This window comes from Liquorilactobacillus sp., assembly GCF_047719775.1.
GTDB lineage: Bacteria > Bacillota > Bacilli > Lactobacillales > Lactobacillaceae > Liquorilactobacillus.
Genome location: NZ_JBDNTS010000008.1, coordinates 57,672 through 98,477, shown reverse-complemented (window position 1 = coordinate 98,477; position 40,806 = coordinate 57,672). Strand labels below are relative to the sequence as shown.

Here is a 40,806-nt window from a genome sequence, read left to right as displayed (position 1 = left end):
GAAGAAATTAGTTTTTTGATATTTTATGTGGCTTTAGATCTAATAAAAGAAATTGTATTATAGAGTATATATTTAGTGAACCATGTGTTTTCGAACCAATAGTCTTTAATAATAATAATTTCTTGATTATAATGAATATGTTTACACGTTTTTGTAGAAAATATTTTGTATTAATGATTGGAAATTCTATACAATCTTTGGAGGGAGAAGTACAAAATGAATTTAAAAGAAAAGTTTGCTTATATGGCTACTGGAAGACCATATAATGATCTAGATCCATTGCTAATAAAGGCTCGAGAACAATCACAGTACATGACTAATAAAATTAATCATGAAGGAGATCCTCAAAAAAAGGAGTCTTTAATTTACAAATTATTTGGCAGTGCAAAAACATCTCCAGTAGTTAGTCCTAATTTTCGTTGTGAATTTGGATGTAATATTCACATAGGTGAGTACTTTTATGCCAATTATGATTGCACCATTTTAGATGGAGCAAAAGTTACAATAGGTGATCGGGTTCTTTTTGGACCGAAAGTAGGTCTTTATACTGCCAATCATTTATTTAATGCTCAAGAACGTGAAGCGGGTGGCTGTATTGCTAGGCCTATCACGATAGGAAATCGTTGCTGGTTGGCAGCTAATGTAACTGTTCTTCCCGGTGTTACAATTGGCAATGATACTATCATTGGTGCTGGCAGTGTCGTTACCCATAATATACCTAATAATGTAATTGCTGTTGGTAATCCTTGCAAGGTGCTAAGAAAGATAACAGATCAAGACAAAACTAATTTTAAAGGTCAGTTTTAATTTAAGATTGCGAGGAATTGATTATGGGAATTCAAAAAGAGCGTATGATTAACCAAGAATTATATTTAGCAGATGATGATGAGCTAAAAAAAGCTAGAAAAAAGGCCAAAGTTCTTATTAGAAAGTTCAATTCAGCCGATGAAGAGCATAAAAAGTATCGTTTACAATTAATCAAAGAACTTTTTAAGAATACAGGGAAAAATTACTATATTGAGCCCCCATTTCGGGTAGACTATGGTTTCAATATGTCAATTGGAGAAAATTTTTATGCTAATTATGATTGTATCTTTCTAGATATTGCTCCCATCAAGATTGGAGATAATGTTCTTTTGGGTCCAAGAGTTGGCTTGTATACTGCGGGGCACCCCGTTGACTCAGTAATCAGAAACCAAGGCTTTGAATATGGAAAATCAATTTCAATTGGCAATAATGTTTGGATAGGCGGTAATGCCATTATAAATCCAGGTGTTAGCATTGGAAATAATGTGATTATTGGATCAGGAAGTATCGTTACAAAAAACATTCCAAATAATGTCATTGCGGTTGGGAACCCGTGTCATGTACTTCGAAAAATAACAGTTGAGGATAAGAAATATTGGGAACACACAAGGAATAGATATCTTTCGGATGTAGAATAAATATAGGGTATTGTGGGAGTGTGCCATAAGTCGGGAAAATTTGAGTACTGAATCAAAATTTAACTTTTGACCCACCCCCTACTCTTTTGTTAATTATCACCAGGCGTTATTTCACGAGAATCAATAGCATGACTGTTTAAAAACCAATATCTATGGTAATCACCAACAAGTGAAGTAAATGGTATTGGTTCCCGTCCATTCTCTCTAACTTTTTCAATTAGGTAGTTACGCAAGATCCACGGATCGCTTATTGAATTTTGAGTTAGCGTCAATAAATGTTCTAACTTAGTGGAGCTAATATTTAGATCGGTAGAGATTTGTTGTTTTGTTAACCCACTGCGATTAAAATTTTCTTGTAATTCGTTGATTGTATTGATAATTTGTTGAGGACTTAGTGACATTTTACTTACTCCTTTTTGTAAATTGTTTCTTAAAAAATAATTTGTTTAGTAGCATTATTTTAAATAAAAGATAGTTATTTTAATATTGGCAATGAAGCATACATTAATTTTACCATAATTGAGAGTGAAATCAGTTTTACCTTATGACTAACGGTTCTGTAGTTTAATTTAATAGCTATTATAGAAGACAATCAGGTGGGATGAAAGGAAGTTAAATGGCACATATTATTCGTGAACTTTCGATAAAATTATAAGCACTTATTGCTTATAAATATAAATGAAGAACATAAATTTCATAAAAATTGTTTCAAACAAATATGCTTTGAGATAACTCTCAAGGGGGATTGATTTTATTAGCAATTGTTTACTATAATAATGATGTATTATCTCTAAAGGAGAAAGGGGAAGATTTTTAATGTCATATCGTGTAGTTAGCCCATATAATGGGAAACTGATCAAAGAATTTCCTGCAGCAACAGATGCAGAAGTTGAACAAACTTTAACAAATGCAAATAACTTTTATCAACAAGCTAAGGGGCAGTCAATTGAACAACGAGCAGAGCAATTATCTGCTTTAGCCGATGAATTTACTAAAAGAACTGATTATTATGCTAAATTTTTAACCACTAACATGGGTAAATTGATTAGCGAAGCCCGGGGGGAAGTAAAAAAGACAGTTGCCTTTGCGCGCTATTATGTTGATAAGGGTGCAGCAGCTTTGGAAGATCAAGATTATACTGCCATGGCTGGCGGTCGCAAAGCCCATCTTGAATTCAGTTCGATTGGTGCGATTGTTGCCGTTGAGCCTTGGAATTTTCCATATACTCAAGTTATGCGTGTCTTTGCACCCAATTTTATTCTTGGCAATCCAGTAATTCTTAAGCATGCTAGTATTGTTCCAGAATGTGCCCAGGCATTTGATGAGGCTTGCCAAGCTGCGGGCCTGCCAACAGGGGCTTTTAAAAATTTATTTGTGACTTATGATCAGGTCAATCAGATGATCAGTGATCCACGGGTCCAAGGTGTGGCTTTGACTGGTTCGGGAAAAGCGGGCAAGTTGATAGCGGCTGAAGCTGGGCATAATTTGAAAAAATCAACAATGGAACTCGGTGGCACAGATGTGTGCATTGTTTTAAATGATGCTGATTTGAAAAAGGCTGTCGCTGGTGCTGTCAGTGGACGTTTACGTAATTCTGGGCAGGCTTGTACATCAGCTAAACGTTACCTAGTCCAAAGTGGAATCTACGATGAATTTTTAACAGCTATCAAGAAGGAATTTGCCAAGTATCAGCTTGGTGATCCTTTGAATGAAAAAACAACGTTTGCTCCATTATCTTCAAAAAGTGCTCAGCAGCATCTGCAAGAACAGGTCAAGGCAGTTTTAGCTGGTGGCGCTAAAGTTTTGTGGGGTGACCCAACGCCAGTTGAGGGTCCAGGGGCATTCTTTAATCCTTTGATTATTAGCGGAATGACATATGACAATCCAATGTATGATCACGAGTTATTTGGACCAGTTGCTCAACTTTACAGAGTTGACGATGAAAAGCAAATCGTTGAGCTGGCAAACCATTCGAATTATGGTCTGGGTGGTGCGATTTATTCTGAAGATCTAAATAATGCTCGTAAATTAGCTTCAAAAATCGAAACGGGCCAAATTGCTGTTAATCAACCCTTATCTTCATTGCCAGAATTACCATTTGGTGGCATTAAAAAGTCTGGTTATGGTCGCGAGCTAAGCAACCTAGGAATCAGAGAATTTGCTAATACTAAAACAGTTTTAGGATGATGATTTAATAGATTCAATATTTTGCGAAATTATGCCACAGTTTCTCTTTTCTATACACCATTGCTAGTTAACGTAAAACTAATAACAAGAAGTAATAAATAGCGGAGGTAGGTCAAAAGTTAATTTTGACTCATCTCCGCTATTTATTAGGAATAATCTTGACTTATGTCACACTTTTGTTTTTATTGAAAAAATTTTAAAATTTGTAATGTTATGATATTAGGGAAGCTCTAAAATCATACTTTCCCATGGTCTTAAAATACCTGCTGCATTAGTTCGATCTAGATAATTAGCGAGAATTATCTGAGAGTCTTTCTCTGTTTCTTGTGGTAAGTAATCATGTATTTTTAACTGCTTATCACTAAGATTAGCAATAATCAGCCAAGACTTTTCAGCTAATGTTCGTTTGTATGCAAAGACATTTGAATCCTCTGGATAAAGCAATTCGTAAGCACCTTCTGTTAAAATATCATCTTCATGGCGAATTTTGATCAAAGCTTGATAGTATTTAAATACAGAATTTTCTTTTGTTTGGTCATCTGCTACATTAACTTCTTCATAATCGGGATTAACCTTAAACCAAGGTGTCCCATTGGTAAAGCCTGCATTCTTAGCATTACTCCACTGCATAGGTGTGCGTGCATGATCACGACTTATTTTATGGGCTGCTTTGAGAAAGTCGGCCTTTGAGATTGTCTTTTGTTCCAAAACAAGTTCACGATAATTATCTGTAAGTTCAATGTCTTCATAGTCTTCAATTCCAAAATTAGAATTTGTCATGCCTATTTCTTCACCCTGATAAACAAATGGTGTGCCTTGAAGTCCATGTAGTATTGTTGCGAAAGCTGTAGCACTTTCATAACGATATTGCTTGTCATTTCCCCAACGTGAAGTAGTTCGCGCCCGATCATGATTTTCAAAGTACAGTGCATTCCATCCATGATTTCTCAAATTCAGCTGCCAAGAAGACAAGATCCTTTTTAGCTTTACCAAATCCATTTGTTGAAGATCCCACCGACCATTCATCCCGTTTTTTGCACGATCAACATGCATATGTTCAAAAGTAAAAATCATATCCAATTCTTCACGATCGGGATCAACTAGTAATTGTGCATCCTCACTAGTTGAATCAGGTGATTCACCCACACTCATTATTGAAAATGGCTTCAGAACTTCTTGATTCATTTCATGGATAAATTCGTGCATTCGTGGACCATTATTTTGGTTTCCAACGACAAACGGTTTTTTATGTGGATTAGGATTGTTTGGGAAGTTCTGATCTTTAGAAATAGATGTTACTACATCCATCCGCCAGCCATCAACACCTTTTGCTTTCCAAAAACGCATCATATCATAAATATACTGCCGCACTCGTGGGTTTTCCCAATTCAAGTCAGGTTGTTGCTTTGCATAGTAGTGTAGATAGTATTGCTTGCGACTTTGATCCCATTCCCACGCAGAGCCGCCAAAGTTCGACCCCCAGTTATTAGGCTCACTGCCATCGTCTTTAGCATCGTGCCAGATATAAAAATCACTAAAAAAGTTGTCCTTAGATTTCCGGCTTTCTTTGAACCAGATACTTTGTTCTGAGGTATGATTAGCAACCATGTCCATAATAATTTTTATTCCATGCTTATGTGCTTTATTAATTAAGTGATAGATATCTTGATTTTCGCCAAACATTGGATCGATCTTACGATAATCTGTAATATCATAACCATTATCAACTTGTGGAGATAAGTAAACTGGACTAATCCAAATCCCATCAACACCTAATTCTACAAGATAATCTAATTTTTCTTCAATTCCTTTAATGTCACCTATCCCATCGCCATTAGTGTCTAGAAAGCTCTTGGGATAAACTTGGTAAATAATTGCGTTTTTCCACCAATCTTTTCTCAATTATTATGCACCTCCTAAGCAATTCCTAGCAATGATACAACTATTCCTAAAATTATTATTCCGAAAATCAAATAGTTAATTGAAACATTCTTCTTCTTTAATAAGTAAAAACATAATAGAGTAATCACCAACGGAATTACACCTTTGAAAATCTGGTCCAACATCACTTGTGTCTTTAAAACCGTCTTTCCAGCCATCATCATATTCCATTTTACGCTAAACAGTACCATTTTATCCGTCATGGCTCCAACCATGATTAGTCCTACAATACTTGCAGCTTTAGTCAAAATATTAATAAGTCCATTTTCATAAAGCTTTGAAATATATGTTGAGCCCAGTGTGTAACCCAGCTTCCCACCATACCAACGAACAGCCTGTACTGGTATATTAAAAATCAGCAAGAAAATAATTGGTGCAAGAAAATTACCTGATTTTGCCAAACCAATAGCAACACCAGCAGCAATTGCTTTTAATACACCCCAGAATACTGAATCACCAATTCCAGCTAATGGACCCATCAAACTAGTTTTTATTGCGTTAATAGAATCAGCATTAAAATCTTTCTTGGTTGCATTTTCTTTTTCCATTGATGCAGTAATTCCCATGATAAACGGACTCATAGCCAAATTAGTGTTGAAATACGACATTTGCCGCACCATAGCTTCTTTTTTATTTTCTGGATCTTTATAAAAATGATTAATAAACGGAAGCATTGCATATTCAAAACCTGAAGCACCTTGTTTTGCTGGTGTTACAGATGAATACAACATAAAGGAACGCCAGTACATTTGACGTAATAATTTTTGCTCATCTTTATTTAAAGTAGTATTTGCCATCTTTTTTCCCTCCATTACTCAAAAAAGTCATCATCTTCTACATTGGTTGCTTCACCAGCTACACTTGTACTGCGGACATTTGCGGCTAATGTTTTTTGCTCGGATATTTTTTTATTCATTTTATGCATCTCAAAATCACGCTGCCCAGTTACAACTCCAATTACAATTGCCATAACGGCTACTGCTATCAATGGAACATTGAAGTATGCAACTATTAGAAAACCTAAGAAGTAATATACTGAAATGTTATTCTGCCATAAAATTTTCATTAGCATAGCCATCCCGACAGCAGGCAAAAGATTTCCGGCAACCGTAAGGCCGTTGACAATTGTTTTCGGAATCATATTTAAAATTTCCTGTGTGGCCGTTGACCCAAAAAGAATAGCGAAAAATGGAATTAAAGAATAGATAAACCACTGTGATGCCCATAGTCCATAATGGAGTACAACTATTTGTTTTTGGTTACCTTGCTTAGCCAATGTATCAAATCTGCTGGCAAAAGGACCAACAAATAGCACATAAATTAACGTCTTAATCTGTAATCCTATAATTCCAATTGGAATTGCGATAGGCAAGGCAACACCTAATCCTCCGTGAAGATTAATTGCAAAAGCCACTGCTAGGGCGCTTGCTAACCCTGGCTCGGCTGAACTTGCACCTCCAATGTTAACAACACCCATAAAAATTGTTTCAAGTGCTGCACCCAATAATAAACCTGTCTGTAAGTCGCCCAATGCTAAGCCAACAAGAGGGCCAATCACAATTGGTCTACCTAACTGGGTGAAACCTAACAATTCTTGACCACCAACTGTTAACCATACTATCAAAGCAACCACTATAGCTTGATACAACATATTTGCTTCCTCCTTACAAATTCAATTTTTTCAAAACATTACTTGCTAATTCCTTTTTATCATCTGGTAAATTTTGAAGTGCAGCATTTGGATAAATTTCTACTAATTCCTTAAGACTTTCTATTTCTTGATCTGTTAGCATCACAAATTGAGTCAATGTTTTTTTATCTCCGTGCACTGATTTACCAACATTCCCAATATTGACATAATTAATATCCGCTATATTTTCAGCTAATGTTTTTGCATCCGCAATTGTTCTAACCAAAACCAGTAATTTCATTTTTTGGGCCCGGGGATCATTCAGTAAGTTAATTGCTCCATCCACTGTTTTGATAATAACCTTAATTCCTGTAGGAACAGCCATCTCAAGGGCCATTTTTTGCGTCTCATTTCCAGCAGTTTCGTCATTAGCGACCACAATACCATCTAAGTCAAGTGCTCTTGACCAGACCATCGCAATTTGTCCATGAATAAGTCTCTCATCTACTCGTAAAGCTTGAATCATATTAATCTCTCCTTTAGTTTTTTTCTGTTTGCTTACCTAGTCGAAAAAGTCTTGGTCATTTTCACTAAAATCTGATTGTAACTGCACCAGTTTTAAGTTGTCTTTTCCTTTTTTAATTACACTTTCAATAAAACTTTGTGTAATTTTTTCTTGTGAAAGTACTGTTTCTAAAATAACAGGCAAATTAAATCCGGCAATAATAAAGATATTTTTGTGTTCACTAGCCATAACACTGACCTTTTGATTGACACTGCCACCATATAAGTCAGTAAAAATCACTGCGCTATCTTCAATGTTTAGTTTATCGAAAAAATTATATAATTCATCACCCAATTCTTTTGTTTCATCTGTATATGCAGAAACATAACTGATGGGTTGTCCTTGACCAGCAAAAAGTTCAATCGTACTTTGAATTCCCTTTGCCAATTCGCCATGTGTTGCAATCAAATACTTGTTCATAAAAACCATTCCTTTCTATTCTTCCTTCTCACACTTAATACTTAGCAATTTCCGTGCCAACTTTTGCAAAAGGCTACACTCTAGGTGTTCTAAGAATAAAAAAAAAGTAAATGCTCTTTTTTAAGCACTTACTTAAACACATTAGTCAACCACAAGTGGTCGTAATAACTCATACATTAACGATATTTCATAATCATTTACTGTAATATTGTATTTTGTTTCAACATCATGAAAAATATTCTTTGAAACTGAATAAAACTCTAATTGTGTTTCTGACATCTGTTCACGGATAGTGTGACCTTTGTTATTAGAATTACTTGAAACCAATGTTCTTTCCAACATTAAAGAAATATGCATATACAAATTCAGCTTTATTTTCCCACTTAAGCTTAAATGATAGTATTTTTCATATTTACTAGTAATTTTTTGAACTTCCTTTATCACAACTTCTGGATTTAAAAACTCTAATCGATCCCCGATTCCTTCAATTGTGAAGAATTTCAACAGTTCTTCAATCAAGGCGTTTATACTTTGATCGCTTTCGCCAAGTTCTTTTAGTAACTCTCCAAGTTTTTTAGTGCCCGGTTTATCCATAATGTCGTAGATGTTGATAATTGGAGTTAATGTATATTGTGGAATATCAGTAGTAGTGAGAATTATCTTTGTATTTCGAAAGTATTCATGATCATGATTATCCAAAGAATTTTTCAAGTCTTTATAATCCATCGTTATAATATCGGTATCCGTTTGAGAAACCTTCTTTATAATTTTTTTAATTTCTTTGGAAAGTCCCTCTCCTGACATACACGAGATAATTATATTTTGTTTTTGCGATATTCCTTCATAATATTGAGTACTGATAACATCTCGATATGCTTCTGCTTTTTCAGCAATTTCTTTGAATTGGCTATTTTGCTGTATCTGAAGCCCAATATCTAATGCGGTTGCAGTTGTCACATTATTAATAACTAACAAATCTGAGGAAAGAAGGGGCTTTATCTCCTTGTACATTTGACTCAAAGATCCCATATCGAACATCAAAATGGTCCCCTTGTATGCTTGAGATTGTTGGCTGATAAAATTCCCTATTTCTTTGCTGATATCCATCATTGAAGTTTCAATTGGCATATCAAAACTCTCAAAAATGTAATTACAACATAAATTATTAACAACACTTTGAATACTGGCTGCCATTGTTTCTCCATGTGATACTATAATCGCAAGCATATCTATTTTTTCAATCGCACTTACCTTAGGTGCAAAAATTAAGAAAACAAGCGCTAAAACGACTAGACTTTGTGATAATTCCTTAAAATCCAATTTCTGTGCAGCAAGCATTGCCAGATATGTTGTTCGCGGATATCTTTTTTTGATAGATTGCAGCAAAACTTCACTATCTTTTAAATTAAGCTGTTCAGAAAAATATAATAGTATATCTAAAAAGTATATTAAATTCTTTATATCATTATCTGTAATATCAATTGTCTGCCCATAACGATGTCTTAAGAACACAATTATTTTTTTTACTTTGCTTGTCATTATGTTGGTAATCTTTTCATCCAAATCGATATTAAGAACCAGTTGTCTAGTATCATGTAAAAAACTTTGAATTTCTAAAACACTATCCGAAATAGGTGCTTTTTGATGTTCATTTTTTTTCAAAATATTGATAAGGTTTAAAACCGATTGCTTGTCATCTAGAGACATTAGCGGTTCAAAATTCTCGATTTTCTGATACTCAAGATAAATATAGTCTTCTAAAAAGGTTTGTTTATCGTCAATCATTATATAACGTCCGCTACTAGTATCATTCCTGTATGCATCTGCGCACATCAATTTTACTTTATTTTGGATGGTGCCAATATTTCCGCCCGACGAAATTGCAACTAATGATTTAAGAACGCTGTACGCAATTTTCAAGTCTCGTTGAATGGAAATCGCTTCCTGATAAAAAAAGTGAAGTATGATTTGATATCTCTCAAATAATGGCCTTTTCGAAAAGGACGGCAATTCAAGATTTAAAGGGACACGCCGCCTAAATGTTTGTAAGAGGTAATTGTCTAGTTGCTCTGTCGTTGCAAAAATGAAGCGGATATTAACTTTTAGCGCATCTTTATTTTCTCCAAGTGGATAATAGTAGCCTGTATCAAGCAGTGTAAATAATTTTTCTTGACTTTCTATTGGCAAGCGATGAATCTCGTCTAAGAAAAGATAACCGCCATCTGCTTGTTTAACCAATCCAGTGGTATCCTTATCAGCTCCTGTAAAAGCACCTCTTTTATAGCCAAATAAGACTGAGGAAAGAAGTTCTGGATTATTAGCATAGTCAGCGCAGTTTAGAACAACAAATTTTGCTGATTCGGTAATAACATGCTGCTGATGTGCATATTTATATAGGAGAGATGCAAGATAGCTTTTTCCTGTACCCGAAGGACCTGTAATAATTAAAGGAAAACCATTAGGTGGGTACACAACTGATGACTTCGCTGATTCAATAACTTTTTTTAAACTACCAGACGAACCTATAAATCTAGAGAAAACATCTGTATTCTCTTTTATTTTCCAATAAACAGGTTTAGTACCGTATTTAATAACCAAGCCATCTTTACGTAATTGAGATAAGTATGAACTAGTCACTCCACGTGTAAGTTCTGCAGCTTTAGCGATTTCTTCCGTTGATATATCTTTAAGGCCACTATTGAGTAATTCTTTCAATACATCTCTAACTTTAAAACGAGCTTTTTTCATGAACTGATCCTCCTAAAGTGATTAATTACATTTAAGCACATCATTGCAGGTAAGACCATATTAATTTTAATTACAAAGAATTTTTCATGTGTTTAATATATGGTTCTAAACTAATCGAGCTGTATAGAAGATATCGAAGCAATTAAAGCAACTACTCAAAGAGGAATATATTCTGAGTGCTCGGATTAAATTGAAATTCATGATATTAAAAAAATATGGATGTCACTGGAGTTCCAATATTCAACGCAGGAAAAACTATTTAGATGGTAAAAAAGTGTCTAGGTTACACGATTTTAATTACTAGTTAACGGGTTTACTGTTTTGGGCTAATTCATTGGTCAAAGCTTTTGTAGCACGTCTTGGACCACGAATTGCTTTAATACCATACTTCTTTAGATTGTTAAAACTATATTTTCTGGTATTCAAACTTTCAATACGACGTAGTTGCATAACATGATCTATTTTTAGGTTTTGATCCTGATAATAATAAGGTTGATTAATAGCTGTTACTAAACATTTGTATTTTAGAGCTGATACAGGTGCTGCTACATACAAATAAACAATATCACCAATTCTGATATGAGTAGATTGTTTCCAACTAATTGTTTGGTTTAATTTAAATGCCTGATCAATATCGAAGTATCTAGGATTGGCTGGGACTATCCATTCTTGACCAGTAACTACCAAATCAAAGATAAAACAGTCATCTGCAATTTTGTGTAGCAATGTTTGATATTTATCCTTAATACTAGCTGCAAAACTTCCTATTAAATTTGAGGAACGAAAATTTATATACTCTTCATTAAAATTTGTATCAATAACTTGTCCTACTAATCGTTGGTTATCCTTAATTTCTACTTTTATTACAAGATCAGTATCTGGAATTGTTTGGATGAAAACTAAACTATTGGTTGTTTTTTTAAAACCAAACATAATTAGTTTTCGATAATCTGGTTTTAAATTAGTGAAAATCTCACTTTCTAAACTCATAATTTTACTCCCTTTTATTTTTAATTGATGATTTGTGTTTAAGAGAGGGGTCAAAAGTTAAATTTTGATTCAGTTCCTCTATTTATTCCGTATAAACGTGTTTCATAAGTCAAAACTCTCCGTCTAACTTCGAATTACTCATAGCAAAGTACTCGCTATGTTCGTAATTTCGAGTTAATACTCAAATTTTCCCGACTTATGGTATAGCTTTCTGTATTGGTTTTACAATAATGATTGTAAGTGCAGAATTATTCAGTCTTGTTTATTGAGAACTGCAAATTCAAGCCAACCATATTTAGAAGATCCTGTCTCAATAAGATTATTACCTGCATTAATTTGCCAAAGGTAATCTTCGGTCACTATTTTATTTTTTTTGCAAAAAATTTTCAACTCAGTTAAACCTTGATCAATACCAACCACATTGTTCTCAACGAGTGTGCAAACATACCTACCCGCATTTTTTTCAATTGTCGGAACAGGAACCTTATGTTCACCGTTAATAACCTCTTTAATTACGCGAAAGGAGGCTTCAGCGTAACCATTTGGTTTATCGACTGTCAAGTTGGTTAAAAAGCCGGATTTAGTTGTATCCATAACAGCTAATGAATCAAGCTGTTTATAAAATGCAGCAAATAATTGTGCAACTTCTTCCTCGGTGCAGCTAACAGATCTCTGTGAACACCAAAAAATCTTTTTTTGCCTCCGCTGAATTGAAGGTTGATAAAGCATATCTTTGTCAACAACAGATTGATTACCAATTTTTTTATTGATGATTTCTCGAATTTTAACTAGCTCATTGATTTTATTATCAATTTGATTTTGAGTGCTTATCAATTGTTCATTAGGAACATCCTGAGACTTAGTTCCTATTTTTCTTATCTCATCCAAGGGGATATCTAAACCGCGCAACCCTAATATGAACATCAAATCATATAATTGGCTATAATCATAGTAGCGATAACCTGCTGGAGATCTATCTATGGGTTTAAAGATATTTTCTTGATCGTAAAATATTAATGTACGGCGAGTTGTGTTGGCTAGTTTAGCCATTTCACTTATCTTTAACATAAAGTGTTCCTCCTGTTGACTGTAACGTAACGTTATAGGACACAATGAATTATAGCACGCAATTGGTGCATTATTAAAAGAAAGGCGGTGTAGACCTATGAAACAGGAATCACTATTTTCTAGTCAACCGGAAAATACACCTTTAGCTAACCGTGTTCGTCCAGAAAGTTTAGATCAATTTGTTGGGCAACAACATTTACTAGGTACTGGCAAGATTTTACGGGAAATTATTGAGAGTGATCAAGTTTCCTCAATGATTTTTTGGGGGCCACCTGGAGTTGGAAAGACAACACTGGCTGAAATAATTGCCAAGCAAACACAATCAACCTTTTTAAGCTTTAGTGCGGTGGATAGTAGCATTAGTAAGATCAAAAAAATCATGAAGCAAGCAGAAACTGATCGTGAAATTGGGCAAAAAACTATTGTTTTTGTCGATGAAATCCACCGCTTTAACAAAGCACAGCAAGATGCTTTTTTGCCATACGTAGAACGTGGAAGTATTATCTTAATTGGAGCTACAACTGAAAATCCATCATTTGAAATTAATTCAGCATTACTATCACGTTGCAAAGTTTTTGTATTAAAAGCGCTTAAGCAATCCGATATTATTAGATTACTTAAGCGTACACTTAGCAACCCTGATGGTTTTGCAAAACAAATAATTCATATTGGTGATGATGAGATCAAGGCTATCGCAAATTTTGCCGATGGTGATGCTAGGAGGGCTCTAAATACTTTAGAAATGGCTGTTCTTAATGGCGAAAAAAGTGGGAACGTTATCACAATAACTATTGAGAATCTTAGCCAGTTAATAAATAAAAAATTTGTTCTTTATGATAAGAACGGTGAAGAGCATTATAATATTATCTCTGCTTTGCATAAATCGATGCGTAATAGTGATGTTGACGCAGCAATTTATTGGTTATCACGAATGTTAGAGGGGGGAGAGGACCCTATCTATATTGCTAGGAGATTAGTACGTTTTGCTAGTGAGGACATTGGATTAGCCGATACTAATGCGCTTAATCTCACCATTAATGTATTTCAAGCCTGCCAGTTTATTGGTATGCCAGAGTGTGATGTGCATCTAGTTGAAGCAGTAACTTATTTATCGTTAGCACCTAAATCTAATGCTATTTATAAAGCAAGATTAGCAGCGGCCAAAGATGTTAAAGAAACTGCAAATGACCCTGTTCCTCTGCAAATACGTAATGCACCAACCAAGCTAATGAAGGACTTGGGTTATGGTAAAGATTATAAACTAGCACATTATGCTAAAGATAAACTAGCCACTATGAAAACTATGCCACTTTCAGTAGCTGGTCATGAATATTATCTTCCGACAACCGAAGGAAATGAAAAGCGTTTTAAGGAACGTTTATTGCAAATTAAAGCTTGGCATAAGCAACATCGATAATAAAAATTTTTGACTTATGAAACATATTTATTCGTATTGGAAAGAAGAACCCAGGTTAAAAGTAGTTATTATTTTTATTGACTGTAACGTTAATATACAGTTTAGAATGATTTTATGTATAAGGCAACTAATCGATGAATTTAATCAAATAAATAATTTTGTATTTTCAATGTAATGATATTGATGCAATGTTTTATCTTACAAAAAGATTGAATAAAGTATGGTGTAATACGTGAAAAATAAGTTGAATCAGAAAATAAAAACAACAGTATTCTTATTTCATCCTGATATTAAATCTTCAAAAGTTAATTATGCATTGAAATCAGGCACCGGTGGAGACATCGTTGTTCGAGATATCTACGCATTATATCCAGATGAAAGAATAAATATTAGGGAGGAACAAAAACATTTAAATCAAAGTGATAGGATAGTTTTCCAATTTCCAATTTACTGGTATAGTTCACCAGCATTACTAAAAAAATGGGAGGATCAAGTGTTAGAACATGGTTGGGCATATGAGAGTCATGGGAATGCATTAGCGGGGAAGGAATTATTAATTGCAGCAACTTTTGGTTCCACTAGCTATGGAGTTGGAAAGGAAACAAAATATACCTATGACGAATTGCTATATCCGTATCATGCACTAGCTGACTATGTTGGGATGAATTATATGAATCCATTTATACTCTCTAGAACAATTGGAATTAGAGGAGCAAAGTTAAGGGAAAAGGTGAAAGAATACTATGATTATCTTCACAGTTAGAGCAAAAATAGTATTGTGTCAATTGCTGACAAGAGGGCAGAAAAATAACTTTTATAAACAAAAGAGCTTACTTTACTAAGAAGGTAAATACATGACAAAACAAAATAATAAGGTTCAACAAATTGAAGTTCGGGGTGGAAATGTACATAATTTAAAAAATATTAATATAAATATTCCATTGAATAAGTTTGTAGCAATTTCAGGCCCTTCAGGATCAGGCAAGAGTTCTTTGGCTATGGGAATTTTATATGCTGAAGGTTCCCGCCGATACCTGGAAGCCTTGTCGACATATACAAGACGTCGAATTAATCAAAATAAACGCTCTCAGGTACAAGAAGTAAAGCATATTCCATCGGCAATTGCATTGCGTCAACGTCCAAATGTACCATCAGAACGTTCAACGGTGGGCTCAATGAGTGAACTATTTAATGTCGTTAGACTGATATTTTCACGTTTAGGATCAACTGTATGTCCCAATGGGCACCGAATTCAACCCAGCTTAAAGATTGCTCAATCAATGGATTTACCAGGAGGACCAGGAAGTCGTATGGGTATTATCGCTTGTCCAACCTGTGGGGTAGAGTTCATGGCAAAATCGGCTGAAGATTTTGCCTTCAATTCTGGTGGTGCTTGTCCCGAATGCCATGGTACTGGGAGAGTGCGCGAACTCGATGAGAGTAAATTGATTGGTAATAAGGATTTAACCCTTGAAGAAGGCGTTGTGGCTTCTTGGCATTTGCCAGGTCGTAACTTTATGCCAACTGTAGCTGCAACGCTGGGTGTTCGCACTGATGTACCTTATAAAAATCTGACAGAGCATGAAAAAGATATCGTTTTACATGGTGAGAAAAAACAGTATCCAGTTGATTTTCGTACCTCAACAGGTCGTGTTTTCCATACTGACAAGACATTATATGAAAATGCCTACGAAGCAGTTTATGATTCACTCAAAACAGTTAAAAGTGACCGTGCTATTAACAAAGTGAATCAATTTTTCCATTTCTCAGTCTGCCCGAATTGTCATGGGACTAGGTTAAATCCAGATTTGTTAACTCAAATGGTTGGTGATTCAAATATTGCCGAGGTTTCAAGTCTTTCACTTGGAAAACTATCGGTTTGGGAAAAGCGAACTAAAGTTGGATTACCCCATGAGATGCAAGCAATGGCCACAGTTCTATTTAAAAGTCTAACAAACACATTACAACCGTTGTTAGAATTAGGATTGGATTACTTGGCACTATCTCGAAATGGTAATACATTATCAACTGGAGAATTACAGCGGTTACAGCTTGCTAAAACAATACGAACTGAGACAACTGGTGTTTTGTATGTATTGGACGAGCCCTCTATTGGGTTACATCCAGATAATGTTAAGGGGTTGATTAATGTTTTTAGAGCATTAATTGCTCAAGGAAACTCACTCGTTGTGGTCGATCATGAAGTTGCTGTCATTGAAGCTGCTGATTGGGTAATTGAAGTTGGTCCTGGATCTGGTGATACAGGGGGTAATATCATTGCGGTCGGTAAACCACAAGACTTAATTAATCAACCACAATCATTAATTGGCCCGTATATTTCAGGCAAAGCCAACATTATGCATGACAAAGTTGCAACAACAAAACACGCAACTGCTTTGACAACGCATGTATCGGTTGCAAAATATTTTAATTTGCAAAATATTTCAGTCACTATTCCGGGTAATCAAATAACGGCTGTAACTGGATTCTCTGGTGCTGGTAAAACAAGTTTAATCTTAGACAGCTTAGTACCTGCTATAAAAGCTTTAAATGACAAAGTTCCATTGCCTAAGCAAGTTAAAACACTCACAACTATTTTTACTGATGTTGTGAGTGTTGATGCCAAACCTGTCGGTAAAAATTCACGATCAAGTCTAGCAACTTACACAACAATTATGGATAATTTGAGGCGGATATTTGCTGATTTACCAGTGGCTAAAGCTAAAAAATATGGTCTTTCCTATTTTTCATATAATAATAAACAAGGTGCATGTGAGCATTGTGGAGGTGTGGGCACAATTACGTTGGATATTCAATATTTACCGGATATGGAAGAAGTTTGTCCTTATTGCCATGGCGCACGCTATAAGGATGATATTCAAAAAATATATTGGCATGATTATAATATTGTTGACTTACTTAATTTATCGGTTAAAGATGCTTTGGAGGTCTTTCAAGATGTTCCTAAAATTGAAAAACAGCTCAGATTACTCAGTGATATTGGTTTGGATTATTTGCATTTGGGTGAAAGCACACCTAGTTTGTCTGGTGGTGAGGCGCAACGCCTAAAATTAGTTAATCATCTGAATAAAAAACAAAATAAAACGCTCTTTGTTTTTGATGAACCATCTGTAGGACTACATCCAAATGATGTCCAGACATTGCTTGGTGTGATTAATAAATTGAAAGAAAAAGGTGCCACAGTTATTATTATCACACATGATCTCGATTTAATGGCTAATGCCGACTATATGATTGATTTAGGGCCTAAGGGTGGATTAGCTGGTGGTGAATTAATGGCTAGTGGAGATCCATGGCAATTAATAAGGAACCCAATTAGTTTAACTCTTAGGTATCTCAGGGCACATTTTAGCCATTTTGGCTTAATTAAATAATTGGAGAAAATTATTTGTTAACAGCACTTTTTTAACTTTTAAGATTATATTTGAAAGAAATGGTTTCTGCGTTTTTTCTACAAATGTAGATAGTATAATGAAAGTAAAATTCTAGCTAGTATAAGTGCTGGAATCATGTTTAGTAAAAAAAAATACTAAGATAAAAATTTAGGAGAGTTATATGCTGAATAATATGCTTTAAAAGCCACATAAAAATAATATCCAAATATATAAAAAGCATAAGCATCTTCTTGGATTTTTATACTTCAGTAGGTTAAAATTAAATAAGAATAAAGCCCTTACAAACGAAAGGAGATCAATACCATGGCGTATATACTTCCAAATTTACCGTATGATTATAGTGCATTAGAACCTTATATTGATGAGCAAACAATGCGATTACATCATGATATGCATCATCAAACCTATATTAATAATTTGAATGCAGCTTTGAAAGATCATCCTGAATTGTCTGAACTTCCAATAGAAGAGTTGATGGGGCAAATAGACAAGGTACCTAAGGATATTAAGAAGGCTGTACGTAATGGTGGTGGCGGACATGCCAATCATTCGCTTTTTTGGAAACTTCTTTCGCCACATTTTGATGCTAGGCCAGAAGGATCTTTGCGTGATGCAATTGATAGTGAATTCGGTAGTCTTGAAAAATTTAAGAAGCAGTTTACTGAAGTTTCCTTAAGTGTTTTTGGTTCAGGTTGGACATGGCTTGTGAAGGATGATGCTGGAAAATTAAGAATTATGACAACAGCGAATCAAGATTCTCCGATTTCTGATGGGTTAACGCCTATCTTGGGGTTGGACGTTTGGGAACATGCGTATTATTTAAAATATCAAAATCGTAGGCCGAAATACGTTGAAGCATTCTGGCACATTGTGAACTGGCAAGAAGCTGCAGGTCGATTTGATAGTGAGTTGGCAGGAGTCGGGTCAGAAAGTTAAATAAAGCACTTGCAAAAGTATTTAAAAAGTAGTAAGATTTTAGTTGTCGAAGGATTGTTACCGCTATCATAAGCGGGCAAAACCTGTCGCAAATTGGATGTATAGGCTAGTAATAGTTTATATCACGGTTTGTGTGCAGGTTTTTTTACATCATTATCTAAGAAATCTGGGGAGAATCTATGAAGGTCAAACAGGTTTTTAATAACAATGTTCTTTTAGCAAATCAAGGTGATCAGGAAGTAGTGCTAGTTGGTCGTGGAATAGGGTTTAAGCAGAAACCGGGAATGCTTGTTGAAAAAAATAAAGTGAGTCAGGTTTTTGCGCCAACTGATGATAAATGGTTCACGTTATTTCATGATTTGATTCAAAATATTTCACCAGAATATCTTGAGTTATCTGCTCGAATAATTCAGCAAGCAAGTGAAATGCTCCACGCAAAATTCAATGATTATTTATTAATATCGCTAACAGATCATCTTGATTTTGCAGTTACTAGATACAAGCGAGGTATTCAGATTCATAATGAGATTTTATGGGAAATAAAAAATTATTATCCTAATGAATATCAAGTTGCTAGTGTGGCACTTGAAACTGTCAATCAGCAAATAGGAATAAAGTTGCCGGAAGATGAAGCCGGATTCATTGCAATGAAATTGCTTGATAGCAGTGTTGATCATCCCCAAAGCGGTGATACGGTTAAAATGACTAAGCTGATAGGAGATATCGTTCAAATTGTCCAGTATCAATTACAGATCAAGCTTGATCCGGATACGATGAGCTATCGTCGCTTTTTAGTTCATCTGAGGTTTTTGGCTGAACGTATTTTGCAAAAGAAAATTAATGATTCTGGAAGTGATGATGATTTTTTGTTTCAGCATTTGGTTAAAAAGTATCCAACATCATTTGAATGTACCAACAAAGTAACAACTTTTATCAGCGGGCAGCTACAGATTAATCTTTCAATAAATGAGCAAATTTATTTAACAATACATGTACAGCGTGGCATTGCGCAACGCGGCTTAGATTTAAGTTGAAAGACGAAGCAAAGGCAGATACACAAAAAATTGAGGATTTAGATGGTGTAATCACAGTTGTCCGATCCGCAGGTCAATATCAAATTGTTGTTGGGAATGCTGTGGCAAATGTCTTCAATGCTTTAGCCAAACAAACAGGTTTGGAAAATGAAGAACAGAGTGCTCAACCGCAAGAGAAAGAAAAAAATATTGTTAACCGTTTTATAGCATTTATTTCAGGGACTTTTACGCCGTTCTTGGGTGCTTTGGCAGGAGCCGGAATCTTAAAGGGACTGCTTGCGCTGTTTGTGGCGTTGAATTGGATGAATACCACAAGTGGAACTTACGAGATCCTATATGCTGCTGGTGATGCATTATTCACCTTTTTACCAATTTTTCTTGCATTCACAGCATCTAAGCGATTAAATGTCAATCAATTTGTAGCGGTTGCTCTTGCATCTGCATTAGTGTATCCGACACTTGTTGCAACTGCTACTAAAGCACAGACTCTTCATTTTATTGGTATTCCGGTTGTTCCAACCACATATACATCATCAGTTATTCCGATTCTTTTGGCTGTTTGGGTTTTGTCATTTATCGAACCGGTATTAAATAAAATTTTTCCTGAAGCAGTCAGGAACATCTTCACACCGCTATTTTCATTGGTAATTATGGTTCCACTAACAATGATTGTCGTTGGACCACTTGGGTCATCTGTGGGGAATATTTTATCATCGCTAGTTTCATCAGTTTATAATTTTGCACCAGCTTTAGCGGGTGCAATCATGGGTGCTTTCTGGCAAGTATTTGTTATTTTTGGAGTACATTGGACCTTTGTCCCTGTGATGATGAACAATCTTAGCAAAATGGGTTACGACCCGCTGCTGCCGATTTTATGTGCTGCCGTTATTTCTCAGGCAGGTGCAGCACTAGGAATTTTTTTGAAAACAAAGAACAAAAAACAAAAAGCATTAGCTGGTTCAGGGGTCATCACTGGGATCTTCGGAATTACCGAACCAATTATTTATGGTTTGACCTTAAAGCTGAAACGTCCATTTATCTGCGCAGTTATTGCTGGTGGCATCGGTGGAGCAATCATTGGTGGTTTTCAGGTTAGGGCCAGCTCCTTCACACTTCCTAGTTTATTGGCTATTCCAACCTATGTTGGTAAAGGATTTGTTGGTTCCTTGATTGGAATTGCAGTATCATTTGTTCTGGGTGCAGTTCTAACATATTTATTTGGAATGGGCAAAGCAGACATACAAGAGAGTGACCAAAATTTAGATGAATTGTCTGCACCTGTAAACGGTACGATTATTCCATTAACAAGCGTTAAAGATGAAGTCTTTGCATCAGAAGCTATGGGTAAGGGTATTGCAATTGTTCCAACAAATGATAAGGTTACTTCACCTGCCAGTGGAACAATTAGTGCAGTTTATCCAACTGGACATGCAATTGGAATTATTTCAGATCAAGGCGCGGAAATATTGATCCATATTGGAATAGATACCGTAAAGTTAAATGGAAAATATTTTGAAACGAAAGTTAAGCAAGGCCAGCATGTCGATCAAGGAGAAGAATTAATCTTGTTTGATTCTGAAAAGATTAAGGCAAGTGGATATGATAATACCGTTATGATGATCATCACGAATACTAAACAGTATGAAGTGGAGACTACTAAAGATACAGAAGCAGATCAAAATACGGTCCTAACACTGCAGCTGACAAAATAAATTTTTTTGACAAAAGGAGATATATAAATGTATAAAGCAGATTTTCCAAAAGAATTTCCCAAAAATTTTTTGTGGGGTGGTGCGACTGCTGCTAATCAGATCGAAGGAGCTTGGAATATTGACGGAAAGGGCTTAACAACGGCAGAAGTTGTAAGAAAAGCGAATGATCGAAAAAAAATGTCGATGAATATAGTTGATGCTGAATCAATTAAAGAAGCCATCAATGACACGACAACAATCAATTATCCTAAGCGACGTGGAATTGATTTCTATCACCACTATAAAGAAGACATCAAACTTTTTGCAGAAATGGGTTTTAAAGTATTTCGTTTTTCAATTGCATGGGCACGTATTTTTCCGAAGGGCAATGAACAGCAGGCAAATGAAAAAGGGTTAGCGTTTTATGACCGTGTTTTAGATGAGCTGGAAAAATATGATATCGAACCATTAATTACACTTTCGCATTATGAAATGCCACTCGCACTTACACAAAGACAAAACGGTTGGCTGGATCGTAAAACGATTGCGGATTTTACCCATTATACTGAAACTGTTTTTAAACGTTATCGTGGGCGTGTTCGTTATTGGCTGACTTTTAACGAGATTAATACGGGAACTTGGGGTTTTCATGAAACTGGTGTCGTGGATAGTCATTTAAAGAAACAAGAACAAGAGAACATTCGTTACCAAGCGCTTCACCATCAGTTAGTAGCCAGTGCTATAGCGACTAAACAACTACATGAAATTGATCCAGAAGCAAAAATGGGTTGTATGCTAGCCAGAATGCAGACATATGCGGCGACATGTAAACCAGAAGATGTTCGTGCAGCACAATTAGAAGATCAGAAAAACTTATTTTTTACTGATGTGCAAGCACGTGGTGAGTATCCGGAGTTCATGAACAGATATTTTTCCGAAAATGGAATTCAGATTAAAATGTCTACAGATGATCAGGAAGTTCTGGCGGAATCACCAGTTGATTTTGTGAGCATCAGTTATTATATGACAACGGTCACCAGTGCTGATACAGGGGAGGAAGTCAATGGTAATATGGCAACAGGCGGCCGTAACAAGTACCTTGAAGAGTCTGACTGGGGCTGGCAGATTGATCCTGTTGGCTTGCGGATTACTTTGAATGAGATGTGGGATCGTTATCGAAAGCCATTATTTGTCGTTGAAAATGGTCTCGGCGCTTTAGATAAGCTTGAAGCTGATGCAGTCCATGATAATTATCGAATTGATTATTTGAGAAAGCATATTGAGCAAATGAAGCAGGCCATCAAGGATGGTGTTCAACTTATGGGCTATACGATGTGGGGACCAATTGACCTTATTAGTTTTTCAACTTCAGAAATGTCCAAGCGATATGGATTTATTTATGTTGATCAGAATGATGATGGGAATGGGTCATTGGAACGAATTAAAAAGGATTCTTTTTATTGGTATAAAAAAGTTATTTTTTCGAATGGAGAAGACTTAGAATAAAAAAATTTATATTATTGAATATTCAAATTAATTTTTTACCGAGGCAACTTTTGCTTCGGTTTTTTTATTGGAAAGGTTTGTTGGAGGAGAGATAGGATTTATTTTAATAATCACTACTAGCGCTAATAATTGTTCATTAAAATAAATTGTACTACTGTGTCACAAATCATAGAAAGGTTTAAAAGCTCAAAGGCATACAGTGTGTTATACGTGATTTTTTTATTCAATAGTGCAATTCCTTGATCAAATTCCAAAATCAACTCAGCTTTTTCACTATCTATAAGGAGATTATTTGTTTTAAAATTATTTTTTAGAAAAAAATTAGTATCATGCTTTTTTAAAAATAAATAGTATACGGGCAGTAATAGTGCAGCGTTGATGAAAAGGACAAAAAATATTATTATTATGTAAAGAGGGGCTTTAAGGATAATTACAGCTAAAAAGACAAGCGTTGGAATCATGTTCAAAATCAGTATTTTTCGTAAAGACTTTGCAGGGTGATAGGTGGTAGTTGACGTACCACTTATGTTAATATTATGTATTTTTTTATATTGTTCCGTTTTTCTTTTAAAGATTACTATTTTTTTATGTAAGCTTTTTCGCATTTTAATCATTTGAAATAAAAGCACAAAAAAAATAATAGCAAAGATACACATTAAACCTAGAAGAGTAAAAATTAGTTGAACTAATGACATCACAAACGCCCCATTTATTATTTGAATTCAGTATAGCAAACGAATTTTAATTTTGCATTAGTTTTTGTTCCAATTCATTCCTGATAAAAGTTATTATTTAATAATTAGTGACAAGTATCAGAATTAAAACCATACTAAAAAATAACATTAATGAAAAATTATGGTATGCTTTCAAACAAAAAGAGTGATGAGTCATGATTTAACTTTTGACCCAGCACTCTAATAACACTATCTTCAAGTTAAAAACCTATGAGATAGAATTTTCTTAAAATTAATTGCGATTGTTAATTTTTCGAACAAAGAATTTTCGCAATTCTTCAAGTAAGAATAATGGAAGTGGAATGCAGAATAAGAAAAACCATTCGACAAGGTCTAACGGCTTGGTGTTGAAGACTTCTTGTAGAAATGGGGTGTACATCAGCACTGCAAATAACACAATCTCAGCAATAATTCCCAGCCAAATTCGCCGGTTACTGAAAAGGCCAACCGAAAAGACGGATGAAATTTGTGTTCGACAGTTCATTGCTGCTGCAATTTGGCAGAAAATAATGGCACCTAAAGTCATTGTAGTTGCTTCAGCATACCCTGTTCCAGAAGAAATGAGAGCAATAGACGGCCACCCATGAATATAGTTGACGAAGAAATAAGCACAGATAGAAATAACTGAAGCAACTAATCCATATAATGCAAAGGCTTTTATGACAATCGATTTATTAAGTAAATGACTATCTTTGGGCCGCGGTGGGAGATCCATAATCCCCGGTTCGCTTTTTTCGGTTCCAAGGCCTAATGCTGGTAAAAGATCAGTTCCCAAGTCAACCGTTAAGATTTGCATAACCGTTAGGGGCAGAGGTACCAACCCTCTGGTTAGTAAAAATACAATAGAAGGTGCCGCCTCAGGTACATTGCTGTTAAGAATATATAATAGGAATTTTTGCAGATTGTTGTAAACCGTCCGTCCTTCCTCAATTGCACTCACAATTGAAGCAAAGTTGTCATCTGTTAAAATCATATCCGCTGCATCTTTTGCAACGTCTGTTCCTGTTACTCCCATCGCAATTCCGATATCAGCCCTCTTCAAAGCTGGAGCATCATTGACACCGTCACCCGTTGAAGCGACAATTTCTCCATTTTTTTGACACATGGATACAATTCTAAACTTATGTTCAGGTGCAACTCTAGCAAAAATAACTTCATCTTTAACTGCCTTTTGAAGGTCGTCATCAGATAGTTGATCCAACTCACTTCCCGTAATAATTCGAGCTTTATCTGATGTAATGCCGATCTTTGTTGCAATACTTTTAGCAGTGATGGGGCTATCACCTGTTACCATAATGATTCGAATACTGGCACGATGGCATTTTTTAACAGCATCAAAAATTTCTGGACGCGGTGGATCAGACATCGTTACTAAGCCAACGAAGACCATATGTGTTTCGGCATTTTTGATAGTATAGCTATCAATTTTCTGACCTGCAAGGGGATCTTGACTAGTTACTTTGCGAAAAGAAAAGGCGAGTGAGCGTAATCCTGCACGAGAATATTTTTCATCGACTTCATGTATTTTTTGCCGATCTTCTTCAGTAATTGTTCGAATCTGCCCAGCATCAAGAATTTGATCACAAATTTGGAGTTCACTGCCTAATGCTCCTTTGGTATATATTATTGGATTTTCTGCCTGTGTTTTTGCAATTACTGACATTAATTTTCGATTCGAATCAAAAGGTAATTCTTTTAAACGTGGAGATTTTTGACTTTCATACTGACCATTAATTCCAACTTTTCTGGTCAAGATTATTAGTGCAGCTTCTGTAGGTGTTCCTAAAATCTTAGACTTCTCGTTTACCTTTCCTTCTGTTACTTCCGTATCATTATCAAGTGTTGCAATTTGAAGGAGTCTTTTTAAATCAGTTTCTTCCGCAAGATCGATATTTTTTCCTGCCAATGTCACATTACCATTCGTAAAATAGCCAGTTCCACTTACTTCATATTGTTTGGAAATCAACCAGACGTGGTTAACCGTCATTTGATTTTGAGTGAGAGTTCCTGTTTTATCGGAGCAAATAACGGTTGTTTCACCAAGAGTTTCAACACTATTCAAGTCTTTTAACAGCGCATGATGTTTCGCCATTCTCTGTGTTCCTTGAGCAAGTGATAGCGTAACGGTTGGTAGTAATCCTTCTGGAATAAAGGCCACAATCATGCCAAGTGCAAAAATAAATGAAGATGCAATCGGGGAATGAACAAAGAAGATTGCTAGCAAAAAGAAAGCGATACCAATTAAAACTGCAATCACTGTCAATTGTCTGGTTAGTTGGTTCAGTTCTCGCTGCAGTGGATATATAACCTTTTTCTGGTTTTGTGTGAGTTGAGCAATCCTCCCAAATTCGGTTGTCATACCTGTTGCAAAAACAATCCCACTGGCGGTTCCGCTTGTCACTGTTGTACCGGCAAAAACGATATTATTTTGAGCAAATTTACCATCACCATGTTGGTACTGGTCTCCCTTATCTACGGGCAATGATTCTCCAGTTAATGAGGATTCATCTATTTGCAGGTTCGAACAATTAAATATTCTGGCATCTGCCGGAATAGCGTCACCGGCTTGAAGTGCAAACAAATCTCCTGGGACTAATTTCTCTTCTCGAATCTGTTTGATGCTTCCATTTCGGGTAACTTTTACATAAGAAGGCAGCATTTTTTTTAAAGAATCAGTTGCTTTTTGAGCTGCATGTTGTTGCCAATATGAAAAGCACCCATTAATAATGTTAACTGCCCAGATGGCGATTCCCAACTCGAGCATTCCTGCAAAAGTTGCAATAATACCTGAAATCCAAAGAAGAATAGCCATCATTGATGTAAAATTCGCAACAAAAACTAATATCTCTGAACGCTTCTTGGCTGTTTGAATGGTATTCTCACCATACTTTTTAAGTCGCTTATCAGCATCAGTTTGTGTTAATCCCTGAGTCGTTGTTTGATAATTGGTCATCAAAGCTGCTAGACTTTCCTTAGCAGCATCATTCACTTTAGTAGATTCATTATTTTTCATAATTAATTCACCTCCGTCACAGGTTATGCAATTTATTGGAATCATAAACAAGTTAAGTATAGCGCTTTTTTTATAATTATGCGCAAAAATAATGGTATTGAGAGTATGTAAGAGGAAGGATTAAAAATAATTGCGCAATGGATGATTACGACTAGTTTTACTAGAGATATTTGGGGAATAATGTTGCATTGGATTGTTTTAAATGGGAACTAATTAATAAAAATTAAACGTTAAGTAGCATATTCAAGACAATAAACAATATGCCTTTGAGTTGTGAAAAATGAATTGAAAAAAATACCCTAAGGTTTGAAACAAACCAAGGGTAAAATGATACTGGAAAATATTGAAGCCTGTTAGTTGCCTAGCTGGAAAGAAATTAAGATTTAATATAGTGAGACAATCTATAAAGTCGATATGGAATTGGCTAGTAGATTAATCATGGTGCTTTTCTTGATCACTAATACGCTTATCTTTTTTCATGCTTCCGGCAAAGAAAGCTAACGTAACTGCCACAATGGCAATGATAAACTCAACGGCAGACCAGCGATAAACAATTGTTAAGCCAACAAGAATAATGTATGAAATAGCTAGTACCATATCCTTAGTACCTAGACCATAAAAAGATGGCATCAAAAACCACGTCCTTTGCTTTCAATTATAACATCAATAGTACCATGATAAATGGTATTGCGTTTTATTATATTATACTCACTTTTGGACGATACTAGCATAAGGCTATTGTAAAAAATTTTTTATTTCGGCGAAACCCAATTCACGTCTACCAGCCTGACAATGCTGATCTCCGCCTGAAGACTTATCAAACATAATGGATTTAACCGAACTAGCATTGATTAGATTCGTGGTAATTTCTGGAAGACGACTGCTTGGTACGTATTGATCGTTTTCTCCTGCGAGTAATAAAACATCCTGATTGATCAGTGGAAAAATTGGTTTCATGCTATATTTTTGAAATTCTTTAAGCAGATCGTAAGGTGTTTTAGTACCTGTGTTCTCTAAACCTTTGTTTATTTTCCAATTCAGGTCAAGATTTTGACTCATCATCGCAAAGAACTGTGTGTTGATAGTTTCTTTTTGCTCCGTAGCCAACAATCGTTCAATTTTCGTCATTTTGTCATAAGGCAAACGGATACGCAAACTATCCATAAAGCTGTAGAAAATATCGAAAGCAACAACTTTATCCAAGCGTTTTTCAAATGCAGCTGCCCGCATGACCAGATAACCACCAAGAGACATTCCAACTGCACTTGCACGCTTAATATCGAAATAATCTAAGATGATACTGATTGGTTTCTCCCAACTATGAGTTAATTTTATGCCATTCCTAAGAGCTGTTCCCTGACCTGGCCCATCAAAAACATAGATATTATAGTTGAGACCTTTCATAAAATGTGCCATTTTGACCATTTCTTCCATGTATGAATCAAAACCAGCAAAGTATAGGAGACTCTTTGTTGCTCCTGGAGTGATTAGCTTAACTACTGGCAGGTAACTGTTCTCATAAGGAACTTTGTATGATTCATATTCAAAGTCATTGTATCCTTTATAAAAATTTTCACGATATTTATCATATGCAAATTGATCTCTAGAATCATCTGAATTTAAATAAAACTCAGATGCCTGATAGTAAGCTGAGGCAATTGACCATTGCTCATCATTTTCTCGTTCCTGTGCTTTTTGGAACCACGCTTTGTACCATGATTCAGTATCGTTCAATTGCGGAATAATTGTTTCAAGATCCTTTTGCACGATGGGATTATCCTCAAATTCATCATTGATAAAACGATTTATCTGTAAATTAAATTGCTCATTTGAAACATATTGTTTGAACATTTTGTAGTACCTCCTATAGTTTCTATAAATGTAGTATTTATGAAATTATAGGAAGAAGCAATGAGCAGTTTTTGTTGAATTATAGGATATCAAACTATTATTTTAAAGTAGTATGATATCCTATGAAATGAAGGAAAGGTGATTGATATGGTGCTGGACAAAAGAAAAATAAAAACTAAAAGGCTAATAGAAAGAACTTTTATTGCTTTATTGTCTGAAAAAGAGTTTTCAAGAATAACGATAAAAGAAATTTCCGAAAAAGCGCTAATCAGTAAGTCAACTTTCTATGATCATTATGTTGATAAATACGCATTATTGAACACCATTATTCTAGAATATTCTAATGAATTTCAGACAGAAATCCACGAACGCTTCAAGTCAGTTGATGAACATAATACTTTAGAAGTCATTAGTAGTATCACACAGGACTTAGCTTTACAGAACAAAAATTTATCTGCCATTTTGCGAGTTACGGGAACTGATAGGAGTCTAGAAATTAATTTTAGAAAGATACTTTTTATGGAGTCTTTTACATATTTTGAAAGTCATCCAATTAATAAAAGATTTTCAAGTGATTTTTTAGCAAAGATGTATGCAGAAATGGCATTAGCATCTATCTCATATACATTGGCTAACTATGAGGATAAGGAACTGCTAAAACAGCAAGTTGATTTTGTAAACTTGCTGCAACAGTCGATTATTGGAAAAATATAATTGTTAGGAACGGTTTTTTGCAAATATAATCATTCCTAGTTTGTTTGAAAAGCTTATTTCTGAATTAGTAAAAAGTAGTGGTAATTAACTAGAACACCTAAAAAGTAGTAATAAAAGCGATTTCATATATAATGTAGGTGAGAATTCTTTTTTGTTTTGAATAGGGGTGAGCATATGCAGAACCAACAGTTATGGGAAAATTTTATTACGGGGAATCAATTGGCTGCCGACACATTAGATACTAAGATTGCAGAATCATGGAAATCTTGCTTGCAAGCAGAGGTTGATCCGTATCTTATTAAGCCGCAAAAAATTCTTTCAGCGGCGGAGTTGTTTAATAAGCAGCAGCAATACGGCAAACTGATTGAAGTGGTTAGAGAACAGATCAAAATGGTTGAGGTTAATTTTATCCTAGAGAAGCCAGTCTTTATTTTGACCGACGAAACGGGGAATATTTTATGGCGTGCTGGTAATTTGCAAGCCCAAGAACATGCAAATGAGTTCTATTTTAGAGAAGGAACAATGTGGACAGAACTCAATGTTGGAACGAATGCAATTGGAATTGCCATACGTACTAAACGAGATGAGCATGTTACTTCAGATGAACATTATGCTTATGCTTCAAGACAATGGAGTTGCTCTGCATCCCCCATTCTAGACGAAGAAGGCAACGTTCTAGGTGTTTTAGATATTTCAACGTTACACAATGATTCAGCCAAGGATGCTTTATTATTGCTGACACTACTGACGCAACGGATATCAAACATTTTGATTCGTGAAGAACTCGAACGACGCAAAGAGCTGTTACAATATTGTGTATTACATCAGCCTAATGAGCTTTTATGTGATACGCATTTCAAACTCGTCAGTATACCTGAAAAAGATAGTGAACACTTTGAACTTGGAAGTGATATTCATAATTATATTGATGCAAAAACAATTTATAAAAGTGAGAAGATATGTTTTAAGAACAGACTAATTGGTTATAAAATGCATATTTTTAATAAATTATCGCAGGCAAACAAGGCTTACTATCCTGGTGTGCCGACTGCCAACAAAGCCTATAGCCAGTTTTTGAAACGTGTTTTGAAATTCGCAGGCAGTAATTTACCAATTCATCTTTTTGGTGAGTCTGGTACGGGAAAAGAAGTATTGGCGCGGACAATCCATTATAATAGTGCCATTGAAGATGGCCCGTTAGTAGCTATTAACTGTGGAGCCTTAAATCAGGATTTGCTTGAAAGCGAGCTTTTTGGTTATGCTCCGGGGGCATTTACGGGTTCTAACGCTAAGGGTCAGAAGGGAAAGATTGAACAAGCAGATGGTGGAACATTGTTTTTAGATGAAATTGAAAGTATGTCTATGAGAATGCAGACTGCCTTATTGCGTGTTATTGAAGAGAAGAGAATCATACCAATTAATGGGGAATCACGTAAAGTTTCTTTTCGTTTAGTAACTGCTAGTAACCGTGATTTACGGGTTTTGGTTCAGCAAAAGAAGTTTCGCGAGGATCTCTTTTACCGAATTTACGTCTGTCCAGTCCAGATTCCGCCTTTACGTGAGCGAAAGGAAGATATTAGACAGTTAATTGCGGCTTTTTGTAAGAAAAAGAAATGGAAACTAAGCTGGCAAGACGAGCTGTATAGTATCAGTTGTACCTACTCTTGGGATGGAAATATCCGAGAGTTTAACAATTTTTTGGAAAGGCTGTATCTTTTTTATGAATTACAGCAGCCAACGGACACACAAATCAGGCAGCTGATAGAAGCGGGGATGCTATCCTCTGGTATTCAAGGAAAAGCAGCAGATACTTTTTTGGGTACTGCTAAGCATGGTCTGTCACTTAAAAGCAAATCAGAGGAAGCACAAAAATTACAGCAGGTGTTGGAGCAGAATCATTATCATGTTAGTAAAACAGCGGCTGAATTATGTATCTCACGGACAACTTTATATCGTAAGATGAAAAAATATGGGCTTAGGTAGTGAACAGAGTGATTGAAGCAATAGTTACAAAACGTTTCATTTATAACACTATGTTCAATAATATTGATACAACGATTAGTGGCAGTAATAATTGAAAATCAGGCAAGTTTAAGCAGTCATACATTTTCTAGTAAATTATCTATATTTAAACTCAAAAGAAGAGGCGGGATCAAAAATAAAATTTTGATCTGGTCTTTTTTTGATTCCGAATAAATGTATCCCATAAGTCAAAAATAACTACTTAACTCCAAATTACGCATAGTAAATTCTATGCGATGTTCGTAATTTGTGTTAGCACACCACTTTTACCACCTGATATCAGATTCTTTTAAAAGTAAAAAAGCAGTTTTAGGCAAAGCAGTTAGCGTATTAAGTCAAAATTAAAATAAAAAGATAATGGTAATTTTTAGTACTAATACTAATTTAATTATCCAGTGAATGAGATAGCCACACGGAAATTATTGGCATGAAATTTGCTTATAAATAAGTGAGAGTCAAGAAATTTTTTGTAAAGGGGGAAACACTTTATGGCAAGTTATGATGTTGCAGTTGTTGGAGCAGGCCCAGGCGGTTACATTGCAGCGATCCATGCTGCTCAACTAGGCAAGAAAGTAGTCGTAATTGAGAAGAAAGATATTGGTGGTGTTTGTTTAAACGTTGGCTGTATTCCATCCAAGAGTTACTTGAAACACAGCCATTGGGCACTGGCTGCTAAGGAGGCCAGCCGATTTGGAATGGCAATGGAAATAAAGGAAGTTGATTTTCCTAAATTAGTTAAACGCAAAGATCGTGTAGTAGCAACTCTGCAAGGCGGAATTAGACAGTTGTTTAAGGCAAATCGAATTACGTATGTTGAGGGGGAAGCTTCGTTAACTAAGGAACACCAGCTAAGTGTTGATGGCAAGACAATCGCCGCAAAAGATATTCTTCTAGCGACAGGCGGGCATCCTTTTGTTCCACCAATTAATGGAATTGACAAAGTAAAGTATCTAACCACTGATACCTTTTTTCAAATGACTGCTCTTCCGCAAAAACTGGTTATTATTGGCGGCGGAATTATTGCAGTTGAGCTTGCGTTTGCAATGCAACCATTGGGTGTTGCGGTCACGCTGCTTGAGGTCGCACCAGATATTTTATTGACTGAAGATGAAGAGGCACGGGCAATCATTAAACAAAAATTACAGAAGATGGGAATTAATGTTAAGGCAGGCGTTACGATCAAGCAAGTTATGTCTAAAGAAGTTCAGTTGACTGACGGCACTTATGAGTTCGATCAGTTGCTAGTTGCAACTGGTCGCAGAGCCAACCTTGAGTTAGCCAAAAGGGGCGGAATTGCATTAGATGAAGGCCAGCGTTTTGTCAAAGTCGACTACCATTACCAAACAAGTCTGCCGCACATTTATGCAATTGGTGATTTGATTGGTGGGTATCAGTTAGCACATGCAGCTAGTGCGGAAGGTCTCAGCGCGGTGGATGCAATCTGTGGTAAGAAACAAGTACCGGTAGCACAGCACTACATTCCACGCTGTCTGTATACGGATCCTGAAGTTGCAAGCTTTGGGCTGAGTGAGGAACAAGCTGTAGAAAAGGGATTTGATGTTGTTGTCAAGAGTGCGCCATATGCGAGTAATGGCAAGGCAATTGCCAGTGAAGAAACAGCAGGTTTTGTGAAAATCATCAGTGAAAAGAAATATCATGAAATTCTTGGGGCAGTTATCGTTGGCGGTAATGCGACTGAAATGATTCATACTATTTTAGCTGTTAGCAAAGCAGAAGGGACAGTTGATGAGTTGGACGACGTTGTTTTTGCCCACCCAACTCTTTCAGAACTAACAGGTGAAGTTGCTCACGCGTTGGAAAACAGTTAAGAAAAAGATTTTGGAGACGAGAAGGTTTAAGGCAAAGTCAATCTTACTTTAATGACATGAGGAGGCAATAAAAATGGAGAAATTATCAAAGGAACGTGCAGAATGGATCTATAAGAAAATGAACGATATTCGTAACTTTGAAGATGAGGTGCATCGGATTTTTTCAACAGGTTCTATTCCAGGCTTTGTGCATTTGTACGCGGGCGAAGAAGCAATTGCAACAGGTGTTTGCGCACATTTGACGGATAAGGACTACATTACCAGTACTCATCGTGGACATGGACATTGTATTGCAAAGGGCTGTGATTTAGATAAAATGATGGCTGAAATTTACGGAAAAGAAACAGGATTGTGCAAAGGCAAGGGTGGGTCAATGCATATTGCCGATATTGACAAGGGAATGTTAGGCGCTAACGGAATGGTTGGCGGTGGTTTTCCAATTGCGATTGGGGCCGCTTTGCGTAACAAATATTTAAAGACGAATGATGTTGCCGTTTGTTTCTTCGGCGATGGGGCTGCTAATGAGGGTACTTTCCATGAGAGTATTAATATGGCGTCTATCTGGAAGCTACCCGTTGTGTTTGTAAATGAAAATAATTCATATGGTGAGGCTACTCCGCAGATTTATTCTTCGGGTTCTAAGAGAATTGCTGATCGTGCACCAGCTTATGGCATTCCAGGAGAAACAATTGATGGGAAAGACTTAGTGGCTGTTTACGAGGCAGCAGGCAAGGCAATTGATCGTGCACGTAGGGGTGAAGGACCGACATTGATTGAGTGCATAACTTACCGTAATTATGGACACTTCGAAGGCGACGAGCAAAAGTACAAAGCCAAAGAGGGACCAGAAAAAGCATTGGCAGAGCGTGACAGCCTTCCAGAATTTCGGGAATATGCAACTGCCGAGAAACTATTGAGTGCAAAAAAAGCAGATCAAATTGAACAGACTTCAATTCAAGACATTGAACATGCAATCAAGTTTGCTGAGGAGAGTCCTATTCCAAAACCTGAATCCTTGTACGAAAATGTTTTTGTTGATTAAACAGAAATCGAAAGGAGAATGCAATATGGCTAGACGAATAACATTTATGAAAGCAATCAATGAAGGCTTGGACATGGCAATGGAAAAGGATGATCGGGTTATCCTTTTAGGTGAAGATATTGCAGGTGGAGCTAAAGTTGAGCATTTAGCAAAGGAAAATGAAGATGCTTGGGGTGGCGTGTTTGGTGTAACCAAAGGCCTGATGCCTAAATATGGACGTGAACGAGTGATTGATACACCAATTTCTGAAATGGGATATATGGGAGCTTCAGTCGGAGCTGCAGCAACCGGTTTACGACCTGTTCCAGAACTGATGTTCAATGATTTCATTGGTTTTTGTTTAGATACTCTTTTGGCACAGGGTTCTAAGATGCGCTACATGTTCGGTGGCAAAGCTAAGATTCCAATGACGATCCGGACCTGTCATGGGGCAGGCGCGAGTGCAGCTGCACAACACTCAGGTTCTTATTATGGAATACTGGCTTCAATTCCAGGAATCAAGGTAGTTGTTCCTTCTAATCCGTATGATGCAAAGGGATTACTAATAGCTGCAATTGAGGATGATAATGTGGTTGTTTTCTCGGAAGACAAAACACTTTATGGCATCAAGGATGAGGTACCAGAAGAATATTATAAAGTTGAAATTGGTAAAGCAAAAATTAAGCGTGAAGGAACAGACTTGACGATTGTAACGATTGGTAAAATGCTCTATGTTGCCTTAGAAGTTGCGGATCGATTGGCTAAGGATGGAGTTGAAGTCGAAGTAATTGATCTTATTACAGTTGCGCCTTGGGACCAAGAAACAGTTATTAATTCGGTTAAGAAAACAGGACGTTTGATAATAATTGATGAAGCTAATCCACACAACAACACAGCAACGGATATTGCCTCAGTTGTAGGAGACCAAGCATTTGATTATTTAGATGGACCAATCAAAAAGGTTTGTGCACCAAATACACCGGTCCCATTTGCAACTAATTTGGAACAATTATATTTGCCTAATGCAGATCGGGTAATTGAGACAGCAGCAGAGTTGATCGACGATTTGAAGAAATGAAGGGGGTGTTAGCATGGCAACAGAGATCATAATGCCAAAACTTGGTCTGACTATGACAGAAGGAACAGTCTATGAATGGGTCAAAAATGAGGGTGATGAAGTCAAGAAAGGCGATATCGTTGCGTCAATTAATTCTGAAAAACTGACTGCCGATGTTGATGCTCCTGTTGACGGAACACTGATCAAAATAGTGGTGCATGAGGGTGAGGATGCAAAGTGTAAGGACCCAATTGGTTATATTGGAGTTACTGGAGAAAAAGTTGGTAAGGAAGAAGCAACAGCAAAAGTTCCAGCAGAAGCAGAAGCTAAGGATGCAAAACAGGATGAACAGGTACAGGTCAATAAACAGCCTGTAACAGTACAACAGAACAACAACGATAAAGGACGTGTTTTTGTCACACCACTGGCACGTAAAATAGCTGCAGAAAAAGGCTTTGATTACCATCAGGTCAAGGGAACTGGCGGCAATGGGCGAGTAACCAGACGAGACGTTGAAAATTATGTTCCGACACAACAGCCAGCCGGAGCAAGTATTGTGACACATGCGACAGCAGGAGTTGGATTAACAGGAATGCGTCAAATTATTGCTCAGCGGATGATGAGCAGTCTGCAGAATACAGCACAGGTTACCTTGCAACTTAAAGCGGATATTACAAATCTAATGTCTTTCAGGAAAGATTTGCAACAGAAGGTAAATCAGCCTTTAGTTGATGGTCAGTTAAGCTTGACAACACTTGTAACTAAAGCTGTCATTTTGGCATTGAAGGATACGCCGGAAATGAATGCTTGGTATCATGATGGTCAATACGAGAAAGTGACAGCTGTTAACATCGGAATGGCAGTTGCTGTTGCTAATGGGTTGGTAGTTCCAGTAGTTAAATCAGCAGATTCAATGACATTAACAGAATTAGGCAGATCCTTAAACACGGTAATAACTGATGCACGTGAAGGTACATTGGGAAGCAGTGCTTACAGTGATGGGACATTTACAATCAGTAATTTAGGCAAGAGCGGAGTTGAGTACTTTACACCAGTTATTAATCAGCCAGAGATTGGTATCTTGGGAGTAGGAACATTACTGAAAGAACTTGCTCTTGGTGATGATGATCAGATCAAGCAACTGCTTAAATTACCATTAAGTCTAACCTTTGATCATCAAATCATTGATGGGGCACCAGCTGCAGACTTTTTGGCAAAAATCGTTTCTTATTTAGAAGACCCATATACGTTGATATTGTAACTAAAATGATAGAGAAACAAAGAATAACTTGTGGATCATAATGTAACAAAAAAGTTAGCTGCATTATATTTTGGCTTTAGATGATGATAGGGCTGGATCAAAAGTTAAATTTTGATTCAGTCTTTTTTAGACCATATTTATAAAATATTGTTCCATTTGAAGAAAATATAAATGAAGTCTATACTTACTTGAATGTTAAAAGGAAATTGGTAGCGGATAGCCTTATATAGGGAAAAAGATTGAATATGAGATAGAAAGAACTTAGTAATGAAATCATACCCAAAATATAGTAAACCTTCGTCATACTTGGCATGTGGGAACAACTACAGTGATACTACTTTCTTAATTTTAGCTAGCAGAGTTTTTGGGTAACTGATGATGTAATGCCACAGAAGCACGAATTCACGATAGAAATGGATGATATTATGTTAGAGTTGTTAGTGAGCATTGCAATGATAGCAATTGGACGGCTGCTCGTTAATAGATCATTATTAAAGGAACAGACAACATTTGAGGATTTAATAGGTCACAAGCGAAGACCAAATGATGTAGAACCCCTTATCAAAATAACAATAGGAAATAAACCAGCATACAGTGTTATTACTAAATTAATAGTAATATTGTGGTCAATAATAGGTATTTTATTTCTGGGTTTAATTTTCTTTGTTGTTAAAAATAATATACAAATATGTTTGATAATTTTTTGTGTAATGTTAGTTATACAGGGGATTATTCAAATTTTAGGACTAATTAAATATAGATGGGAAATGCTGTTATTTAAGACTGAAAGAACCAAGATGATGGTTACAGCTGTAGTCTGTGGCAAGCTATTAATAATAATTGGGGGACTTTTCCTCATTATAAATCTAGTATCTATATTTTCTTTCTCGTAAATTGCAAAATTAAATTAGAGCACGCAAAAATTACTAAATATTTTTTAATAGCTTGGCAAGCGATTATTTTAGAAATCATTTATTGATTAATTCAATTGTTTCTAAGATTTGAGAATTGGTAATTTTGTTGAAATAAAAGTGCACATAACAACATCTTTCTTTCAAGAGGCTGGGTCAAAAGTTAAATTTTGATTTGGTTCCTCTATTTATTCCGTATAAACGTGTTTCATAAGTCAAAACTCTCCGTCTAACTTCGAATTACTCATAGCAAAGTCCTGCTATGTTCGTAATTTCGAGTTAGTACTTAAATTTTCCTGGCTTTGGACTGTCTTTTGAGATGTTACTAGGTTTTTTTTGTCTAAGTGTTCAAATTAATTAATGTCTATTAAAAAATTGACATCAACTATGTGAAAAATATTTGTTAGTTGTGTCCTTATTTTATTTGCTGTGTTAGTAAACTTTGTAGTTCTTAAGAAGATATGAGGTGGGAGTAGAATATCAACCTGTAAATGAAGTCCCTGTTTAAAGACAGAAACCTTATGATGAGTATGAGTAGGGAAGTCTGAGAATTCTTTATCCACAATTTGTTCGACTTTCTGTTTGATGGAACCGTGAATTAATGCTGTATCCAAGAGTTCATGGAATGACTGGGTAATGCCTATTATTGGTTGTTTGATGCATAGCAAAACAAGGGTAATCGTGACGAAAAAGTCTCCCGTATATAGTAGAAATGACCACTGGGATGTTCTTGAAATAAACATTAGAAGAAGAGATATTACGCCAATTCCGGAAGATATGATAATATCTATTAGTGAATTTTGGGACTCAATGGATAGTAATTCACTTGATTGATCTATTAATTTATTGCTGTGGTAATAGGTATTAAATAATATTGTTCCAAGAAAGACCATTGCAATTGAATAAACCAAAATAGGAAGAGGTTTAATCACAGTACCTTGGCCTGTAGAAAAATAAATATAGGCTTGGTAGCTAACACTCCAAGAAGTTAGGCTGAGTAGAATGATTACCCAGATGGATTTAAAAAGGACATAAAGGGGCTCTAATTTGAAACGTCCTTTAGGAAATTTTTTTGTCTTTTTAGGGCTACTTTTGGATACAATAACAGCGATTATACCTGAAATAACTTCTATAAATACAAAAGAGGCATCAAGAAATAGAACTGCTAGATGAGTTGTAAGAAAAGCAAGTATTCCTAAACAAGTCATAAAAAAATTTATGACTATTCCCCTTTTTAAACTTAATTTTTCTATTTTTTTTGCATTCATAATATGTACCATCCTATATTGAATTTATTAGTCTGATTATTTTACCAGTAGTTGCAGGCATACAAGGATCATAGTCAAATAAGCTTTTATATAGTGCTATTATTATCTATGTGGGTAATATTTCCAAGCACAGTTATGGGCAAAATGTATTTTAATGGACAAATTATTAAATATTGATTAGTAGGTGATTTTATAATGGATGACAAGAGAAAACAAAAAACACGAAAAAATATTGAAACTACATTCATTGAAATTCTTGAAAAAAGGAAAGTAAATACAATTACGGTTGCTGAAATCGTCAGAAAGTCGAATATATCTAGAAGTACTTTTTACCTGCACTATGATGATATTTATGATTTGTATGATGAAGTTAGATTGGGTTTTCTGAACTGTTTACTGGATAATTTAAACAATTATTATCCATATAATAGGGCTACTAGCTATTTGGAACTCATCCAAAATTTAATTTTTTTTGTTGAAAACAATCAGCAATTATTCTTGATTTTTATTAAAGAAGATGGAAGTGCGACATTTGATAAATTAACCACAATTCTTGTTGAAAAAATAATTGAATTTGAAAAAATTGATTCAACCGATTTGCAGGGATATTATGAAATTTCATGGTCTGTTCGAGGAACGTTAGGCATAATTGTTAGCTGGGTTCAAAATGGCATGCAGCCGCCCAAAAAAGAGTTTATTGAAATCATAAGGTCAATTTTAGATAAATTATAAGAAATACAAGGGTTGATTGTTAGTAATTGTTCTTCTATAAAAAAAGAAAATGGCCGTAAATAATAAATACAGATAAAAGTTTGACTTTTGTAGTAGACTTGAACCAAAAATTTGTTAACTTTAGTTGATTTAAGAATGCAATTAAGGAGCGAAATGATGGATAACAAGCGGTACCATTTGTTAGAAAAAGTGGCATATCTTTATTATACCAATGGCTATACTCAAAAAGAAATTGCGATGTTTTTGGGTATTGAACGTACTACTATTAGTCGGATGCTTAAAAAAGCAGGTACATTGGGAATTGTAAAAACCGAAGTTCAAATTGATAATTTGGAACAATTGCAGCTAGAATTAGCTTTACAGGAAAAATTTAATTTGAAAAATGTGATGATTGCTGCAAAAGAGCCGCAAAGAAAAGTTAGTACTGAGCTTGAAGTTGTGCAAGCAGCCGCGGCGTATCTTAAACAGCTAATCAAACCAGGTTCAACAATCGGTTTTGCATGGGGAACGTTACTTTCAAAAATGGTTGATCAATTTAGGGGGGCCGGGAATAATCTGGGAACAACTTTTGTACCCCTAGTTGGCAGTCCTAGTCTTTCAAATAAGCAATATCACGCAAACCAGATTGTTTATAATGCTGCCAAACAATTTGGTGGGAAAAGTTTATTTATAGATGAAAAAGCAATCCAGGCTCGACCAATTACCACTGTATTGAACAGGAATAGCTTCCAAAAAATTCTCGCGGCATGGAAACAATTAGACATTGCGGTTGTTGGTGTCGGGGGTTCTTTGACTGATGAAAGCAGCAGCTGGCGGGACATGCTCTCGGAAGAAGACCGCATACAACTAAAAAAGCAGCATGCCATTGGTGATTGCTGCTGCACTTTTTTTGATCAGGAAGGGGAAATAATAGGTGGACAGTTATTGGAACGAACAATCGCAATTCCACTCTCAGAATTGCGTAATATTAAAAATTGCGTGGCTGTGGTAATCTCACCTGAAAAGGCACCAGCTATATTAGCCTTACTCAAAATGGGATTTTTAACTGCTTTGATTACCGATGAAGAAACAGCACGCCAAGTTTTGAGAGTTGCTCATTCTTCAATGCAATAAACAACAACAGACATAAAAAACAGTTTTTATAAATCAAACCAAATGCAACTGAATATTATTGCTTTCTAAACCTGTTTTAATTGCCGGTGGGACTTCCTTATCCGTATAGATTTGATTAACTTCAGCCAAAGTGAATTGGCGAATTGACCCCATCTTTTGGAATTTACTAGAATCTGTTAAAATGATTAACTCACTTGCTTTTTCTGCCATTGATCGTACTGTTTCAGTGCGCATAATATCATTACCAAAGAAACCCATTTGCAAGTCAAACCCATCCGTTCCAATA

At 35.7% G+C, this 40,806-nt stretch carries 32 protein-coding genes and 1 pseudogene (1 of these 33 cut by a window edge); 18 read left to right on the top strand and 15 right to left on the bottom strand.

Annotated elements, in window-relative coordinates; translation table 11 throughout:
- Nucleotides 1–216 precede the first annotated feature (216 nt).
- Nucleotides 217–807 (top strand): sugar O-acetyltransferase, encoded by a 591-nt coding sequence (locus ABF682_RS06195; RefSeq protein ID WP_415619292.1) that lies wholly within the window; start codon nt 217–219, stop codon nt 805–807.
- 23 nt (nt 808–830) lie between these two features.
- A complete protein-coding gene (locus ABF682_RS06190; RefSeq protein ID WP_415619291.1) occupies nt 831–1,445 on the top strand; it encodes a sugar O-acetyltransferase in 615 nt (204 codons plus the stop codon).
- An 89-nt stretch (nt 1,446–1,534) separates the two neighbouring features.
- Here the strand turns inward: ABF682_RS06190 and ABF682_RS06185 are convergent, their stop codons facing one another.
- Nucleotides 1,535–1,846 carry a DUF2316 family protein gene (locus tag ABF682_RS06185; RefSeq protein WP_415619290.1) on the bottom strand — a complete coding sequence of 104 codons (312 nt, stop codon included), beginning with the start codon at nt 1,844–1,846 and terminating at the stop codon, nt 1,535–1,537.
- Between the two features lie 415 nt (nt 1,847–2,261).
- Between ABF682_RS06185 and ABF682_RS06180 the strand changes: the two genes are divergently transcribed.
- Nucleotides 2,262–3,632: an NAD-dependent succinate-semialdehyde dehydrogenase gene (locus tag ABF682_RS06180; RefSeq protein ID WP_415619289.1), complete on the top strand. Its 1,371-nt coding sequence runs from the start codon at nt 2,262–2,264 to the stop codon at nt 3,630–3,632.
- 219 nt (nt 3,633–3,851) lie between these two features.
- Here the strand turns inward: ABF682_RS06180 and ABF682_RS06175 are convergent, their stop codons facing one another.
- The 8 genes from ABF682_RS06175 to ABF682_RS06140 all read right to left on the bottom strand — a co-directional run bounded on the left by ABF682_RS06175 (nt 3,852) and on the right by ABF682_RS06140 (nt 12,994).
- Entirely contained in the window at nt 3,852–5,534 is a 1,683-nt protein-coding gene (locus ABF682_RS06175; protein ID WP_415619288.1) for a glycoside hydrolase family 13 protein, read from the bottom strand.
- A gap of 14 nt (nt 5,535–5,548) precedes the next feature.
- Nucleotides 5,549–6,370: a PTS system mannose/fructose/sorbose family transporter subunit IID gene (locus tag ABF682_RS06170; RefSeq protein WP_289979187.1), complete on the bottom strand. Its 822-nt coding sequence runs from the start codon at nt 6,368–6,370 to the stop codon at nt 5,549–5,551.
- Nucleotides 6,371–6,384: 14 nt separating this feature from the next.
- Nucleotides 6,385–7,224 (bottom strand): PTS mannose/fructose/sorbose/N-acetylgalactosamine transporter subunit IIC, encoded by an 840-nt coding sequence (locus ABF682_RS06165; protein ID WP_289979186.1) that lies wholly within the window; start codon nt 7,222–7,224, stop codon nt 6,385–6,387.
- Nucleotides 7,225–7,237: 13 nt separating this feature from the next.
- A complete protein-coding gene (locus ABF682_RS06160; protein WP_289979183.1) occupies nt 7,238–7,729 on the bottom strand; it encodes a PTS sugar transporter subunit IIB in 492 nt (163 codons plus the stop codon).
- Between the two features lie 36 nt (nt 7,730–7,765).
- Entirely contained in the window at nt 7,766–8,188 is a 423-nt protein-coding gene (locus tag ABF682_RS06155; RefSeq protein ID WP_415619287.1) for a PTS sugar transporter subunit IIA, read from the bottom strand.
- A gap of 141 nt (nt 8,189–8,329) precedes the next feature.
- A complete protein-coding gene (locus ABF682_RS06150) occupies nt 8,330–10,936 on the bottom strand; it encodes a sigma 54-interacting transcriptional regulator (RefSeq protein WP_415619286.1) in 2,607 nt (868 codons plus the stop codon).
- A 300-nt stretch (nt 10,937–11,236) separates the two neighbouring features.
- A complete protein-coding gene (locus ABF682_RS06145) occupies nt 11,237–11,926 on the bottom strand; it encodes an MmcQ protein (RefSeq protein ID WP_289979175.1) in 690 nt (229 codons plus the stop codon).
- A 252-nt stretch (nt 11,927–12,178) separates the two neighbouring features.
- Complete coding sequence (locus ABF682_RS06140; RefSeq protein WP_289979173.1) at nt 12,179–12,994, bottom strand: MerR family transcriptional regulator; 816 nt, start codon at nt 12,992–12,994, stop codon at nt 12,179–12,181.
- 97 nt (nt 12,995–13,091) lie between these two features.
- On the opposite strand from ABF682_RS06140, the gene ABF682_RS06135 reads away from it, so the two are divergent.
- From ABF682_RS06135 to ABF682_RS06105, 7 genes and pseudogenes are all read left to right on the top strand, one after another.
- Complete coding sequence (locus tag ABF682_RS06135; protein ID WP_415619285.1) at nt 13,092–14,411, top strand: replication-associated recombination protein A; 1,320 nt, start codon at nt 13,092–13,094, stop codon at nt 14,409–14,411.
- A gap of 232 nt (nt 14,412–14,643) precedes the next feature.
- Nucleotides 14,644–15,174: an NAD(P)H-dependent oxidoreductase gene (locus ABF682_RS06130; protein WP_415619284.1), complete on the top strand. Its 531-nt coding sequence runs from the start codon at nt 14,644–14,646 to the stop codon at nt 15,172–15,174.
- A 91-nt stretch (nt 15,175–15,265) separates the two neighbouring features.
- Nucleotides 15,266–17,806, top strand: a complete 2,541-nt coding sequence (locus ABF682_RS06125) for an ATP-binding cassette domain-containing protein (protein ID WP_415619283.1) — start codon at nt 15,266–15,268, stop codon at nt 17,804–17,806.
- Between the two features lie 324 nt (nt 17,807–18,130).
- Nucleotides 18,131–18,763 carry a superoxide dismutase gene (locus tag ABF682_RS06120; RefSeq protein ID WP_415619282.1) on the top strand — a complete coding sequence of 211 codons (633 nt, stop codon included), beginning with the start codon at nt 18,131–18,133 and terminating at the stop codon, nt 18,761–18,763.
- Between the two features lie 179 nt (nt 18,764–18,942).
- The gene (licT, locus tag ABF682_RS06115) at nt 18,943–19,797 is read left to right on the top strand and encodes a BglG family transcription antiterminator LicT (RefSeq protein ID WP_415619281.1); all 855 of its coding nucleotides are present in this window, start codon (nt 18,943–18,945) and stop codon (nt 19,795–19,797) included.
- Nucleotides 19,746–21,509 (top strand): annotated as a pseudogene (locus tag ABF682_RS06110) (beta-glucoside-specific PTS transporter subunit IIABC); the annotation flags it as partial. The gene licT and the pseudogene ABF682_RS06110, both read left to right, overlap by 52 nt.
- Nucleotides 21,510–21,536: 27 nt before the next feature.
- A complete protein-coding gene (locus tag ABF682_RS06105; RefSeq protein ID WP_415619280.1) occupies nt 21,537–22,994 on the top strand; it encodes a glycoside hydrolase family 1 protein in 1,458 nt (485 codons plus the stop codon).
- Nucleotides 22,995–23,116: 122 nt separating this feature from the next.
- Here the strand turns inward: ABF682_RS06105 and ABF682_RS06100 are convergent, their stop codons facing one another.
- The 4 genes from ABF682_RS06100 to ABF682_RS06085 form a co-directional block, all read right to left on the bottom strand.
- Complete coding sequence (locus tag ABF682_RS06100; protein ID WP_415619279.1) at nt 23,117–23,689, bottom strand: hypothetical protein; 573 nt, start codon at nt 23,687–23,689, stop codon at nt 23,117–23,119.
- Nucleotides 23,690–23,960: 271 nt separating this feature from the next.
- Nucleotides 23,961–26,741: a cation-translocating P-type ATPase gene (locus ABF682_RS06095; RefSeq protein ID WP_415619278.1), complete on the bottom strand. Its 2,781-nt coding sequence runs from the start codon at nt 26,739–26,741 to the stop codon at nt 23,961–23,963.
- 432 nt (nt 26,742–27,173) lie between these two features.
- Complete coding sequence (locus ABF682_RS06090; protein WP_415619277.1) at nt 27,174–27,371, bottom strand: hypothetical protein; 198 nt, start codon at nt 27,369–27,371, stop codon at nt 27,174–27,176.
- A 105-nt stretch (nt 27,372–27,476) separates the two neighbouring features.
- A complete protein-coding gene (locus tag ABF682_RS06085; protein WP_415619276.1) occupies nt 27,477–28,592 on the bottom strand; it encodes an alpha/beta hydrolase in 1,116 nt (371 codons plus the stop codon).
- Between the two features lie 147 nt (nt 28,593–28,739).
- On the opposite strand from ABF682_RS06085, the gene ABF682_RS06080 reads away from it, so the two are divergent.
- The 6 genes from ABF682_RS06080 to ABF682_RS06055 all read left to right on the top strand — a co-directional run bounded on the left by ABF682_RS06080 (nt 28,740) and on the right by ABF682_RS06055 (nt 36,496).
- On the top strand, nt 28,740–29,306 hold the full coding sequence (locus ABF682_RS06080; protein WP_415619295.1) for a TetR/AcrR family transcriptional regulator: 567 nt from the start codon (nt 28,740–28,742) through the stop codon (nt 29,304–29,306).
- 174 nt (nt 29,307–29,480) lie between these two features.
- Nucleotides 29,481–31,289 carry a sigma-54-dependent Fis family transcriptional regulator gene (locus ABF682_RS06075; protein WP_415619275.1) on the top strand — a complete coding sequence of 603 codons (1,809 nt, stop codon included), beginning with the start codon at nt 29,481–29,483 and terminating at the stop codon, nt 31,287–31,289.
- Nucleotides 31,290–31,816: 527 nt separating this feature from the next.
- Nucleotides 31,817–33,157, top strand: a complete 1,341-nt coding sequence (gene lpdA, locus ABF682_RS06070) for a dihydrolipoyl dehydrogenase (RefSeq protein ID WP_415619274.1) — start codon at nt 31,817–31,819, stop codon at nt 33,155–33,157.
- A 73-nt stretch (nt 33,158–33,230) separates the two neighbouring features.
- On the top strand, nt 33,231–34,199 hold the full coding sequence (locus ABF682_RS06065) for a thiamine pyrophosphate-dependent dehydrogenase E1 component subunit alpha (protein WP_415619273.1): 969 nt from the start codon (nt 33,231–33,233) through the stop codon (nt 34,197–34,199).
- 25 nt (nt 34,200–34,224) lie between these two features.
- Nucleotides 34,225–35,256, top strand: coding sequence for an alpha-ketoacid dehydrogenase subunit beta (locus ABF682_RS06060; protein WP_415619272.1), 1,032 nt, complete (start codon nt 34,225–34,227; stop codon nt 35,254–35,256).
- A gap of 13 nt (nt 35,257–35,269) precedes the next feature.
- A complete protein-coding gene (locus tag ABF682_RS06055; protein ID WP_415619271.1) occupies nt 35,270–36,496 on the top strand; it encodes a dihydrolipoamide acetyltransferase family protein in 1,227 nt (408 codons plus the stop codon).
- Nucleotides 36,497–37,760: 1,264 nt separating this feature from the next.
- Here the strand turns inward: ABF682_RS06055 and ABF682_RS06050 are convergent.
- Complete coding sequence (locus ABF682_RS06050; RefSeq protein ID WP_415619270.1) at nt 37,761–38,675, bottom strand: cation transporter; 915 nt, start codon at nt 38,673–38,675, stop codon at nt 37,761–37,763.
- A gap of 195 nt (nt 38,676–38,870) precedes the next feature.
- On the opposite strand from ABF682_RS06050, the gene ABF682_RS06045 reads away from it, so the two are divergent.
- Together ABF682_RS06045 and ABF682_RS06040 are read left to right on the top strand one after the other, a co-directional pair.
- Nucleotides 38,871–39,407 (top strand): TetR/AcrR family transcriptional regulator, encoded by a 537-nt coding sequence (locus tag ABF682_RS06045; protein ID WP_415619269.1) that lies wholly within the window; start codon nt 38,871–38,873, stop codon nt 39,405–39,407.
- A 156-nt stretch (nt 39,408–39,563) separates the two neighbouring features.
- Nucleotides 39,564–40,520: a sugar-binding transcriptional regulator gene (locus ABF682_RS06040; RefSeq protein WP_415619268.1), complete on the top strand. Its 957-nt coding sequence runs from the start codon at nt 39,564–39,566 to the stop codon at nt 40,518–40,520.
- Nucleotides 40,521–40,553: 33 nt separating this feature from the next.
- Here ABF682_RS06040 and ABF682_RS06035 read toward each other — a convergent pair whose 3' ends face one another.
- A protein-coding gene (locus tag ABF682_RS06035) for a DeoR/GlpR family DNA-binding transcription regulator (RefSeq protein WP_415619267.1) crosses the window boundary here: on the bottom strand, nt 40,554–40,806 show its 3' portion. 497 nt of this gene lie beyond the right edge of the window; the window shows 253 of its 750 coding nt (coding positions 498–750); the start codon falls outside the window, past its right edge — the gene reads right to left on this strand; its stop codon occupies nt 40,554–40,556.

Excerpts from the sequence above, each read along its gene's own strand:
- ABF682_RS06055 (WP_415619271.1), top strand. The coding sequence starts at position 35,270 with ATGGCAACAGAGATCATAATGCCAAAACTTGGTCTGACTATGACAGAA.
- ABF682_RS06170 (WP_289979187.1), bottom strand. The coding sequence starts at position 6,370 with ATGGCAAATACTACTTTAAATAAAGATGAGCAAAAATTATTACGTCAA.
- ABF682_RS06045 (WP_415619269.1), top strand. The coding sequence starts at position 38,871 with ATGGATGACAAGAGAAAACAAAAAACACGAAAAAATATTGAAACTACA.
- ABF682_RS06075 (WP_415619275.1), top strand. The coding sequence starts at position 29,481 with ATGCAGAACCAACAGTTATGGGAAAATTTTATTACGGGGAATCAATTG.
- ABF682_RS06135 (WP_415619285.1), top strand. The coding sequence starts at position 13,092 with ATGAAACAGGAATCACTATTTTCTAGTCAACCGGAAAATACACCTTTA.
- ABF682_RS06190 (WP_415619291.1), top strand. The coding sequence starts at position 831 with ATGGGAATTCAAAAAGAGCGTATGATTAACCAAGAATTATATTTAGCA.
- ABF682_RS06180 (WP_415619289.1), top strand. The coding sequence starts at position 2,262 with ATGTCATATCGTGTAGTTAGCCCATATAATGGGAAACTGATCAAAGAA.
- ABF682_RS06185 (WP_415619290.1), bottom strand. The coding sequence starts at position 1,846 with ATGTCACTAAGTCCTCAACAAATTATCAATACAATCAACGAATTACAA.
- ABF682_RS06100 (WP_415619279.1), bottom strand. The coding sequence starts at position 23,689 with ATGTCATTAGTTCAACTAATTTTTACTCTTCTAGGTTTAATGTGTATC.
- ABF682_RS06080 (WP_415619295.1), top strand. The coding sequence starts at position 28,740 with ATGGTGCTGGACAAAAGAAAAATAAAAACTAAAAGGCTAATAGAAAGA.
- ABF682_RS06060 (WP_415619272.1), top strand. The coding sequence starts at position 34,225 with ATGGCTAGACGAATAACATTTATGAAAGCAATCAATGAAGGCTTGGAC.
- ABF682_RS06125 (WP_415619283.1), top strand. The coding sequence starts at position 15,266 with ATGACAAAACAAAATAATAAGGTTCAACAAATTGAAGTTCGGGGTGGA.
- licT (WP_415619281.1), top strand. The coding sequence starts at position 18,943 with ATGAAGGTCAAACAGGTTTTTAATAACAATGTTCTTTTAGCAAATCAA.
- ABF682_RS06120 (WP_415619282.1), top strand. The coding sequence starts at position 18,131 with ATGGCGTATATACTTCCAAATTTACCGTATGATTATAGTGCATTAGAA.
- ABF682_RS06165 (WP_289979186.1), bottom strand. The coding sequence starts at position 7,224 with ATGTTGTATCAAGCTATAGTGGTTGCTTTGATAGTATGGTTAACAGTT.
- ABF682_RS06150 (WP_415619286.1), bottom strand. The coding sequence starts at position 10,936 with ATGAAAAAAGCTCGTTTTAAAGTTAGAGATGTATTGAAAGAATTACTC.
- ABF682_RS06090 (WP_415619277.1), bottom strand. The coding sequence starts at position 27,371 with ATGCCATCTTTTTATGGTCTAGGTACTAAGGATATGGTACTAGCTATT.
- ABF682_RS06040 (WP_415619268.1), top strand. The coding sequence starts at position 39,564 with ATGGATAACAAGCGGTACCATTTGTTAGAAAAAGTGGCATATCTTTAT.
- ABF682_RS06145 (WP_289979175.1), bottom strand. The coding sequence starts at position 11,926 with ATGAGTTTAGAAAGTGAGATTTTCACTAATTTAAAACCAGATTATCGA.
- ABF682_RS06050 (WP_415619270.1), bottom strand. The coding sequence starts at position 38,675 with ATGAATGCAAAAAAAATAGAAAAATTAAGTTTAAAAAGGGGAATAGTC.
- ABF682_RS06195 (WP_415619292.1), top strand. The coding sequence starts at position 217 with ATGAATTTAAAAGAAAAGTTTGCTTATATGGCTACTGGAAGACCATAT.
- ABF682_RS06160 (WP_289979183.1), bottom strand. The coding sequence starts at position 7,729 with ATGATTCAAGCTTTACGAGTAGATGAGAGACTTATTCATGGACAAATT.
- ABF682_RS06085 (WP_415619276.1), bottom strand. The coding sequence starts at position 28,592 with ATGTTCAAACAATATGTTTCAAATGAGCAATTTAATTTACAGATAAAT.
- ABF682_RS06105 (WP_415619280.1), top strand. The coding sequence starts at position 21,537 with ATGTATAAAGCAGATTTTCCAAAAGAATTTCCCAAAAATTTTTTGTGG.
- ABF682_RS06140 (WP_289979173.1), bottom strand. The coding sequence starts at position 12,994 with ATGTTAAAGATAAGTGAAATGGCTAAACTAGCCAACACAACTCGCCGT.
- lpdA (WP_415619274.1), top strand. The coding sequence starts at position 31,817 with ATGGCAAGTTATGATGTTGCAGTTGTTGGAGCAGGCCCAGGCGGTTAC.
- ABF682_RS06095 (WP_415619278.1), bottom strand. The coding sequence starts at position 26,741 with ATGAAAAATAATGAATCTACTAAAGTGAATGATGCTGCTAAGGAAAGT.
- ABF682_RS06065 (WP_415619273.1), top strand. The coding sequence starts at position 33,231 with ATGGAGAAATTATCAAAGGAACGTGCAGAATGGATCTATAAGAAAATG.
- ABF682_RS06155 (WP_415619287.1), bottom strand. The coding sequence starts at position 8,188 with ATGAACAAGTATTTGATTGCAACACATGGCGAATTGGCAAAGGGAATT.